The organism is Pseudoalteromonas sp. SG41-1 (assembly GCF_014164575.1).
Classification (GTDB): Bacteria; Pseudomonadota; Gammaproteobacteria; order Enterobacterales; family Alteromonadaceae; genus Pseudoalteromonas; species Pseudoalteromonas rhizosphaerae.
The window spans coordinates 1-44563 of record NZ_JACJFL010000021.1 but is presented as its reverse complement, the minus strand read 5'-3'; the positions used below and the strand labels follow the sequence as shown (position 1 = coordinate 44563).

Annotated in this window: 47 protein-coding genes; 37 read left to right on the top strand and 10 right to left on the bottom strand. The window is 41.1% G+C overall.

The window, feature by feature from the left end; all coding sequences use genetic code 11:
• The 10 genes from H5203_RS12925 to H5203_RS12880 all read left to right on the top strand — a co-directional run.
• Positions 1-231 (top strand): hypothetical protein (locus tag H5203_RS12925; protein ID WP_182819833.1); only part of this gene is annotated, 231 nt, incomplete at its 5' end.
• A 206-nt stretch (positions 232-437) separates the two neighbouring features.
• A complete protein-coding gene (locus H5203_RS12920; protein ID WP_259401949.1) occupies positions 438-839 on the top strand; it encodes a peptidoglycan-binding protein in 402 nt (133 codons plus the stop codon).
• A gap of 1 nt (position 840) precedes the next feature.
• Positions 841-1203 carry a hypothetical protein gene (locus H5203_RS12915; RefSeq protein ID WP_182758012.1) on the top strand — a complete coding sequence of 121 codons (363 nt, stop codon included), beginning with the start codon at positions 841-843 and terminating at the stop codon, positions 1201-1203.
• Between the two features lie 97 nt (positions 1204-1300).
• Positions 1301-2362, top strand: coding sequence for a hypothetical protein (locus tag H5203_RS12910; RefSeq protein ID WP_404936451.1), 1062 nt, complete (start codon positions 1301-1303; stop codon positions 2360-2362).
• A gap of 435 nt (positions 2363-2797) precedes the next feature.
• Positions 2798-4351: a 2-isopropylmalate synthase gene (leuA, locus tag H5203_RS12905; protein ID WP_149980409.1), complete on the top strand. Its 1554-nt coding sequence runs from the start codon at positions 2798-2800 to the stop codon at positions 4349-4351.
• Positions 4348-5424 carry a 3-isopropylmalate dehydrogenase gene (leuB, locus tag H5203_RS12900; protein ID WP_182735445.1) on the top strand — a complete coding sequence of 359 codons (1077 nt, stop codon included), beginning with the start codon at positions 4348-4350 and terminating at the stop codon, positions 5422-5424. The genes leuA and leuB overlap by 4 nt, the downstream gene beginning before the upstream one ends.
• A gap of 75 nt (positions 5425-5499) precedes the next feature.
• On the top strand, positions 5500-6900 hold the full coding sequence (leuC, locus tag H5203_RS12895) for a 3-isopropylmalate dehydratase large subunit (RefSeq protein WP_145242429.1): 1401 nt from the start codon (positions 5500-5502) through the stop codon (positions 6898-6900).
• Positions 6900-7499 (top strand): 3-isopropylmalate dehydratase small subunit, encoded by a 600-nt coding sequence (gene leuD, locus H5203_RS12890; protein WP_182718532.1) that lies wholly within the window; start codon positions 6900-6902, stop codon positions 7497-7499. The genes leuC and leuD overlap by 1 nt, the downstream gene beginning before the upstream one ends.
• A 118-nt stretch (positions 7500-7617) precedes the next feature.
• Positions 7618-8583 carry a hypothetical protein gene (locus H5203_RS12885; RefSeq protein ID WP_145242433.1) on the top strand — a complete coding sequence of 322 codons (966 nt, stop codon included), beginning with the start codon at positions 7618-7620 and terminating at the stop codon, positions 8581-8583.
• 125 nt (positions 8584-8708) lie between these two features.
• Positions 8709-9302: a hypothetical protein gene (locus H5203_RS12880; protein ID WP_145242435.1), complete on the top strand. Its 594-nt coding sequence runs from the start codon at positions 8709-8711 to the stop codon at positions 9300-9302.
• A 3-nt stretch (positions 9303-9305) separates the two neighbouring features.
• On the opposite strand, the gene H5203_RS12875 is transcribed toward H5203_RS12880, so the two are convergent.
• Positions 9306-9677 carry a hypothetical protein gene (locus H5203_RS12875; RefSeq protein WP_145242437.1) on the bottom strand — a complete coding sequence of 124 codons (372 nt, stop codon included), beginning with the start codon at positions 9675-9677 and terminating at the stop codon, positions 9306-9308.
• Positions 9678-9773: 96 nt separating this feature from the next.
• Between H5203_RS12875 and H5203_RS12870 the strand changes: the two genes are divergently transcribed.
• Positions 9774-10220 carry a TerB family tellurite resistance protein gene (locus H5203_RS12870; RefSeq protein WP_145242439.1) on the top strand — a complete coding sequence of 149 codons (447 nt, stop codon included), beginning with the start codon at positions 9774-9776 and terminating at the stop codon, positions 10218-10220.
• A 5-nt stretch (positions 10221-10225) separates the two neighbouring features.
• On the opposite strand, the gene H5203_RS12865 is transcribed toward H5203_RS12870, so the two are convergent.
• On the bottom strand, positions 10226-10795 hold the full coding sequence (locus H5203_RS12865) for an NADPH-dependent FMN reductase (protein ID WP_145242441.1): 570 nt from the start codon (positions 10793-10795) through the stop codon (positions 10226-10228).
• Between the two features lie 126 nt (positions 10796-10921).
• Here H5203_RS12865 and H5203_RS12860 point away from each other — a divergent pair, with 126 nt between their 5' ends.
• Positions 10922-11818, top strand: a complete 897-nt coding sequence (locus tag H5203_RS12860; protein WP_145242443.1) for a LysR family transcriptional regulator — start codon at positions 10922-10924, stop codon at positions 11816-11818.
• 83 nt (positions 11819-11901) lie between these two features.
• Here H5203_RS12860 and rsgA read toward each other — a convergent pair whose 3' ends face one another.
• Both rsgA and norR read right to left on the bottom strand, forming a co-directional pair.
• Positions 11902-12951: a ribosome small subunit-dependent GTPase A gene (rsgA, locus tag H5203_RS12855; RefSeq protein ID WP_145242444.1), complete on the bottom strand. Its 1050-nt coding sequence runs from the start codon at positions 12949-12951 to the stop codon at positions 11902-11904.
• Between the two features lie 234 nt (positions 12952-13185).
• Positions 13186-14754 carry a nitric oxide reductase transcriptional regulator NorR gene (gene norR, locus H5203_RS12850; protein WP_149980416.1) on the bottom strand — a complete coding sequence of 523 codons (1569 nt, stop codon included), beginning with the start codon at positions 14752-14754 and terminating at the stop codon, positions 13186-13188.
• Positions 14755-14920: 166 nt separating this feature from the next.
• On the opposite strand from norR, the gene H5203_RS12845 reads away from it, so the two are divergent.
• Both H5203_RS12845 and hmpA read left to right on the top strand, forming a co-directional pair.
• Complete coding sequence (locus H5203_RS12845; protein ID WP_145242448.1) at positions 14921-16153, top strand: NnrS family protein; 1233 nt, start codon at positions 14921-14923, stop codon at positions 16151-16153.
• Between the two features lie 10 nt (positions 16154-16163).
• The gene (gene hmpA / locus H5203_RS12840; RefSeq protein ID WP_145242450.1) at positions 16164-17345 is read left to right on the top strand and encodes an NO-inducible flavohemoprotein; all 1182 of its coding nucleotides are present in this window, start codon (positions 16164-16166) and stop codon (positions 17343-17345) included.
• A gap of 67 nt (positions 17346-17412) precedes the next feature.
• Here hmpA and H5203_RS12835 read toward each other — a convergent pair whose 3' ends face one another.
• Together H5203_RS12835 and H5203_RS12830 are read right to left on the bottom strand one after the other, a co-directional pair.
• On the bottom strand, positions 17413-18066 hold the full coding sequence (locus H5203_RS12835) for an endonuclease (protein WP_145242452.1): 654 nt from the start codon (positions 18064-18066) through the stop codon (positions 17413-17415).
• Between the two features lie 112 nt (positions 18067-18178).
• Positions 18179-18895 carry a hypothetical protein gene (locus H5203_RS12830; RefSeq protein ID WP_145242454.1) on the bottom strand — a complete coding sequence of 239 codons (717 nt, stop codon included), beginning with the start codon at positions 18893-18895 and terminating at the stop codon, positions 18179-18181.
• A gap of 167 nt (positions 18896-19062) precedes the next feature.
• Between H5203_RS12830 and H5203_RS12825 the strand changes: the two genes are divergently transcribed.
• The gene (locus H5203_RS12825) at positions 19063-19443 is read left to right on the top strand and encodes a hypothetical protein (RefSeq protein ID WP_145242456.1); all 381 of its coding nucleotides are present in this window, start codon (positions 19063-19065) and stop codon (positions 19441-19443) included.
• Here H5203_RS12825 and H5203_RS12820 read toward each other — a convergent pair.
• Complete coding sequence (locus tag H5203_RS12820; RefSeq protein ID WP_145242458.1) at positions 19440-19883, bottom strand: PaaI family thioesterase; 444 nt, start codon at positions 19881-19883, stop codon at positions 19440-19442. The genes H5203_RS12825 and H5203_RS12820 overlap by 4 nt on opposite strands.
• A 121-nt stretch (positions 19884-20004) precedes the next feature.
• Between H5203_RS12820 and H5203_RS12815 the strand changes: the two genes are divergently transcribed.
• The 6 genes from H5203_RS12815 to H5203_RS12790 all read left to right on the top strand — a co-directional run bounded on the left by H5203_RS12815 (position 20005) and on the right by H5203_RS12790 (position 26091).
• Entirely contained in the window at positions 20005-20799 is a 795-nt protein-coding gene (locus tag H5203_RS12815; RefSeq protein ID WP_149980421.1) for a hypothetical protein, read from the top strand.
• Positions 20800-20873: 74 nt separating this feature from the next.
• Entirely contained in the window at positions 20874-21491 is a 618-nt protein-coding gene (lexA, locus tag H5203_RS12810) for a transcriptional repressor LexA (protein ID WP_145237778.1), read from the top strand.
• Positions 21492-21912: 421 nt separating this feature from the next.
• Positions 21913-23055, top strand: coding sequence for a cytochrome c oxidase subunit II (gene coxB / locus H5203_RS12805; RefSeq protein WP_145237781.1), 1143 nt, complete (start codon positions 21913-21915; stop codon positions 23053-23055).
• The gene (ctaD, locus tag H5203_RS12800; protein ID WP_145237784.1) at positions 23055-24653 is read left to right on the top strand and encodes a cytochrome c oxidase subunit I; all 1599 of its coding nucleotides are present in this window, start codon (positions 23055-23057) and stop codon (positions 24651-24653) included. The genes coxB and ctaD overlap by 1 nt, the downstream gene beginning before the upstream one ends.
• Complete coding sequence (locus H5203_RS12795) at positions 24653-25180, top strand: cytochrome c oxidase assembly protein (protein ID WP_145237787.1); 528 nt, start codon at positions 24653-24655, stop codon at positions 25178-25180. The genes ctaD and H5203_RS12795 overlap by 1 nt, the downstream gene beginning before the upstream one ends.
• 35 nt (positions 25181-25215) lie before the next feature.
• Positions 25216-26091, top strand: coding sequence for a cytochrome c oxidase subunit 3 (locus tag H5203_RS12790; RefSeq protein WP_145237792.1), 876 nt, complete (start codon positions 25216-25218; stop codon positions 26089-26091).
• On the opposite strand, the gene H5203_RS23135 is transcribed toward H5203_RS12790, so the two are convergent.
• Positions 25991-26305, bottom strand: coding sequence for a DUF2909 family protein (locus tag H5203_RS23135; RefSeq protein WP_145237795.1), 315 nt, complete (start codon positions 26303-26305; stop codon positions 25991-25993). The genes H5203_RS12790 and H5203_RS23135 overlap by 101 nt on opposite strands.
• A 12-nt stretch (positions 26306-26317) precedes the next feature.
• On the opposite strand from H5203_RS23135, the gene H5203_RS12780 reads away from it, so the two are divergent.
• From H5203_RS12780 to H5203_RS12720, 13 genes are all read left to right on the top strand, one after another.
• Positions 26318-27058 carry an SURF1 family protein gene (locus H5203_RS12780; RefSeq protein ID WP_145237798.1) on the top strand — a complete coding sequence of 247 codons (741 nt, stop codon included), beginning with the start codon at positions 26318-26320 and terminating at the stop codon, positions 27056-27058.
• Entirely contained in the window at positions 27055-27549 is a 495-nt protein-coding gene (locus H5203_RS12775; protein ID WP_145237802.1) for a transmembrane cytochrome oxidase associated protein, read from the top strand. Before H5203_RS12780 ends, H5203_RS12775 begins: the two co-directional genes overlap by 4 nt.
• 17 nt (positions 27550-27566) lie before the next feature.
• The gene (locus H5203_RS12770) at positions 27567-28556 is read left to right on the top strand and encodes a heme A synthase (RefSeq protein ID WP_145237805.1); all 990 of its coding nucleotides are present in this window, start codon (positions 27567-27569) and stop codon (positions 28554-28556) included.
• A gap of 8 nt (positions 28557-28564) precedes the next feature.
• On the top strand, positions 28565-29473 hold the full coding sequence (gene cyoE / locus H5203_RS12765; protein WP_179959138.1) for a heme o synthase: 909 nt from the start codon (positions 28565-28567) through the stop codon (positions 29471-29473).
• The gene (locus tag H5203_RS12760) at positions 29470-30093 is read left to right on the top strand and encodes an SCO family protein (protein WP_145237811.1); all 624 of its coding nucleotides are present in this window, start codon (positions 29470-29472) and stop codon (positions 30091-30093) included. The genes cyoE and H5203_RS12760 overlap by 4 nt, the downstream gene beginning before the upstream one ends.
• 170 nt (positions 30094-30263) lie before the next feature.
• Positions 30264-30536 (top strand): lipid asymmetry maintenance protein MlaB, encoded by a 273-nt coding sequence (locus tag H5203_RS12755; protein ID WP_145238313.1) that lies wholly within the window; start codon positions 30264-30266, stop codon positions 30534-30536.
• A gap of 9 nt (positions 30537-30545) precedes the next feature.
• A complete protein-coding gene (locus tag H5203_RS12750; protein WP_145237813.1) occupies positions 30546-30908 on the top strand; it encodes a response regulator in 363 nt (120 codons plus the stop codon).
• A gap of 15 nt (positions 30909-30923) precedes the next feature.
• Positions 30924-33044 (top strand): chemotaxis protein CheA, encoded by a 2121-nt coding sequence (locus H5203_RS12745; protein ID WP_182819831.1) that lies wholly within the window; start codon positions 30924-30926, stop codon positions 33042-33044.
• Entirely contained in the window at positions 33041-33526 is a 486-nt protein-coding gene (locus H5203_RS12740) for a chemotaxis protein CheW (RefSeq protein WP_145237819.1), read from the top strand. Before H5203_RS12745 ends, H5203_RS12740 begins: the two co-directional genes overlap by 4 nt.
• Positions 33527-33573: 47 nt before the next feature.
• Positions 33574-36261 (top strand): methyl-accepting chemotaxis protein, encoded by a 2688-nt coding sequence (locus H5203_RS12735; RefSeq protein ID WP_182760132.1) that lies wholly within the window; start codon positions 33574-33576, stop codon positions 36259-36261.
• Positions 36262-36382: 121 nt separating this feature from the next.
• Positions 36383-37204: a protein-glutamate O-methyltransferase CheR gene (locus H5203_RS12730; RefSeq protein ID WP_182819830.1), complete on the top strand. Its 822-nt coding sequence runs from the start codon at positions 36383-36385 to the stop codon at positions 37202-37204.
• The gene (gene cheD, locus H5203_RS12725) at positions 37197-37814 is read left to right on the top strand and encodes a chemoreceptor glutamine deamidase CheD (protein WP_182758027.1); all 618 of its coding nucleotides are present in this window, start codon (positions 37197-37199) and stop codon (positions 37812-37814) included. The genes H5203_RS12730 and cheD overlap by 8 nt, the downstream gene beginning before the upstream one ends.
• Positions 37815-37824: 10 nt before the next feature.
• Positions 37825-38856, top strand: a complete 1032-nt coding sequence (locus H5203_RS12720; protein WP_149980432.1) for a chemotaxis response regulator protein-glutamate methylesterase — start codon at positions 37825-37827, stop codon at positions 38854-38856.
• A gap of 64 nt (positions 38857-38920) precedes the next feature.
• On the opposite strand, the gene H5203_RS12715 is transcribed toward H5203_RS12720, so the two are convergent.
• Positions 38921-39952: a polysaccharide deacetylase family protein gene (locus tag H5203_RS12715; RefSeq protein ID WP_182739921.1), complete on the bottom strand. Its 1032-nt coding sequence runs from the start codon at positions 39950-39952 to the stop codon at positions 38921-38923.
• On the opposite strand from H5203_RS12715, the gene dinF reads away from it, so the two are divergent.
• The 3 genes from dinF (at position 39929) to H5203_RS12700 (ending at position 43542) form a co-directional block, all read left to right on the top strand.
• Entirely contained in the window at positions 39929-41263 is a 1335-nt protein-coding gene (gene dinF, locus H5203_RS12710; protein ID WP_182731732.1) for an MATE family efflux transporter DinF, read from the top strand. The two genes, H5203_RS12715 and dinF, sit on opposite strands and share 24 nt — an antisense overlap.
• A 116-nt stretch (positions 41264-41379) precedes the next feature.
• Positions 41380-41994, top strand: coding sequence for a trimeric intracellular cation channel family protein (locus H5203_RS12705; RefSeq protein WP_145237840.1), 615 nt, complete (start codon positions 41380-41382; stop codon positions 41992-41994).
• Positions 41995-42027: 33 nt separating this feature from the next.
• Positions 42028-43542, top strand: a complete 1515-nt coding sequence (locus tag H5203_RS12700; protein ID WP_182731733.1) for a YifB family Mg chelatase-like AAA ATPase — start codon at positions 42028-42030, stop codon at positions 43540-43542.
• Positions 43543-43555: 13 nt separating this feature from the next.
• Here the strand turns inward: H5203_RS12700 and H5203_RS12695 are convergent, their stop codons facing one another.
• Positions 43556-44263: a response regulator transcription factor gene (locus H5203_RS12695; RefSeq protein WP_182731734.1), complete on the bottom strand. Its 708-nt coding sequence runs from the start codon at positions 44261-44263 to the stop codon at positions 43556-43558.
• Positions 44264-44563 lie beyond the last annotated feature (300 nt).

The following is a 44563-nucleotide window of genomic DNA, read 5'->3' as shown; positions in this document are numbered from 1 at the left end:
GATGCGTACGAGCCAGTATTGGCGTTTATTTGTCAATTTATGGAATATGGCCGCGAGCATGTAATGCCGCAGTGCAAGCAATGGCAAACCGATGACAAACCCTTTGCATTTTTTGATGATGAAAAGCCAAAAGATTTTGCGCAGCAATTAAATGCAGTGTTAACACATTTGTCAGAGAACGATACAGATATCCCGCTTGATAAAGACAATTTACCCATTCCCCCTGTGTGAATTAGGTAAGAACTGATGATTTTAGAGCATCTAAAGCGCTTTACAACCACCCAAGCAATGCAGAGTTTAAAGCCTTACGCCCAGACCCAAACTTAATTTACCCGGGCGATAAAATTACTATTCCGCCAAAAAAAGAAAAGTTTATACCGCTGCGCACCAACGGCATTAATAGCTTTGTTGTACAAAACGAAAAAGAATATTTTCGCTTGCAAGTATCGTATGACGATGGCGATGATATTACCGGTAAACGTGTTGTGCTTAATATTGGCAATCAAACAATCGATACCGTATTGCAAAGTGATGGGCTTATCGAAGTAGAGCTTAATAATAACGACGCACTTACTGGCAACGTCGATTTATATTTAAAAGCAGGCGAAACCACACCAACTAAAAGCTTTGCGGTACAAATAGGCAATCTAGATCCAATCGACACGCTTTCTGGCGTGCAGGGACGTTGTAATATGCTTGGGTTTGATTGTGGTACGGTTGATGGTGTTATGGGTAAAAAAACTCGCATTGGTGTAAAAGAATTTCAGTACGAGCACGACCTCGACGGCATACCAGGCCCTAAAACCAAAGCAAAATTACAGCAAGTATTTGGGAGTTAGTATGAGTGCCCCGCATAGTATGCCAATGGTAGTTAACAATATAAATCTGTTAACGATTGTTAAGCCCGCTTTTGTATTTTTTTATCAAGTTGATACTAATGCAAAAAATTACGCTAAAGAACAGCTCATGCTGGTAAATAATCAACATAACTGGCAGCAAATAAAACCCATATCACGTGTAATGCCTGAGGGGAACTGGGTTCGTATAGAATTTACCGACATACCCCAAAGCGGCAATTTTGATTTATTACAAGACCCAAACGACGGCCAGCCTACTTACTATATATTTGATAACGTGCCATTCAGCGAGCTTAACAAGCAAACACCAAACACGGTAATAATGGCAGAGATAACAGAAGGGTAAGTGCATTCATTTTGCCTTCATTATAAAAGGTTTTAAATAATGAGTTTGTTTACAGCAATCCAATAAATGGACTCATTCAGTAAAAGGATAGTTTTTGATGTTTTTTAAAAAATACAGCATGTTTTGCGTGCTCTCTCTTTGTGCCAGCTTAGTGCTAAGCGGTTGCTCAGAGCCATCTTCACAAGGCTCTGAGCAGGCAGAGGTTGATGTTGCTAAATACCCATGGGCAAAAGAGCATAAAAACCACCCAGAGTGGCCACTAGAAATACGTGAAGAGGTGTATGGCGATGCAGATACCTTCTCAACCCCGCGGTTAATGTTTTGGAATAAATACAAATACAGTGAGGTACGCACGCTGTGGTCATCTCGTTTAGATGGCTCTGACAGGCGCCGCATAATTCCTGAAGAAGTGTTTATGCAATTTAGACCCGTAGGGCTACATAAACCAAGCCGCTCCCCAGATAACCGCTATATAGCTATTTCGGGTTATATCAATGATAGAGCGACACGCCAGCTTTACGACACCAAAGAACAAAAACTAATCACCATGTCAGGCGGGGGGCATCCTTCATTTAACTGGACCTCAGATAGCGATAATGTAATTTTTTACGCAGATGGTAAACATTACAACTACAAAGTATCAACAGCAACACTTACACAGCGCGAAATAATTTACTCTGACGAGTTATTTTTACTCCCAGGCGATAAAGAGTTTTTAGCGATAAAGCACGACGGCTTTTGGATACATAAGTTTAATGGTGAAGTAGTACGCAAAGTTGATTTTGGTTTCCCAAAAGAGTGGGAGATGAAAAACCACCGTATTTCACCTGATGGAAAATATTTGGCGTTCATGACTCAAGGCAGACCAAAAGCGCATTTCCATTGGGTGAATATAGCAACCCCTGAAATAGAGCACTCAGAAAAAGGGGAGGGAAATGGCGTAATCTTTTCACTTGATGAAGATGTTACCCTTAAATTTGGCTATAACCCTAGAGGTGAAGTTGATGAAAATAACAAGCCAGTTACTTATAGTATTATTACTCAAACTAATATTTTAACCGGTGAGCAGCAGGTAATACGCACTAAAGAAATGAGAATGTGGGGGCTTAGAAGCATAGCACCTATAGCTATTACCAACCAAAAAGCACAGAGTAACTAGTTATGCATGACATTAGCAAAGGATCTGAATAGAGTGGAGACAACAGTGGGAATTAAAATAGAAAACTTATCTAAGCAGGATCGGCCATAAAGTAAAGTATATTATGGTTGCTTTAGGTTTGGTTTGAATTATATAACCGTAAAGTTGGTTTTATACGAAATTTATTTTCTTTTATTGTGGTTTTTCATTCCATTTAAAGGTGAGATTATGCTTGCATGCGCAGTTTTGAAGTGTTAAAAATAGGGCTCACTGAACACACACATTTAGTAAAGACGATGCAAAACACTCATTTAATTACATTAAAACTGAACCTCTTACTGCAAGCGCACGTGAGCGGGGATTAGTGTATTTGCATTAAGTAAACACAAAAAACCCCGCATATCGCGGGGTTTTTTTTATCTCGCATCCAGGGCAGCAGAGAATTAAGGGTAGATTATGCAAGAACAAGATAAAGTATGGATTTTCGACACCACTTTACGTGATGGTGAGCAAGCGCTTAAAGCGAGCCTGACTGAAGAAGATAAAATCCAGCTGGCACATACTATTAGCCGCCTAAATGTGGATGTGATGGAAGTAGGTTTTCCGGTTTCGAGCCCTGCCGATTTTCGTTCAGTGCAACGTATAGCGACAGAAGTGAAAGGCCCTATTATTTGTGGTTTAGCACGCGCTGTTGCTAAAGATATTGAAGCCTGTGGCGAAGCACTTCGCACAGCACAACAAAGTCGAATTCATACTTTTATTGCTACCAGCCCTTTGCATTTAGAACACAAGCTACGTATGAGCTTAGATGATGCGACAGCCATGGCGGTTAAATCAATTAAGCTTGCCCGTAATTATACTGATGATGTGGAATTTTCATGCGAAGACGCAGGCCGTACACCGCATTGGGATTTATGCAAAATTGTTGAGCAGGCGATTAATGCTGGTGCATCAACCATCAACTTACCAGATACAGTTGGTTTTGTTACGCCAGACGAATACGCGGCGATGATCCGCCATTTAATGAATAACGTGCCAAATATTGATAAAGCGCGCTTAAGTGTACATTGTCATAATGATTTAGGTTTGGCTGTTGCCAATTCTGTTGCAGCGGTGCAAGCCGGTGCACGGCAAATCGAATGTACTATTAATGGTATTGGTGAGCGTGCGGGTAACTGTTCACTTGAAGAAGTGGCGATGATCATGAAGATGCGCCAAGACCACTTAAAAGTGTATACCGATATTCGCAGTGAAGAAATCTATCGCGCTTCACGCCAAGTGGCGAAAATTTGTAATATGCCAGTACAACCAAATAAAGCCATTGTTGGCGAAAACGCCTTTGCTCACAGTTCTGGCATTCACCAAGACGGTGTATTAAAAGCGCAAAACACTTATGAGATTATGTCGCCAGAAAGCGTCGGCGTGCCAAATAACCAATTAAATATGACCTCACGTTCGGGTCGTCATGTTATTGAGCACCGCCTTGAAGAATTGGGCTATCAAAAATCTGATTATGATATGGATAGCTTGTATGAAAGCTTCTTAACCCTTGCAGATCAAAAAGGCACAGTGTACGACTATGACCTTGAAGCGATGATTTATTTTAACCAAATCAGTGATAAAGACGACAAATACCAATTAGAGTTTGTTAACTCAACGTCTAACTCGCAATCAGTAGCAAGCTCAACGATTGGGATGACGATTGGCGGAGAGTCTAAACAAGAAGCGGCTACCGGCAATGGCCCTGTAGAGGCGTCATTCTTAGCGATTGAACGTTTAACGGGTATGGCTGTTGAAATGATTGAATTTAATCTAGAGGCGACCGGTGAAGGTGCCAGCTCATTAGGTGAAGTAAATATAATAGCTAAATACGATGGCCGCCCTTATCACGGCGCGGGCATTGCAGCGGATGTGGTTGAGGCGTCAGTACGCGCCATGATCCGCGTTTATAACTTAATTTATCGCGCACAAAAAGTGTCTGATTTAAAACAACAAAGGAAAGCAGGATGAGTCAATCAAATTATAGCGTTGCAGTATTAGCTGGCGACGGTATCGGCCCAGAAGTAATGGCAGCAGCAGAGCAGGTATTGGATGCTGTGAGCAGTAAATTTGGTTTTACTTTAACTCGTCATCATCATGCCATTGGCGGCGCTGCGATTGATCAATTTGGTAAAGCGTTACCCGATCAAACCCTTGCAGCGTGTGAAAGTGCCGATGCAATTTTGTTTGGTTCAGTGGGCGGTCCAAAGTGGGAGCATCTTCCTGCCAATGAGCAACCAGAGCGCGCATCACTTTTGCCACTACGTAAACACTTTGGTTTGTTTTGTAACTTACGCCCAGCGCAACTATTACCAGCACTGAGCGCTGCATCGCCATTACGTGCCGATATAAGCGAAAAAGGCTTTGATATCTTATGCGTGCGTGAATTAACCGGCGGTATTTACTTTGGCGAAAAAGGCCGCAGTGGCGAAGGGGCTGAAGAAGTGGCGTTTGATACGCAAACTTATTCACGCAAAGAAATTGAACGCATTGCACGTTTTGCCTTTGAAGCAGCAAAATTACGTAATAACCATGTAACGTCGGTTGATAAAGCCAACGTATTAGCATCAAGTGTATTATGGCGCGAAGTAGTAACCGAAGTAAGCAAAGACTTCCCAGAAGTAAGCCTTGATTATATTTACGTTGATAACGCGGCAATGCAACTGGTTAAACAACCTAGCCAGTTTGATGTGTTACTGTGTGATAACTTATTTGGTGACATATTGTCAGATGAATGCGCGATGATCACCGGATCTATGGGCTTATTGCCATCGGCAAGTTTAAATCAGTCAGGCTTTGGTATGTATGAACCTGCTGGTGGTTCGGCACCTGATATTGCTGGCAAAGGGGTTGCAAACCCAATCGCACAAATTTTAAGTGCCGCGTTAATGCTACGTTATTCACTAGGGCAAGATGAAGCGGCGCGCAGCATTGAAAAAGCAGTAGCCGAAGCGGTCGAAGCAGGCGTAGGTACACCGGATATTTACCCAAATGCAGGTTATACAACGCAAGACGTTGCCGCAGCAATTGTCGCTCGTATATAAAACAGCACGTATTTAAACAATTATTCACTCGCTGCACCGTCACGCGGCGAGTCAAACAAATTAGGGGATCAGCAAGTGGCCCAAACGTTATACGATAAAATCTGGCAAGCACATGTAGTTGCTAGTATTAATGAGCAAACCGATTTACTTTATATTGACCGTCATCTAGTACATGAAGTGACATCGCCGCAAGCTTTTGCTGGCCTGCGAGAGAAAAACCGTAAAGTGCGTTGTCCTGAAAAAACCATCGCAACGATGGATCATAATGTATCGACCAAAAGCCGCTCATTAGATGCCGCCAGTGAAGTATCAAAAAACCAATTGATGGCGCTTGATGCCAACTGCAAAGAGTTTGGTATTGTACTTTACGATTTAAACTCAATTAACCAAGGCATAGTGCATGTAATGGGGCCTGAGCAAGGTATTACTTTACCTGGCACTACCATTGTTTGTGGTGATAGCCATACCTCTACTCACGGTGCATTTGGTGCACTGGCCCATGGTATTGGTACGTCTGAGGTTGAGCACGTACTCGCGACGCAAACACTACAACAGAAAAAAGCCAAGTCATTAAAAATTCAAATTAATGGTGTACTACGTCCAACGGTTACAGCCAAAGATTTGATCATGGCGGTGATTGGTAAGCTAGGTACCGCTGGTGGTACAGGTTATGTGGCAGAGTTTTGTGGTGAAGGTATTGCAGCACTGTCAATGGAAGCGCGTATGACATTGTGTAACATGAGTATTGAAATGGGCGCTAAAGCGGGTTTAATCGCTTCAGACCAAATCACTTATGATTACTTAAAAGGCCGCCCATTTGCTCCACAAGGCGATGATTTTGAAGCTGCAGTTGCCTACTGGGAAACCTTAAAAACTGACGAAGGTGCGCAGTTTGATTTAGAAGTTGAACTAGAAGCGAGTAGCATTCAGCCGCAAATTACTTGGGGCACTAGCCCTGAGCAAGTTATTGGTGTTGATGAATGCATTCCAGATCCAGATCAAGAGCCAGATTTAATTAAAGCTGATGCGATTCGCAGTGCCCTTAAATACATGGGTTTAACAGCCGGTGATAAGTTATCGTCAGCGAGCGTAGATACGGTATTTATTGGTTCATGTACCAACAGCCGAATTGAAGATTTACGCGCCGCCGCACAGATTGTTGAAGGTAAAAAAGTGGCTGCTGGTGTTGAGGCGTTAATTGTACCTGGCTCTGGCTTGGTGAAAAAACAGGCTGAAGATGAAGGCCTAGCTGATATTTTCAAAGCTGCTGGTTTTGAGTGGCGTGAACCGGGTTGCTCAATGTGCTTAGCGATGAACGATGACCGCTTAGGTGCAGGCAAGCGCTGTGCATCCACCTCAAACCGTAACTTTGAAGGTCGCCAAGGCCGTGGTGGTCGTACACACTTAGTAAGCCCTGCAATGGCCGCTGCGGCAGCTATTCATGGTCGCTTTGTTGATATTAGAGGAGAAGCCTAATGAGCATTTTTTTTAGTGGCTTAATGGCCCCACTTGATAAAAACAACGTCGATACCGACCAAATCATTCCAAAGCAGTTTTTAACCTCAACCAGCCGTGATGGTTTTGATGCGGCGTTGTTTTATGATTGGCGCTATTTAGATAACGACGAGCCAAACCCTGAGTTTATTTTAAATCGGCCATGTTACCAAGGCGCGCAAATATTACTAACTCGCGATAACTTTGGCTGCGGCTCATCACGTGAACATGCACCATGGGCGCTTAAGCAATATGGTTTTGAAGTGATTTTAGCGGAAAGCTTTGCTGATATTTTCTTTAATAACTGTGGCAATAACCAGATGCTAGCTATTGCACTACCAGCGCAAACATTGGAAGACTTGTTTGTACTGAGCGAGCAACACGACGATATTCATATCGACATCGATCTTGAAAATCAGGTACTTATCAGTAACAAGTTTGCACCAATTTGCTTTGATATTCGCAAAGACGTAAAAGAGCGTTTATTAAGTGGCTTAGATTTTATCGGCGTCACCGAAACCCTCAACCCACAAATTGACGCCTTTGAGGCAAAGCTTAACGCTGAGCGCCCTTGGCAGTAAAGGTTTAAAAGTTATTAAACAATGAAACGCGGCTCAGGCCGCGTTTTTTATTGCTGCGGTTAGAAATAGTTGTTAACTTCGGAACATTATTGGCAATTAAACATTGAAAGAACTATTTATGCGAACGCTTTCTCCAAAATATATAGGCATTATTTTAGGTGTGCTTTACGGCATATCTATACGGGTATTTCTAGAGTTTAGTGATGCGTTTAACTTCGGCAGTTTAGTCACTATTTCTTTTATGTTTTTAGTCCCCATTGCGATTGGCTATATTCGTATTTATTTTGAATGCAAACTCAATAAATCAATGTCTTATAAGCAAATGGCAGTTAAGGCTTGGCAGCCTATTTTTGTATTTTTACTGGTCAGTGTAGTCACTCTTTTAGAGGGGAGTATCTGTGTCGCTATGGCGCTACCTGCATTTATGTTATTTGCAAGTATAGGAGGAGTCTTAGCTGGATTTGTACATCGTAAATTAGAAAAAGAAAGTAAAAAAGTCGTCATGTCAGTGGCATTAATACCTTTGATTTTATCACCGCTAGAGGTGAATTTTTTAAAGCTATCGCAAACATACGAAGTTAAAAATTCAGTTGTTATCAATGCACCAATAGATGTTGTTTGGCGGCAATTGGCGAATGTAAGTTACATTGCAGAGGGGGAGTTCCCAATGTCATTTTCGCAATTGATTGGTATTCCTCGCCCTTTGCAGGCGGATATGGATGCACAAGGTGTAGGTGCAGTGAGAACTAGTAAATGGCAAAATGGCGTTGTATTTAAAGAAGTTATAACAGATTGGCAGCCAAATAAACAAATGCTCTACCAGTTTGATATCGACCCTGATTTGATTCCAGACAACGCACTAGATAAACATGTAAAGCTAGGTGGAGAATATTTTTCTCCTCTTTATGGAGGCTATTATTTAGCAGAAACCGCTAATGGACAAACCGTTTTAACGTTAAAAACCACTGTTGAAGATAATACCAACTTTACTATTTACTCTCGATTATGGGGTGAGGTTATTTTTCAAGACTTTCATAATTCACTATTAAAGTTGATGAAAAGCCGAGCTGAAAAAGCCGTTTAAGCTATTTTATGGTTGGCTTGCAAACTTTTTTAGCTTACTCACCGCTGGACCACCATTCACCGCGATTACTTCCTTTGTATTTATTAACAGGCTAAGCTGCAACTTTATACTTTTAGGAACATGCTATGAAATTATTAACTGCGGCAACTTTATTGCTGGCATCTACGGTGGCGTTTGCTCGCCCTGCGCCTTTAGTATCTATCCCAACACATGATGACTTTTTTGATAATATTGCCGCCTATTGTGGTAAAGCTTTTGAGGGTAAAGTAACGGTTGATAATGCCACTGGTCCTAGCTCGTTTGCAGGCAAAAAACTAGTCATGCATGTTCGTAAATGTACTGATAGTGAGTTACAAATTCCGTTTCATGTAGGTGATGATGCATCACGTACGTGGATCATTACCAAAACCGGTAGTGGTTTGAGTTTAAAACATGATCATCGCCATCAAGATGGAACTGATGATGTATCGACTATGTACGGTGGTCATACTGTTGATGCTGGGTTTGCTAACGTGCAGTCGTTCCCTGCGGATCAGTATTCAAAAGAATTGTTTGTTAGCCAAAGTATTCCACAATCTATCGGTAATACATGGCAGATGTATATTTACCCTGAAAAGTTTACTTATCGTTTAATTCGCCAAGGCCGCGAGTTTCGCGTTGATTTTGATTTAACAAAACCAATTACACCACCGCCAGCGCCTTGGGGTTATAAAGACTAAAGATTAGTCTTTGCTGGGCTTTGTCTCACATTGTAGTAATACCGTTAAAGGTGGCTGATAGGCGCGGGGTTTGGTTGGGAAACGATCATACTCTTGTACACCATCAGTCACTTTTAGCATAAACGGATTACCACGGCATAAACGGTCAGCATGGCGCAATAAAAATACACTTTGATTTTTAAAGTGCTGATAGTCGTCAGATTGAATTTCTAGATGATAGTTATTTGCGTCTAATTTTGTTTGGTAATAATGGACTTTTTCATCGAAGTCATAGAGTTTTTCGGTTTCACCTTTTTCTGCTAATACCGCATTACTGCCTATTAATAGTGCCAGTGCACTGATAATTACTAGCCTATTTGCTGTTTTTCCTTTCATAAACCTTTAACTCCATTATTGTATTGAGCGCACTATTTAATTACAGTGATGCAACGAGTTATGCTGTAAGTCTAACACCCAAAAAGGGAAAATGTGATGTTCAAACAAATAAAACAACTATTTTCAGCTTTTGATGAGCAACCAGCTCAGCTGCAAGAGCATGATTTGAAAACGGCTGTAGCGGCATTATTGATTGAAGTCATGCGTGCTGATCGCGAGCAGCAAGACGATGAATTGAAAACGTTATCTCTGACTTTAAAAAAGTATTTTAATTTGAGTGATGAAGACGTTAGTGAGCTAATGCAAAGCGCAGGAAAAAGTTTGGATGACGCGATTGATTACTTTCAGTTTTCTAAACAAATTAATGATCAATGCAGCGCAGAGCAACGGATTGAAATTATAGAGCTGCTATGGCGCTTAGCGTATGCCGATGGTGAGTTAGATCCGCAAGAAGAGTATGTAATTCGCCGTGTTTCTAACTTGTTGTATGTCGCGCATGAGGATTTTATCGCTGCCAAGTTAGCAGCGACAAAGCTTTCTTAAGCGGTTTATTTATTTAATTTGCTGGCAACGCTGACGAGCTGCTGAGCAAGGCCTGCAATTCGTTCTGCTGTCACAGGGTCACTAATGCGGCCATTTTCATCAAGCAAAGTGTGAATTGCAGGTACGGCAAGTTGATCTGCCAATACCAAGCTGCCGATACCCGATAAAATATCGCGAACGTGATTTAGACCACGCAAGCCACCTAAGCCTCCCGGTGATGAGGCGTATAAAGCCGTTACCTTGTTACGAAATGCAGGAACTGCGCCTTGCTCAGTACGTGATGCCCAATCAATGGCATTTTTTAGTACCGCGGTAATTGAACCGTTATATTCAGGGCTGGCAAGTAAGATGCCATCTGCAGCGCGTAGTTTGTCTTTTAATAACTGAGCGCCTACTGGTGTGCCTTGCGCTTCAACGTCTTCGTCAAACATGGGTAAGTTTAGATCTGCCAGTTTAATTACTTCAACTTCTGCACCGCTTTCTAATGCAAAGCGGGCTGCTTCATTGATCAATTTTTGGTTAAAGCTGTCTTTACGTAAGCTGCCTGCTAAGGCAATAATTTTTGGTGCTGTCATGGTGGTCGCCTTCAATAACGTAGTTGGGTTTGCCTGTTAACTACTTTAGCAAATATTTACTTGCAGAAAAGCCAAATAAACGCAAAACTTATGTGCATATACGCACACTTAAGGTTAAGGGCAGGTATGGCGATTCAATTTGATGACTGGCAAGATGTAAAAGTAGCCTATGAAGTTGCGCGGTTAGGAACGTTAACAGCGGCGGCTGAAAAGCTCAACGTTCATCACAGTACGGTACTTAGGCGCATTAATAACCTTGAGCAAAGTTTAAATGCACGTTTATTTCATCGTCATGCCCGGGGTTATAAAGTAACTGAGATTGGCGCTAAACTCTTTACAGCAGCGCAGTCTATTAATAGTGAACTTGAACGCTTACACAATGATATTATTGCCGCAGATAGTACTTTGCGTGGTAGTTTATTGCTTACAACGGTCAGTGGTTTTATTGATGTACTGAGTGATGTGTGTGAACAATTTCAAAGTTTACATCCACAAGTGCAGCTGGAAGTGATACTTGATCAAAACCGGTTACGTCTTGATCACGGCCAAGCACATATAGCGGTACGCGCAGGTCCTCGTCCTGATGAAGGTGATTATATCGCCCAGCATTTGGCGCATTTGTCGTCAGGATTTTATGCATCAAAGCGTTATATTGATAAGCATGGCGTGCCAAAAAGTATTAAGCAATTGCCGTTGCATAATTTTGTTTCGGGGGTGGCCGGCTATAATGGCAAAGTGCCTTATTTTGTTTGGGTTGATGAAAATATACCAACTTCACAAGTGAAATTACGCGTGTCTGAAACCTCAGAGGCAACCCGTGCGATTGTTAAAGGCTTGGGAATTGGCGGGATGCAGCATGACGTGGCGGCGCAGTATGCTGATTTAGTACCAATACTAGCGGATGAACTGAGTTGGCCAACGGATTTATGGCTAGTAACCCATCACTTAGTGCACCGAACAGCTAAGGTACAGGCGTTCAGTCAGCTTTTAAAAGCGTATTTTAAGGAGCATAAGCTCGCGTAATTTAGCTGGTTAATCTTTCTATCAGCAAAAACGTGGCTAAACAGTATTTAGCCACGTTTTGTTTAACGACTGAGAAAAATTAATTAACGTCCTTTTAAATTACGCATGTCTGCTTGTACGTTACGATAAAACCGACCTAAGCTTCTATCTTGGCTACGTAATTGCGCAAGGCTCTGAGTATTGCGTTGCTGCTCTTTTAACAGTTTTTGATAATTAGTGATACGCCGCTGCGTTAATAAGCCTTTTTGTAACGCAGCTAGCACCTGACAACCGGGTTCTAGCTGATGACTACAATCGGCAAATCGACACTGCTGCGCCAGTTCACTTATATCGTTAAAAGTAAGCTCTACACCTTGTTGACAGTCACTTAGTTGCAGCTCTCGTATGCCGGGAGTATCGAGTAACAGCGCTCCTACGTTAAGAACATGCAATGCTCGATGAGTCGTGGTGTGGCGACCTTTGCTGTCGTCCTCGCGAATTGCACCAGTGTCACTTAGCTGCTGTTCACATAAGCTATTAACTAAGCTGGATTTACCTACACCCGAAGACCCAACAAAAGCTAATGTTTGACCTTTGCCGCACCATGGCATTAATTGCTCAACACTGCCACGCTCTAATGCATTAACAGACAGCACGGTTAAGTGATTATCAAGCGCTGTTAGTTGTGCTATATGTTGCTCTGGTGCTGCACATTGATCGCGTTTGGTCAGTACAACAACGGGTAAACACTCACTTTGATATGCTAACGCTAAGTAGCGTTCAAAGCGGCTTAGATTGAAATCTTGATTATGCGAGCTGACAATAAACAAAGTATCAATATTAGCGCCAATAAGCTGTTCACTTAATTTACTTCCCGCACTTTTGCGACTGAGCAATGTTAAGCGCTCAAGCAATCGGGTAAACAGCCAGTGTTCGTTGTGTTGCGTAAGTAATATCCAGTCACCCACAGTTAAGGGGGGATGATCTGAATTTACCAATACCTTGTGGCAACCCTGCTCACTCTGTACAACAAAGTGGTCGCGATGGTAGGTAATGATCCGTGCAATCAGTGTGTGCTCTAAATCATTGAGCGTAAGTTGTTGTTGGAAAAATGCGCGCCAACCCAGTTGGCTTAAACTTAAATTAGTATTCATATAACCCCATTACTGCAAAGAGTAAAAATAACAAAGGGGTTTGCTGTTAAATTTTAGCTATCAACAGCGCCCCGGCTAATGGCCGGGCAAAACTTAATATTAAAAAATAAAATTAAGCACTTACTTGCCCAGCAAGGGGGTTTAATACAATCATCAAATATCTCCTGTTTAGATGTTTATTGTGGTTTTACACCAGTTGGCACTATAGCCAAGTTTGGGTGAATAAAATACACATTAAATAGATTTTTTTACTGTAATACCAAGACGTTTGGCTAATCGCACTAAGTTAGCGCGATCAACTTTCAATGTTCGTGCTGCACTGGCCCAGTTGTAATTATGTTGTTCTAGCTGTTGGCTGATTAAATGCTGAGTAAATGTATCCGTTGCTTGTTTGAGCGAGAAATTTTGTTTATTTATGTTATTGTTATCGGCAGTTGTTAATGCGACAGGCGCTGGGTTATTTGTACTTAGGTTAAGTTCACAATGAGCAGGTTCAATAGTAATTATTGCTTGCTGCCACTGGCTTTGTTTGGCTTTTAATGCTGCACGGCTGATCACATGCTCAAGTTCTCGCACATTTCCCGGCCAGTCATATTGAGTGAGTAGTAGTTGCGTTTCGACGCTGAGTTTGAGTTGTTTGATAGCTAGCTTACGGGCTGTTCTTTCAACAAAGTAACCTGCAAGTAAAATTACATCGTTTTCGCGTTGTTTAAGTGGCGCAACGTTGAGCGGGTAAACACTTAACCGATGATATAAATCGGCTCGAAAACGCCCTTGAGCGACTTCGTTTTTTAAATGCCTGTTTGTAGCCGCAATAACCCTTACATCGACGTATTTTACTTCATCTTCGCCAACCGTTTGGATTTCACCACTTTGTAAGACGCGCAATAGTTTACTTTGCATGGCAAGTGGCAGTTCACCAATTTCATCTAAAAATAAGGTGCCACCATCAGCCAGCTGAAACTTGCCTTGACGTGCATTATGGGCGCCAGTAAATGCGCCTTTGGCGTGGCCAAAAAATTCACTTTCGGCGAGATTCTCTGGTAATGATGCACAATTTAAGTGAATTAACGGCATTTCGCTACGCTTTGAATGAAGATGGATATTGCGTGCTACTAGCTCTTTACCTACCCCGGTATCACCTTGGATCAAGACACTAAACTCAGAAGCCGCCACTAGTTTTATATCGCTTCGAAGGGCTTGCATGGCGGTGCTTTGGCCGATGATCTCTGCACCATCGCGGGTAAGCGCTTCGCGGTTTAGCTCTTGCACTAAAGCGCTACTATGTTGCGCGTGGTTTTGATATTGCTGCAGTTTTAATACAGTTTGCAAATGCGCGGTGCAAAGCGTACCTAGTTGAGTAAATAGCTCAAGGTCAAAACTGTCGAATGCATTTGCATCGAGACTGTCGAGGGTGATCACACCGAGTAAGTTATCTTCGCTATCAAGTAGGGGGATGCCTAAGCAAGCATGAACAGGGATATCGCCAGTTTTGCTCGATAGTAAACCGTCGTACGGATCAGGAATTGGGCAATCATGGGCAAACTGTAATGGTTGCTTAGCGTTGCAAATGGCATGTAAACGTGGATGCTCGTTTATTACAAAGCGTCGTCCTAGGGTGTCAGGCGTCAGTCCATGAATAGCTTGTGGTTTTAACACATCGCCTTGTAAGGTAAGCAGTGCAATAGCGTCACTGGGTATTACTTGCTTGATACACTGAATTAACTGCTGAAAAGGCTGCTTTTGGTCGCTCACTTTAGCAAGCACAAGGGCGACATTAAGTAAGCTTTGTTTATCTGCCATGTCAAAATGACTCAAATGTGTTTTTATCTTATTTAAAGGTGAGTCATAAAGACTTTTTTGTCAATAGTAAAATAGTTAATATGTTGAATAATAAGTAGTTTAAATCTTGGCTCGGCTTGTGCAATAACGTGTTATAAATACCTAGATAGATGAGTCTAATACGCTGATGCGAGCAATCAATTTAACCGAGCCAATGCCCAAAAAAGTGCGTTTTTATCAAGTCAGTCAATGGCCGTTATGGATGTTGGCATTTCGGCCCTACTTTTTAGGAGCTGGCTTGTTGGCCGTTTTGTCGATTAGTTATTGGTTACTCATTTTAACAGGCCATGCCAGATGGCAATTGACTATGCCAGCAACACTTTGGCATGCCCATGAAATGATGTTTGGCTTTGCAGGCGCTGTAGCTGTGGGGTTTTTATTAACCGCAGCACAAACTTGGAGCGGGGTTGCGAGTATTAATGGTCGTAAATTGATGTTGCTAACCCTAGTGTGGCTAGCAGCTCGTGTTGCGTTTTTTATTACCAGTGCAGGTATTGAAAACTTTAGTTTATATGCGGTGTTATTGTTCCAATTGCTTTGGTGGTTAGGTGCAGTTATGGCGCTGGCTAATATGCTCCTTAAAGCTGGCAATAAAAATAACTACCAATTTTTACCGATGCTAAGCGCATTGTGTGTGCTCAATATTATTTATTTATGCTTAGCAATACAACAAAACATGCTACTTGCATTGGCAGTCGCCGATACCGCAGTACTAGTAATGACCTTACTTGTCGGTGTGGTGGCTGGGCGGGTATTACCTTTTTTTACTGCTCGTGGTCTTGGTTTAGCGGAGCAAGTGCGTACTCCTCGTTTAGATAAAGTGCTGCTTTACAGCTCATTGTTTGCTGTCGCGCTTTATTTTATCAGCCAATTATTTATAGCAAGCGTTAATCCTGGTTGGGCATTGGCTGTTGTTGCTGTAGTGCATTTAAGTCGCTCATTGTTGTGGTGGAATAATCAAATGCTCAAAGTACCACTGTTATGGTCGTTGCACTTCTCCTATCTAGCTCTTGGGCTTGGTTTAGTATTGCTTGCGCTGAGTTTTTACAGCTCGGTTATTTTGTTTAAAGACGCGCTGCATATGATCACTATAGGTACGATTGGCATGATGATCTTAGCGATGATGACGCGGGTATCTCATGGTCATACTGGCCGCCCTTTAACTATTCCTCACTTTATGGCTGTGGCGTTTGCTTTAGTGTTTATTGCAGCAATTATTCGTTCGTTATTACCTGTTGTTATTGGGCCACACATCTCATGGCAGCTGAGTGCTGTACTGTGGATCGTGGCATTTTTATTGTTCTTATTCCACTGTATTCCTATTTTAACGCGGCGTCGTGTTGATGGGCGTCGTGGTTAAAGGAAGTTGTATGTTATCTGATAAAACCATTGAAATAGTAAAAAGCACAGCGCCTTTATTGGCGCAGGCGGGCACCGTTGTCACGGAGCATTTTTATAACCGGCTGTTTAGTCATAACCCTGAGCTGCAGGATATTTTTAATATGGCCAATCAACGTAGTGGCCGTCAGCAATTTGCATTATTTAATGCCTTGGCTGCGTATGCTCAAAATATTGATAATTTAGCCGTATTAAAAGAGGCGCTGGCACGCATTAATCATAAGCATACCAGCATGCATATTTTACCTGAGCATTATCCAATAGTTGGCGGACACCTGATTGGCACTTTAAAAGAATTGCTCCCTGAGCAATTTACAGCTGAAGTTGAATATGCATGGCGTGAGGCTTACGCACTACTTGCTGATATTTGTATTACCGAAGAAGCGGCGCTATACGAGCACAGTAAAAATAACCACGGTGGCTGGTCGGGTACTAGAGCATTTGTTATTGCTAAAAAACAGCCTGAATCAGAGTTAGTAACCAGTTTTACTTTAGTGCCAGTCGATGGTAAAGCGGTAATGACTCATAAACCAGGGCAGTATTTAGGTATCAAAGTAAAACCAGCTTATGCACAGTATAGTGAGATACGCCAATACTCTATTTCTCAGCAAAGTAATGGTGAAAATTACCGTATTAGCGTGAAAAAAGAGTTATTGCCAGCAGCGGGGATTGTATCTAATTATTTGCACTCACTTGATGAGGGCAGCGTTGTGGAGCTTTATCCACCGGCTGGAGACTTCTTTTTACGCGCAAATAAAAAACCTGTGGTATTAATTTCTGCGGGCGTTGGTCAAACACCGATGCTGGCAATGTTACAAACATTATTATGTGATACATCGAATCAAGCGGTCACCTATTTACACGCCTGTGAAAATATCCTGCAGCATTCATTTAGTCAGTTTTTGGCGGAGCAAGCCGCGGCGCATACTCGATTAAATTACTACACTTGGTTTAATCAAGGTGGCGAGGGAGCTGAGTTTACTGGATTGATGAATGTCAGTGCTGTTGCTGAGCAGCTTCCGCTTGAAGAAGGTGACTTCTACATCTGTGGCCCTACGGGGTTTATGGCTGCAATTAAACAGCAATTACTCGTATTAGGAGTCGCTGCTGAGCGTATTCACTACGAGGTGTTTGGCCCACATCAAGATATTTAATGACGAAACTAAATGTAGGTTTTAAGTGAAAAGGCGCGAAATGCGCCTTTTTTATGGTTTTGGCTACTTAAAGTACAGCATTGCTATTTTTCGCTGCTAAAGCTTGGTTTTGCCATGCGGTAAATAATTTTTGTTGCTTGTCGGAAATTTTTAAACCATAGGTTTTTTGCATATAAAAATAAGCATCGGCAATGCGTTTTCGTGCATAAAAGGGCGGCTCTACCACACGCTGTTTAAAATCTACCTTTACTTGGCAGCGACCATATTGGCTTGCATTACCTGCAATCATGCCAAAGCTATAATTAGAGCGGTCTGCGTTTATTTCACCAATTGCCGGAGCGAGATTATTTATATCAGCTTCCATTTTCCGAAATTGCGCACTGACTTTAATGCAATTTTTTCGGCCGCCATCTTGCCAGCATTGTAGCTGGTGACCAAATTCCCATGCAGACACAATATGTTCCCACTCAATCCGAGTTGCGCGCGCATTTGGTTTGCCTGAACGAGTAACCGCATTGCGAGGCACATAACCACATGCATTTGGGTCGGGCACCAGTTTTTTACCTTGGCGTTTAATATTACAGCCACAATAGAGGCTGGTGGCGTTATCAGGAAGGGTTTTGATGAGGTGTTTTTTTGCGCTGTAAAAACTGGTGAATTGTTCTGCATAAAGGTTAAAACTCACACAACACAATACCAGCGCAATAATTAAATGCGGCATATCCAATCACTTTAGTGAACTACAGGAAGCGCTAGTTTAGAGCGATTATTCAAAAAGTAAATCGCTTAACTGTGTGATGTAGTGGGAATTTTAACTCATCTCTAAGGTAAGGTTAGCTACTTGGGCGACGGGAAGTACGTTTTCTAAAACGGATATTTTGTAGTAATAAAATAAAGCCAGTTAAACAAAACAATATGCTACTGGCTGCAAAACTAATTAATAATGGGTTATTAAAATCTTCACGTTGATCATAGTCCATTATGTGTAACATCCAGAAAAAATCGAAAATTCGCCAAATTGTGCTGCGAACAGTAATAACTTGGCCACTATCAGCGGATAAATATAGTGTGGTGTTAAACGTATCGTCAAAATTTACTTGCCAAATATTTTCTTTAAAGCCAACTTCGCGAGTACCTTTAGCTAGTTTGATCGCGTCTGTTACTTGCGCATTAATTAATAGATGAGCTTGGGCATTGGCAATAATTTGCGCTTTACTCGGTGCTACCAAAGGACTGCCAGTAACTCCGTTAAAGCTGTACTCACCGTTACTGTTGCTCACAATAATGGTAGGGATTGTTAAAAAGTGACTATAACTAATTTGTCTTGGTTGAGTAATTTGTGCAACGATATTATCAACTGAGGCTAGATAATCAGCTTGTTTGAATGGGTTATTTAATTGCCGCGCAGCTAAATGTTTACCGTGAACTTTTTCAAGCGGTATAGCACTCATAATTAAACCACCGAGTAACCATGCAAAAATTTGTAGCGCTAATAAGTAACCTAACCATTTGTGAAACTTACGCGCATGTTTAAAAATGCGTTTATCCATAGTGACTACCTGTTTGTTATTAGTGCGGTATTCTATAAATTATATTGAGTTTGCCAATGTGGCAAATTGTCGCATCAACAAAATAAAACTAGCTACTCTAGATTTGGTATATACGCAAAATTAGGTTAAAGTTTGCGTTGTTATTAACGCAGGGTAAAAATGAAACAATGTCGGAAATTCAATTTTTAAATGTAGATCTAGAGCTTGAATCAAAGCAAGATATTAGTTTGTTAGTTGCAGACTTAAAAAAAAGTGCTGTGGTTTTGCATTACGATAAAGATGAGTACCGTCAACTAGCACGTATTGAGTCTAATGAAGACGTTATCTCACCAGATAAAGCGATTAACCACTTATGTGAGTTAATTGAATCTTGCTCACGCAATGCATTAAAGCAGTGGTTATCATGCTCAAAGCGCACCTTTGATATTGGCTTTGAATCAGGCACTTCGCCAAAATGCTTTAATCAAGCGCTCAGTGCCGATACTTTATTGCGTATTTCTGCTATTGGTGCAGGTATTGAAATTACAATTTATCCACTTTCAAGTTAGCCTTTTCGCTCTACAATTGCTGCGGTCATTCTTGATACGCAGCACAGTTCTCCACGACTATTGGTGATTTTTATTTCCCATACGGATGTACGCTTGCCTAAGTGTAGTGGTGTTGCTATCGCGGTTAATAAACCATTACGTGATGCTTTTAGATGATTGGCATTGATCTCCTGGCCAACACAATAAAACTTTGTAAAATCAACAGCAAAGTTTGCAGCATAACTCGCCACCGTTTCTGCAAGTACAACATTTGCGCCGCCATGCACCATACCCATAGGGTTATGATGAGCTGGGATCGCGGGCATCGTTGCTACTAAATAATCATCGCCTATTTCACTTATTTCAATGCCCATGGTTTTCATCAATGTGCCTTGACCACTTATGCCGTCATCAAGTTGCTTACATTGTGCTAGGGTGATCGGTTGATACCAAATACTCATCTGTCTACCTCACTAAGTTATTTACTAAATCAGTCTACACTTTTAAACATTTTCCTACAGTTAAGATCATAAAAATAGATAAAATGTACCTATATTATCTAACTGTTAATGGATCTTAAGGATGAAAGTAAAGGTATTTGGATGTGGTGCAATATTATTGATGAGCCTTGTTGCTCAGCCGCAGGCTGTTGCTAGTACCCAACATCAACTCGATATTGGTTTTACCGATTTAGCTGGTTTAGATGAATCTTTTTTAGGCGCACGATACCGATATTTTGCGCAAGATCTTGAATCTTTGACTGGTCCATACGAGCTAAAAGCGTATTTAAATCAAGTCAATAATTATGCTATTGGTGGGTTTGCTAATGATGATTTTAGCTATTTAAATGCCGATGCTGCCATCTATGGTCCCGCAGGATTAGTTATTAGTGCCAGCGCGCAGCGCCTCTGTGAGGATAATAGCTATTGGCAAAATACTGATTATTTAGTGAGTGCCGCTGTTGGTAAGCAAATGAATGAACAGTTACAACTAGGGTTCAATGTATATTACAGTCGCTTAGAGCGCCATGATATGTGGTTTGGCAAAGATAATGAAAGAGTCGCGGTTGAATGGACTTATGCACCTTATGTTCGTTGGACAAATATAGTTAGCAATCAAGGTTGGGATTTAGAGCTAAAGCAATTGGCAGGGCGTTATCGTTATGTGCAGGGGCAGGCGGTTTATTATGTAAATCAAGCATGGTCAGTGGGAGTCGTTGCCAATATTCGGAATCAGAAAAATCTAAAAGACAACTATGAACTGCAAACGCAATATTGGTTTAATCAACATGTAGCATTAAAGTTTGGTCTTGGATCTGCGCTTGATTCTGGAAGTGGTTTAAATAGTATGAGCTTGTTATTAACGGCGCGATTTTAAGCCAATTTATATTTGCGATTTTCAGATAACTGTATATACTCACAGTTAAATGTACTGTATGGAAAACCAGTTGTATGCGCCCATTAACGAATCGCCAAGCTCAAATTCTCGAACTTATTAAAGTTTTTATTAAAGATACCGGTATGCCGCCAACCCGTGCTGAGATTGCGCAAACGTTAGGTTTTAAAAGTGCTAATGCAGCGGAAGAACATTTAAAGGCATTAGCGAAAAAGGGCGTTATTAAAATGAAGCCCGGTGCTAGTCGAGGTATTCAGTTAGTTGAAGAGGATGAGCCGGAACAACTTGGTTTACCTCTAATAGGCAGAGTTGCCGCTGGTGAGCCTATTTTGGCAGAGCAGCATGTTGAAAGTCATTGCAAAATAGATCCACTCTTGTTTAAACCGGCTGCTGATTTTTTACTGCGTGTGCAAGGCATGAGTATGAAAGACATTGGTATTATGGATGGCGATTTATTGGCAGTACACAGCACTCAAGTTGCTGAAAATGGCCAAGTGGTGGTTGCCCGTGTTGATGACGATGTAACAGTAAAACGCCTTGAAAAAGCAGGTAAAAAAGTTTTTTTACATGCTGAAAACGATGAATTTTCACCGATTGAAGTGGATCTTGAACATGAATCTTTCAATATTGAAGGGTTAGCTGTTGGGGTGATCCGCAACGCTGATTGGATGTAAATTTTTTGATCTGTATTTTGCACCAAATTGGTGAAGTTTGGTGCATTTAATTTTTTACCGCTTTAATGGCTAGATTTTATACTTAGCTATAGCGTCCTAAGCCCTATCAAATCTACTTGTCAGCTACTTTTAGCCCTCTAATATTATCCCTAATTACAAAATAACGCGCTGATTTTTAGCTGTTATTTATGCACCAAAAAAGAATTTAATTGCTCTTAAAACTTGCTAATTGTTCATTTTTTAACTAATTGGTTAATACACTGTGTTAACAGCTACTTTAAAAGTCTAACAATTTTGCTCAATAGCATAATTTAGGGTTGCGTTAATATTCAGTAACAATAAAAAATAACGAATTGGCGCGAATAAAGCTGTGCCGCCTTTTCGCTTTGCGTTTTGCAATAGCATTTAAAGGAGCCGTCACATGGGTAAATTGAGCTCTACCTTGTGGCTTATATTGTTTGTTCTACCGCAGCAAGTATTGGCTAATAGCCAGTTTAATATGCGTAAGGGCGTAACAGATATAAGTAATGATGTTTATCAGCTGCACATGACAATATTTATTATATGTTGTGTGATTGGGGTCATCGTGTTCGCCGTGATGTTTTGGGCACTGATCCACCACCGTAAATCTAAAGGGGCAAAACCAGCCCAATTTCATGAAAGTACTAAAGTTGAAATCCTTTGGACGGCAATCCCGTTTGTGATTTTAATTGGTATGGCAATTCCTGCGACAAAAACTTTGATTGCAATGGAAGATGCTAGTAAAGCTGATCTCACGATTAAAATTACTGGTTCTCAATGGAAATGGCATTATGAGTACATGGGTGAAGATGTTGAGTTTTATTCAATGCTTGCTACACCTCAAGATGAAATAACTAATCTTGCAAATAAAAACCCTAATTACCTGCTTGAAGTTGATAAACCTTTGGTGTTGCCAATTAATCAAAAAGTACGATTTTTAATGACCTCAGACGACGTTATTCATTCTTGGTGGGTGCCTGATTTTGCAGTGAAAAAAGATGCTAACCCTGGGTTTATCAATGAAACTTGGACCAGAATTAATGAAGAGGGCATTTATCGAGGGCAATGTGCAGAACTATGCGGAAAGGATCATGGCTTTATGCCTGTGGTGGTTGAAGCTAAATCTGAGCAAGCATTTGCAAACTGGCTGAGCGAAGCTAAGCAGGCAAAAGCAAACGCTGCAATTGCTGATGCTGCATTATTAGATCAAACATTACCAAAAGAAGAATTAATGACACTCGGCGAGCAAGTCTATATGGCCAGTTGCGCTGCGTGTCACCAACCAACAGGTATGGGCTTACCGGGGGTTTTCCCGGCGCTCAAAGGCAGTCCGGTAGTATTAGGAGATATTAAAGATCATATTGATGTAGTGCTTCATGGTCGCCCAGGTACCGCTATGCAAGCATTTGACAAGCAGTTATCAATCAAGCAGCTAGCAGCTGTGATCACCTATAAGCGTAATGCATGGGGCAATGACACTGGGGATGTAATTCAACCGAGTCAGATACAAGCCGCGATTGATGCAACTTCGGAGGCTAAATAATGAGTAGCGTAACAGAGCAACAACATGATCAAGCTGCACACCATGATGGACATCATCATCCTGCGAAAGGTTTTAAACGCTGGCTTTATACTACTAACCATAAAGATATCGGTAGCTTATATTTAATTTTTTCGTTGACGATGTTTTTAATTGGTGGCGCCATGGCGATGGTGATCCGCGCAGAGTTATTTCAACCTGGCTTACAGTTAGTAGAGCCTCACTTTTTCAATCAAATGACCACAGTACATGGCTTGATCATGGTATTTGGTGCCGTTATGCCGGCCTTTACAGGATTGGCTAACTGGATGGTACCACTCATGATTGGCGCACCAGATATGGCATTACCACGGATGAATAATTGGAGCTTTTGGATTTTACCTTTTGCTTTTATTATTTTACTGGCATCCCTGTTTATGCCAGGTGGTGGCCCGGCATTTGGCTGGACTTTTTATGCACCACTGTCAACAACTTACAGTAACGATAATACCGCATTATTTGTTTTTGCTATTCACATCATGGGTATTAGCTCAATTATGGGCGCAATCAATGTGATTGTAACTATCGTTAATTTACGTGCGCCAGGTATGACTTGGATGAAGCTGCCGCTGTTTGTGTGGACATGGCTTATCACCGCTTTTTTATTGATTGCTGTGATGCCGGTATTGGCCGGTGCTGTGACTATGGTATTGACTGATAAGTATTTTGCAACCAGCTTTTTTGATGCTGCTGGGGGCGGTGATCCGGTGATGTTCCAGCACATATTTTGGTTTTTTGGTCACCCTGAAGTGTACATTATGATTCTGCCAGCCTTTGGCATTATCTCGACTATAGTGCCGACCTTTTCACGTAAAAAATTATTTGGTTATGCCTCTATGGTATATGCCACATCTTCGATTGCTTTACTTAGCTTTATAGTTTGGGCGCATCATATGTTTACCACAGGTATGCCTGTCGCTGGCGAATTATTTTTTATGTATGCAACTATGCTGATATCGGTGCCAACTGGGGTCAAAGTATTTAACTGGGTAGCCACCATGTGGCGTGGTTCGATTAGTTTTGAAGTGCCTATGTTATTTAGTATTGCGTTTATTGTGTTATTCACTTTAGGTGGTTTCTCTGGGTTGATGCTGGCGATTACTCCTGCTGATTTTCAATACCATGATACTTATTTTGTGGTGGCGCATTTTCATTATGTGTTAGTGACTGGGGCGATATTTTCAATTATGGCCGGGGCGTATTATTGGCTGCCAAAATGGACGGGAAATATGTTCAATATCACCTTGGCTAAATGGCATTTTTGGTTGTCTTTAGTGAGCGTGAATGTATTGTTTTTCCCTATGCACTTTGTTGGTTTGGCCGGTATGCCGCGCCGGATTCCTGACTACGCACTGCAATTTGCAGACTTTAACGCGATTATTAGTATTGGTGGCTTTGCTTTTGGTTTATCACAATTGTTATTTGTGGTTGTAGTATTTAAGTGTGCACGAGGCGGCGATAAAGTGCCCGCCAAAGTGTGGGATGGTGCTGAGGGTTTGGAATGGGAGGTGGCATCGCCTGCGCCTTATCATACTTTTGAAACGCCACCGGAGATTAAGTAATGAGTCATGCACCACTGCTTAAGCGCTTAGTTTTAATATGTCTTGGCATGTTCGCTTTTGCGTTTGCTTTGGTGCCGTTGTACGACGTTTTTTGTGATGTAACAGGCCTTAATGGTAAGCCTTCGTTAGAGAAAGCAAAGCAAAGTACGAGTGTTAATGAGGCACGAGAAATCGACGTAAGCTTCACAACTCATGCGCAAAGTGGAGCGCCATTTGAGGTGCAATCACATGAGTATAGTGTGCTAGTAAAGCCCGGAGCTATGCGCGAAGTGCTGTTTAGAGCAAAAAATACCAGTAATGAAGATAAAGTTATGCAAGCGGTACCGTCGGTGTCTCCAGGCAAAGCAGCTAAGTATTTGCATAAAATGGCTTGCTTTTGTTTCGATCAACAACCTTTGAAAGCAGGTGAAGAAGTGGAATTTAAACTGCTTTTTTATGTTGATACGCAATTACCTGAAGATGTTGAAGAGTTAACTTTGTCTTATACCGTGTTTGATATTAGCGGGCAGATAGTGGCTAGTAATTAGGTTGCCAAGCTAATAGCTAATTAGGAGCAAACAAAATGGATAAAAATTACGAAAAATATTATGTTCCCGCGCAAAGTCCGTGGCCAATAGTTGGCGCATTTGCGATGTTTTTTATTGCTGTTGGTGCAGGTCTTACCGTAATGCAAGCAAGCAGCGGCGGTGGTGCTGGCCATTATGTGCTTTACGCAGGAATTGGTGTGTTGCTGTTTATGCTATTTCGCTGGTTTAAAAATGTCATTGAAGAGTCTGATCAAGGCTTATATTCAGCGCAAATGGATCGCTCGTTTCGTCAAGGCATGAGCTGGTTTATTTTCTCTGAAGTAATGTTTTTTATGGCTTTTTTCGGTGCCCTTTTTTATGCCCGGATGATCTCTGTGCCTTGGCTTGGCGGCGCCGGAAATAATGCCATGACCAATGAGGTACTGTGGCCTACTTTTGAAGCAATCTGGCCATTAGTTACTACACCCGGTGGTGGTACGACACAGGCTATGGGTTGGCAGGGATTGCCGCTGATCAACACATTAATATTACTAACCTCGTCGGTTACCTTACATTTTGCTCATGTAGGCATGGAGAACAATAAGCGTGGGCCATTAAAAGTATTTATGGCACTGACAATCGTATTAGGGGTCTGTTTTTTAGGGCTGCAAGTCGTAGAGTATATGCATGCTTATCAGGATTTAGGACTGACCTTAGATGCTGGCGTATATGGCAATACTTTCTTTTTACTAACCGGCTTTCATGGCATGCATGTGACCTTAGGAACTATTTTATTATTAGTCATGCTGATCCGCATTTTAAAGGGCCACTTTAGCCCAGATAAACATTTTGCGTTTCAAGCCGCAGCTTGGTATTGGCATTTTGTTGATGTGGTGTGGTTGTGTTTATTTGTGTTTGTATATGTGCTGTAACTTTATCAATTGGTGATGAGTTACTGTGGATGAAACCTAGTTTAAGGGCTGCAATAACAACCACTAAGACGATAACAGAAAACAGCACACGACGGCCTAAATAGTGAGACATAGGCCGTCCATCTGTTTTACCCGATACCATAATAAATAAGGCACGGAACAAGTTAAAAAGTATAAATAGTAGCAACAGTACGATAATAATTTTAATAATCACTGGGTCACCTTTATGCAGTTAATTTTATGGCGTAAACAAAAGCTTAGCTCAATTATTACCATTTGCGTGGTAACCATTGTGGTATTGGTGTGTTTACGCCTAGGGTATTGGCAATTACAGCGAGCTGAAAGTAAAACTGAGCAATTAACACAAATAGCAGCCCTGCAAAGTCAGGGAGTAATGAGCTGGCAGCAAATGCAGCAACTGCCTAGTGATTGGAATAAAACGGGCTTGCAGATAAGTATCTCTGGAGTGCTAGATACGCAGCAATATTGGTTGTTAGATAATCAAGTTTACCAAGGTCAGGTTGGCTACGATGTACTTACCTTGCTGCGTTTACAGCAAAGTAAGCAAACTCTGTTGGTGAATTTGGGTTGGGTTAAAGCACCACTTACTCGCCAGCAACTCCCTAGTATAAACCTACCATCGACTCCTTTGGCAATGACCGTGCAATTAAAGCAAGGAAAGCTCAGTGGCTTTACTTTGCAAGATGCACAACACAAGACGGATACAGCATGGCCCAAGCGCGTACAAATTATCGATTTAGCATTGTTTTCACAGCAAACAGGTCGCGACATGATTGACTTTATTGGTTATCGGCAAGGTATCGCGGATGAGATTGCTGCGCCGCATTACCAAGCTGTGGTGATGAGCCCCGAAAAACATCAAGCCTACGCAGTGCAATGGTTATTGATTGCGATTGCCTGCCTTGTTATTGCTGTATTTGCTTTTAAAAAGAAGGAATTACAATGAAAAACAATCCGTTATTAATATTTATTGGCTGTTGTTTAGTGCCTTTAATACTGGCGTATTTGGCGTTAAAGCTTGAGTGGATACCTAGTGCATCGAGTAATAAAGGGGAATTTTTAACACAGGAAATAAAACTACAAGATTGGAAAAAAACGGAGCATAAACAATGGACTATTGCTTTAAATCACCCAGCACAATGCCAACAAGCTTGTGCACAGCAGTTACAAGCACTAGAGAACCTCTACATCGCTCTTGGTAAAAATCAAGGTAAAGTCGATGTAGCCATCCTTGGCCAGACACAGCAAAAAGAGCTGCCATGGCGTCAGTTACCTGAGGTTGATGTACTGCAACCAGCTAGTTTATATCTAATTGATCATATGGGCTTAGTGGTCTTGCAGTATCCCTACCATAGTGAGCCACAGCAAAACCGTTTGACTCAAAAAGGACTGTTAAAAGATTTAAAAAAATTACTTAACTATTCGCGTTCTAGCTAAATTAAGGAGTGCCAATTATGTATAAAAACTATAAACATTTGGTATTAGCCACTTTTATGTTATCGATCTTAGTTGTTGGCTTAGGGGCTTATACGCGCTTGAGTGATGCCGGATTGGGTTGTCCGGATTGGCCCGGTTGCTATGGCTTTTTAACGGTACCCAAGCATGAGGCTGATTTAGCCCATGTAGAGCAAACCTACCCTGATATGATGTTCGAAACCGCTAAAGCGTGGAAAGAAATGATCCATCGCTATTTTGCCGGCACGTTAGGTTTACTTATTTTAGCGTTATTTATATTGGCTTTATTAAAACGTCAATATCCAACCACGCCAATTAAATTACCCTTACTATTACTAATACTGGTGGTGTTCCAAGCGGCTTTAGGGATGTGGACCGTCACCATGAATTTACAGCCGCTGATTGTATTGGGGCACTTATTAGGTGGATTTAGTATTTTATCATTGGTTACATTATTGTATTTACGGCTAACGGCAAAACCAATTTTTGGCGGCGACGCCCCAGCTCGGCGTTACTTTAAACTTAGTCTAGTCGCATTAGTGGTATTGGTATTGCAAATAGCGCTAGGCGGTTGGCTTGCTGCTAATTATGCGGCGCCGCACTGCAATGGCTTGCCATTGTGTAGTTACGGACAGCCGTTTTCATTGAGTAGCGTATTTCAGTTGCCATTAGAGCAAAGTACTTATGAATATGGTGTACTTTCACAGCAGGCTAGGATGTCGATCCATTTATTACATCGAATGTGGGCGTTAGTTACCTGTGTAGTATTAGCGCTGATCATGTGGCGCATTTATAGCCGTGCTGTGTCGAGAAAAATAAAGCATTGTACAGTCTCCGTATTGGTCGCGTTGCTGTGTCAAATTTGTTTGGGCTTGGCGGTTGTGCACTGGCATTTCCCGCTCGGCGTTGCGCTGGCACATAATTTAATGGCTGCCATACTATTGTTAACAGTCGTTCGTTTATGTTTTTACTTAAAAGCACGTACATAGGGACAGTTATGACACCATTAATAGCAATAACAAAGTTAGCACCTAGCCAAATTAGCGGCTTAATAAATGATTATTTAGCGATCAGTAAATTTAAAGTAGTCGCGATGTTGGTATTAACAGCATGGGTTGGTTTAGCGCTGGCACCCGATGTTGGTCGTGGTATTGGCGTACAGTTTATTAGTTTACTGGGGATTGGCTTGTTATCCGCTGCAGCTGCGGTGATCAATCATGTAGTTGATAGCGAAATAGATAGTAAAATGGCACGTACACGCCATCGGCCAGTTGCTAAGGGGCGGTTATCTAAACTGCATGCTTTAAGTTTTGCCGCTGTTATTGGGGTGAGTGGTTTCATTATGTTGATGATCTGGGCTAATACTTTAACCGCTGTATTAACCTTATTTGCGTTAGTTGGTTATGCGTTTATTTATACCTCCTTTTTAAAGCGTGCAACGCCACAAAATATTGTTATAGGAGGACTCGCAGGGGCCATGCCGCCGTTGTTAGGGTGGGTATCAGAAACCGGGCACATGGCAGCTGCTCCTTGGTTATTGGTGATGATCATATTTACTTGGACTCCGCCGCATTTTTGGGCGTTGGCAATTGCTCGCAAAAGTGATTACGAACGCGCTAAGATCCCCATGTTGCCAGTCACTCATGGCATTGATTTTTGTAAAACCTGTGTAGTTGCATACTCTATTTTATTGGCTTTGGTATGTGTATTGCCTTATTTAATTGGTATGTCGGGGCTCATTTATTTAATTGCTGCGACATTACTTAATGGGATTTTCATCTATAAAGCGGTAAAACTAAAAATAGCGGGGAATGACGATACAGCAATGGATTTATTCCGTTTTTCAATTATTCATTTAATGATACTCTTTGTCGCCTTATTTATAGATAAATGGTTCGTTATATGAATAGCTTAGCAGTTAAGCGTGGGGCGAGAGTGTGGTTGGCGTTAAGTTTATTGCTGTTAACAGCTTGTAGTGACAGCGCTATGCCTGACGTTGAAGCTTTGGTATATGAACAAGCCAAACCTTTGAGTGATTTTACTTTACAAGATCAAAATGCTCAGCCAGTAACTAAGCAAACATTGCAAGGTCAATGGAATTTAGTGTTTTTAGGTTATACCAGTTGCCCAGATATTTGCCCTCTGACATTAGCTAAACTCAATGGCGTTTATAAAGCGTTGAAAGATGAATACCCATTGCAAATTTGGTTTTTAGCGGTCGATCCAAAACGCGATACAGTCGCTAAACGCAAAGCCTACATTGATTATTTTAATCCTGATTTTTTAGCGGTCTCAGGGGAACATAAAGATCTATTTCCACTAGTTAGAGAGTTAGGTTTGATTTACGCAATTAGTAATAGTGATGAGCAAGAATATGCCGTTGACCATAGTGCTTCAATTGCGATGGTTGATCCTCAAGGGGCGGTAAGGGCCATATTTAAACCTGAATTTAAACAGGGCAGTGTGCCATTAATTAATGCTAAATTATTAATAACTGAGTTTAAACAGATTGCGGATCATTATTAATAGAATAAGTATATTTTAATTATTTTCGAGGAGCGTTTAGCTCCTTTTTTGTTTTTCTTTTATCCCCCCTGTAAATAATTTCACTCTTTTTTCAACGCATTTATGGCATTTTTACTAACTCAGTCTAAGCTTTTGTTATGAATTGGTTAAACATGGAAAGTGCGAACAATATGATGAAGCTTCCCGCTGAACTAGCAATCACCCAAGTTGAAAACTTACACCAAGATTTATTACAAGAATTACACCGCAATGATGATGTTTGTTTAGACATAAGTGAAGTTGTACGCGTAGATACTGCCTCGATTCAACTATTGTGTGCTCTGCAAAAGCACTTGCTGTGCGTACATCACAAAATTATTTGGGTTGGGCAAAGTGAGCCTTTAAAAAATGCCATTAATCGCTTAGGCCTGAGTGAATATCTAATACTAGAAAATGCAGATTAAGGAGTTCATATGAAAAGAATTTTAGCCGTGGATGATTCGGCATCGATGCGTCAAATGGTGAGTTTTACACTGAAAAAGGCGGGTTTTGATGTCACTGAGGCAAAGGACGGAAGTGAAGCACTTAGCATCGCAAAACAACAAGGTTTTGATGCTGTGATTTCCGATGTCAACATGCCAGTGATGGATGGTATTACTTTGATCAGGGAGTTACGCACCTTACCAAACTATAAATTTACGCCATTGCTAATGCTAACAACAGAATCAGGAATGGACAAAAAAGTAGAAGGGAAAGCTGCTGGTGCAACAGGCTGGATAGTTAAACCTTTTAATCCTGAACAGTTATTAGCGGTTTTAAAAAAAGTAATTCGCTAATCTAGGGGATGGGGTATGAGTATAGATTTAAGTCAATTTTTTGAAGTCTTCTTTGAGGAAAGTTTTGAAGGCTTAGATGCGATGGAAGCTGAGTTATTAAACTTGGTACCTGGCGAAGAAGATTTAGAAACAATCAATACCATTTTTCGTGCTGCGCATTCTATCAAAGGCGGCAGTGGTACATTTGGTTTTAACTCTGTGTCTGACTTTACTCATGTGCTAGAAACCCTATTAGATCAAATTCGTGAGGGGAAACGAGAGCTTACCGCAGAGCATGTTAACCTATTACTTAAATCTGTTGATTGCTTGCGGGAGTTACTTCGTGGCTTACAAGCAGAGCAAGAACCTAATTTAGACGAAGCTATTGCACTGAGAATTAAGTTTGAACAGATTTTAGGGGTAGATCAAGGCGAAAAAAATAAACTGGAAGTCACTGCTAGCCCCGCTCAACTTGCGCTAAACACCTATCAGATTGATTTTAAACCATATCATCATTTATTTAAAACAGGCAATGAGCCACTGTATATGATCAGTGAGTTGGCTGAATTGGGCGATTTAGAGACTCAAGCTTTCAATAATGAGATCCCTGACATTGCTGATTTAAGTCCCGATGATTGTTTTTTATCTTGGCGATTCTTTTTAAACACAGCAAAAGATGAGAGTGCGATTCGAGAAATATTTGAGTGGGTTGAAGATGATGCTGATATTACCATCGCGTTGTGCGGAGGGTTATTTGCTGATGTTTTTGCTGCTGATGCTGATGTTGATGATGATGATGATCCGCAAATTACAACACCTGATGTAATTGAGGAAAACCCTAATTCAACTTCAGCCCCTGCAGTTGTCAATGTTGCTGCGGTTAAACCAATAAAAAAAGGCACTGCGGTCAAAGCAAGCACTCCAGCTGCAGAATCTACTTCAATCAGAGTAGGCATAGATAAAGTTGATTCATTGATCAATATGGTTGGAGAGCTGGTTATCACTCAAGCCATGTTGAGCCAAATTGGTCAACAAGAGATCACCGAAGCGACTATCGCCTCTTTGCAGGAAGGTTTAGCGCAATTGGCTCATAATACTCGTGATTTACAAGAAAATGTAATGCGTATCCGAATGCTGCCAATCAGCTTTGTATTTAGTCGTTTTCCGCGTTTAGTACGAGATATTTCGCAAAAGCTAAATAAGCAAGTTGAGCTAAAACTGTTAGGTGAACAGACCGAGCTTGATAAAACTGTAATGGAAAAAATATCAGATCCTATGGTGCATTTAGTGCGAAATTCGCTGGATCATGGTCTAGAAACTGTTGAACAGCGTCTTGCTGCAGGTAAAGACCCAGTCGGTACAGTCACACTTAATGCATTTCACCAAGGTGGCAATATTGTTATAGAGATCATGGATGACGGACAAGGCCTTAATACTGTAAAGATTAAACAAAAAGCGGTTGCTAATGGGCTAGTAAGTGAAGCTGATGAGTTGGATGATGATGAAATTAATGAACTCATTTTTATGCCCGGTTTTTCAACCGCGGATGAGGTAAGCGACATATCCGGACGTGGGGTAGGTATGGATGTGGTCAGGCGTAATATCCAATCACTCAATGGCTCGGTTGAAGTTTCATCTGCTGCAGGTGTTGGGTCTACCTTCACTATTCGCTTGCCACTTACGCTGGCTATTTTAGATGGTCAGTTAGTGAGGGTTGCAAAGCACACCTATATTATTCCATTAATTTCTATTGTTGAATCATTACAAATAGATATCAGCAAAGTCAGCCGAGTGGGTAAAGACCTAGATGTACTTAGACTGCGTGATGAATACATTCCTATCTTGCGTTTATACAGTATTTTTAATCATCAAGGTGCGATAGAAACGCTTGATAAAACCTTGTTAGTGGTGGTTGAAAGCGATAACCAAAAAATTGGTTTGTTAGTTGACGATTTATTGTCACAGCAACAAGTAGTGATTAAAAGTTTAGAAGCTAATTACCAAAAAGTAGATGGCGTGTCAGGTGCCACTATATTAGGGGATGGTCGGGTTTCGTTGATTGTCGATATCAGCGGCTTAATTAAATTATCAGGATTAAGAAAACCCGGTAGCCAAGAATTGATTATTGAATCGCAAGCCAACTTGGAGGCTTCATGATCTCTGCGCACAGCGAATTAGATAACAAAATAATGCTTGAACAGGCCCAAGGAGTTAAGCAGTTTTTAACCTTTATTATGGCTGATGAAGAATACGGTGTTGATATTTTAACTGTTCAAGAAATTCGCAGTTGGGAGGAGATCACCGAGATCCCGAATGCCCCAGATTATGTAAAAGGGGTGATTAATCTACGTGGCACCATAGTACCTATTTTAGATCTTAGATTACGGTTTGGCTTAGCGACGATTGACTATGGACCGTTAACAGTGGTGATCGTAGTGAAAGTAATTTTTGAGCAAAATAGCAAGATTATGGGAATGGTAGTCGATGCCGTATCTGATGTTTACAGTATTGTAGAGCAAGATGCGAAGACGGTGCCTAACTTTAGCGGCTCAGAGAATGCTGAATTTATCGCAGGGTTAGTGAATGTCGGTGAGAAGATGGTCGCGTTATTGGACCTGCAAAAAACAATGGATATTTAGCCAAATACTAAATATAGCAAATGGTGATCAACAAGAAGGTGATGGGCATGGGGTGGTTTAGTAATTCTAAAAAATCAAATAATGATTTAATCGTTACGGCATTAAATAAGTCACTTGCGGTGATTGAGTTTGAACCTAGCGGCATAATTATTACGGCGAATAATAACTTTTTAGATGTAATGGGTTACCCCTTAGAAGAAATTCAGGGCCAGCATCATTCAATGTTTGTATCTAAAAAAGAAGCTCAGAGCAGTGAATATAAAAGCTTTTGGCAAAGCTTGAAAGGCGGAGAGTTTATTGCTGATGAGTTTCAGCGGATCAGTAAAAGCGGCAAAGATGTGTGGATCCAAGCAACTTATAACCCCGTTAAGGATGAGCATGGAAATGTTATAAAAGTTGTGAAATTTGCCAGTGATATTACGGCGCAAAAGATGGTTGCTGTTGAAGCTGCGGGTCAAATTGCTGCTATTAGTAAATCTCAAGCGGTGATTGAGTTTGGTTTAGATGGCAGCGTGTTGACCGCGAATGACAACTTTTTGCAGACATTTGGTTATCAGTTAGAAGAAATAGTCGGGCGGCATCACCGTATATTTATTGAACCTGAGGTTGCTAAAAGTGAGCAATACCAACTGTTTTGGCAAAAATTAGGTCGTGGTGAATTTGACTCAGGTGAGTACTTACGTATCGCTAAAGATGGCAGTGAAGTATGGATCCAAGCATCTTATAACCCAATTTTTGATCTCAGTGGCAAACCTTATAAGGTGGTTAAATATGCGACAGACATCACAGCTCAAAAAGAATTAGAAAAAGAATCAAAAAGGGATGCTGATCTATCGAGCGCATTAACGATCTGCCAGGCGAGTGTGATGATGGCAGACAATGATTTACAGATAGTGTTTGCTAACAATCAATTAAAACAAATGTTCCAAGCCAGACAAGGTGAGCTGCAGAGTGTACTAGGTGATTTTTCCGTCAATAGTATAGTGGGCTCAAGTATTACGGCATTTTTTGAAAATACAGCACAACAGGTTCAGTTGTATACAAACTTGACCGACTCTATTGAGTCAAAACTAGAAATTGCATCGTTAATTTTTAATATTATTGCGACCCCTTGGTTTAATAAAGAAGGTAAGCGCTTAGGAACAATAATTGAGTGGCAAGATTTAACCGAAAGTATTAAAAAATCGACTGCTGAAAAACGTGCTGCTGAAGAGAATTTACGTGTACGAAGAGCGCTGGATCGGGTTGCCACAAACACCATGATTGCAAATACTAAAAACGATATTATATATATGAATGAAGCGGTGCAAAATATGATGCGCGCCGCAGAGCAAGATTTACGACGCGACTTACCTAATTTTGATTGTAGTCAGTTAATAGGGCAAAACATTGATGTATTTCATAAAAACCCAGCTCATCAACGCAATCTGTTAAGCAAGCTAACCGATACTTACAGTGCAGAGATACTTGTAGGTGGGCGCACCTTTGGCTTAGTTGCGAACCCTATTTTTTCCCCAGAAAATGAACGTATTGGCACTGTGGTGGAGTGGGAAGATCGAACAGCCGAAGTCGCAATAGAAAAAGAAATTGCTGACTTAGTCAGCTCTGCACGCAAAGGTAATCTAGACGCTCGTGTTACAGAGCAAGGTAAGGGCGGTTTCTTTTTACGCTTAGCTAAAGGTCTAAATGGTTTAATTGGTATTGTTGATGATGCTGTCACCGGTACTGCTAATATGCTTGATGCGATGGCCAATGGTGATTTATCAAAACGGATAGAGCAAGAGTATCAGGGGTCGTTTGAAAAACTCAAGCGTGATGCCAATACCACGGCTGATAAATTAACGGAAGTCATTAATCGTATTAATACCTCGGCAACCTTAGTGGCAAGTGGAGCAGAGGAAATATCTCAAGGCAACGCTGATCTAAGCCAGCGTACAGAAGAGCAGGCCTCATCGCTTGAAGAAACAGCATCTAGCATGGAGGAAATGACCAGTACAGTACGTCAAAATGCTGATAATGCAAAAGTGGTTAATGAATTAGCAGAAGAAACGCGCGACAAAGCGCAGCAAGGGGGCGAAGTTGTTAATCGCGCGGTGATCAGCATGTCGGCAATTAATGAGTCGAGTAAAAAAATTGCCGATATTATTAGCGTGATTGACGAAATAGCATTTCAAACTAATTTATTAGCTCTTAATGCCGCTGTTGAAGCTGCTAGAGCTGGTGAACAAGGGCGTGGCTTTGCTGTCGTTGCCGGCGAAGTGCGTAATCTAGCGCAGCGTTCCGCGGGGGCTGCAAAAGAAATTAAAGAGTTGATCAGAGATAGCGTTGGTAAAGTTGAAGATGGCACTTTATTAGTTAATGAATCAGGAGCCACTTTAAAAGAAATTGTTATTGCAGTACAAAAAGTAACTGAAATGATATCTGATATTGCAGCAGCATCCGAAGAGCAAAGTTCAGGTATTGAGCAAGTCAACAAAGCTATTTCGCAAATGGATGAAATGACCCAGCAAAATGCGGCCTTAGTTGAGCAAGCATCCGCGGCCAGCGAGTCAATGTCAGAGCAAGCGAATGATATGACCCGGTTACTGAACTTTTTTACTATAAGTCAGCAAGACGCTGTAATTAATACTGCATCAGTAACTCCTACTACCGCGCCACCACGTAGTAATAATATCCGTAGTAAAGCGCGAGGTAATAACTTTGCTAATTCAGCTGATGAATGGGAGGAATTTTAACGTTTTTTGCAATCGCATTACTAGTTAAGCCTCTGTACTTTGAAAAATCCAGAGTCTTAACTTTTAGCAATTTTGTTAATATTCAATCGCAGCTCAGTCACGCCTATTGCGAGTAATTGTAATGAAAGAGTTTTTACTAACCGACCATGATTTCAAGCAAATAGCTGCAATAGTTTATGACGCGTGTGGCATTGTATTAGGTGATCATAAACGAGAAATGGTCTATTCACGTCTTGCTCGTCGGCTCAGAGCATTGCAGCTGACAAATTTTAAACAGTATTTAGCTTATTTAGAGGCACATAAAGAGCAAGAATTTAGTGATTTTATCAATGCAATAACAACTAATCTGACTTCTTTTTTTCGTGAATCACATCATTTTGATTATTTGCAATCCCATGTAATACCCAAGTTATTAGTGACAAATAAAAGCACTCGGCGAGTTCGGATATGGTCTGCAGGTTGTTCAACTGGGGAAGAACCCTATTCTTTAGCTATGACCTTACATGGGTTATTTCCAGCCGATTGGGATGTGAAAATTTTAGCCACTGATTTGGATTCAAATGTATTAGCTAAAGCACAATCAGGTACCTACACTGCGGCTAATGTGAATGGACTTGAACAACATCAATTACAGCGCTGGTTTTTAAAAACTAAAGATGGTGAGTTATTCAAAGTTAAACCTGAATTACAGCAAAAAATTCATTTTAAGCGGTTGAATTTATTACAAGACTGGCCAATGAAAGGGCCTTTTGACGTGATCTTTTGTCGTAATGTGGTGATTTATTTTGATAAAGAAACAAAAGATCAGTTATTCCACCGTTATTGTCATATTTTAGCTGAACATGGGTACCTATTATTAGGTCATTCTGAAACCATGGGAAAGGAGCATAGTGAGTTTAAAAACTTAGGTAAAACTATGTATCAGAAGGTGATTTATGGATAGTCATTTTAAGCCAGTATTACATGGGTTTGAGCATATTAAGCGGTTTTGGGACTCAGGTCAGCGGCAAGTTATTGTTAAAGTATTGCCCGGTGAGTTTTACGTGTCAAAAAACGATGAGGTGATTTCCACTGTGCTAGGTTCATGTATTGCTGCTTGCATTTATGATGACAAGCTTGGTGTGGGTGGCATGAATCACTTTATGTTACCGATTGAAAAAGGCGCAGAGCCAACTAGTGCGCATAACTTAAATTGTCGTTATGGTAACTGGGCGATGGAGTTTTTAATTAATGAAGTACTTAAAAATGGCGCCTCTAGGCAAAATCTAAAAATAAAACTGTTTGGCGGCGGTAAAATTATTCGCTCGATGACAGATATTGGTCTTGGTAATATTCGCTTTGCTTACTCTTATGTGCAAGAAGAAGGGCTAGAATTAGTGTCTCATGATGTGGGGGGGCCTTGGCCGCGTAAGGTCAATTTTAACCCTCAAACAGGCAAAGCACAGGTTAAAAAATTGCGCGACATGCACACTGATGTGATTGAAAAACGCGAAGTCCGTTATTTACACGATATTGAAGAACAAGATTCTAAAACCGATATTGAGTTATTTTAAGGGGTAAAAAATGGTCAAGGTGTTAGTGATTGATGACTCGCCATTGATTCGACGAGTATTGACGGAGGTACTACACCAGGCTGATGATATTCAGGTCGTAGGGTGTGCAGAAGACCCTTATCAAGCACGAGAAATGATTAAGCAACTTAATCCCGATGTGCTGACTTTAGATATTGAAATGCCGAAAATGGATGGCATTAGTTTTTTGAAAAACCTAATGCGTCTACGGCCTATGCCTGTGGTAATGATATCAACGCTCACCCAAAAAGGTTCACCGATAACTTTGGAGGCGCTGGAATTAGGGGCAGTTGATTTTATAGCTAAGCCGACAGTCAATGTATCTGAGCAATTAAGCCAGTATGCTAAATTAGTGCAACAAAAGGTCCGTACGGCAGCAGCGGCACGAGTACGGCCTTTTAAATTAAGCCAAGTACAACCTATCGAAACGTTAAGTAATGCACAGTTTAGTATCAATAAGGTTTTGGCGATTGGAGCTTCAACAGGAGGAACAGAGGCGATTAAAGAGGTGCTAATAAGAATGCCAGAAAATTGCCCTCCGATCGTTATCACGCAGCATATTCCACCTGTGTTTAGCAGTTCATTTGCTTTGCGCATGGATAGGACATGTACTATTAATGTCAAAGAGGCGCAGCAAGGCGATAAGTTAAAAGCTGGCTGGGCGTTTATCGCCCCGGGTGGTCAACACTTAAGCGTTATACAGCAAGGAGGCAGCTTATATTGTCAGCTTGATGAGAGCGAGCCGGTTAACCGTCATCGTCCTGCGGTTGATGTATTGTTTAACTCGCTGGTTAAAGTTTGCCCTAAAAATACCATCGCAGCTTTATTAACGGGTATGGGGAGCGATGGTGCGCAAGGTTTACTGGCGCTAAAACAGCATGGTGCTTATACCGTAGCGCAAGATGAACTATCGTCAGTGGTATGGGGCATGCCTAAAGCCGCTGTAGAGATCGGAGCAGCTTTAGCGGTGGTCTCGCTTGATAAAGTGACGCAGCATCTACTAAACCAAGCAATGAAAAAGTAGTCATCTTATAAACTTGAGCTGATTATCCCGGGCTCAGGTTGATAATTATCAAGGGATTATATTTTTACTGCACAATTACCCACGGTTGTGAAAACCAATAATAGCTATTTTTATGAGCAATTGATGGTGCTGTGCAGTTAAATCGTGATCGCCCTTGAGCTAAATTTTTCGGTGAATTTATGGTCACAGTATCAGCTGCTGACCAGTCTAGTTTTGCCTGACCGATGCCCGATACATAACAAGCTAGCTGACTTTTATGAAAGTCTCCCATATTAAATTTAATGCTGATCTGAGGTGGATTTTGGCTGGTCACGCTATCAATATAAGTAAGCTCTTGGATTGAAAATGCGCGAGAGTTTAGTTTGGTCACTAGCGTATCAAGCTTGCTATAAAACCCAGAAGCCGGAAAGCGTGGTAAACGGCTAAAATCAGAATCTTTGTTGATGGCACCAGAGTGTTGGCCAATACCAATAAAGCCCAACTCTTTCACTAAACTTTGTAATTGGTTATTAAACTCGCCATATGGATATGCTAAGTATTTATAGTCATGGCCAATTTCTTCTTTGATCCGTTGTTGTGATGACAAAATATCTTGCTTAATACGCGCCTGCCATTGTTGGGGTGTTTCATCGGCTAATTTACGATGTAGGTAATCATGTTGTGCGCTGTGATTGCTGATCAGAGCACCTTTTTTGGCAAGTTCTCTGAGTTTATTCCAGCCCATTACATAGCCTTTACCTTCATCAATCAATTTTGGATTAACGAAAATCGTATAGGGGTAAGCAAACTTTTCTAATATCGGCGCTGCTTGTTCATAATTATTGTTGTAACCATCATCAAAGGTAATAGCGACGGTTTTATCTGGTAAACTTTGGCCTTGTTGTAAAGCAGATAGTAATTCATTCAGTGGCACTACGTTAAAGTCATGCTGTTTTAGATAGTTTAAATGCTCAGTGAAGGTTTCTGCACTGACACTGGTGACTGCTGGCAGGGTCTCACTGACATGGTGATACTGTAAAATAACTGCGCTGTGAGCAGGTAAAGATAGACAAAAGAGGATCGATAGCAGACTGTGAAAAAATTTCTTAATCGTCATAAAGCACACCATAAAAGCTTGCTGTTGTTAGCTGGTCCAATGATATTATCAAATATAACCGTGCCACTGTTAGGAATAGTTGATACTGCAGTAATAGGGCATCTTGGTAGTGCTCATTTTCTTGCCGGAATTGCCTTGGGCGCCACGGTAATTTCATTGCTATTTTGGTTGGCGGGCTTTTTACGCATGAGTACCACAGGGCTGGTTGCGCAAGCTTATGGCAAGAAAGATTATCCTCAATTAGCCGGATTATTAAAGCGCAGTTTAGTATTAGCGCTTATCGTGGCATTTTCTTTAATTGCTTTATCGCCACTTATTAAAAATGCCATAGCTTACCTTTCTGGTTCCAGTGCGCAGGTGCTCGCACAAGCTTATAGTTATTTTGAAATTCGTATTTTTAGTGCACCAGCGGCATTATGTAACTTGGTATTATTAGCTTGGATGTTAGGGATTCATTACGGTAAAGGGCCTTTTTATTTATTACTAGTTACTAATATCACCAACATTGTTTTAGATATTTATTTTGTTGTGTACTTAGATTGGCAAGTCGCCGGAGCTGCTTGGGCATCGTTGATTGCCGATTATACCGCGCTATTATTTGCATTATTCTTGGTTTTTAGGTTGGCGAAAAAAATGACTGTGCCGCTATTTTTAGGTGGGTGGTTTAGCCGAGATAAAATGTGGGCGTTATTAAGTCTTAACCGTGATATTTTTATTCGCTCCTTAATTTTACAACTGTGTTTTAGCTTTATGACCTTCTATGGTGCACGCATTGGCGAGGTAACGCTTGCGGTAAATGCTGTATTACTGAACTTTTTAATGCTAGTGAGCTTTGCTCTTGATGGTATTGCCTATGCAAGTGAAGCAAAAGTTGGCCAAGCAAAAGGTCAACATAGCGTACGGCGTATAAACTTATGGGTAAAAATAAGCGTATTTTGGGGAATGCTATTTGCTTTTTGTTATAGCGTGTTTTTTGCATTGTTTGGTTCGCAAATTATTACCTTATTAACAGATATTCCTGAAGTGATCAAAGCCGCCAATGAATACTTACCATGGTTGATTTTTATGCCATTAGCGGCAATGAGTTGCTTTTTGTTTGATGGTATTTTTGTTGGCCTAACCAGAGCTCAAGATATGCGAAATACCATGCTAATTTCAGCATTAGTTGGATTCTTTGGCGTGTTTTGGGTGTTTAATGCTTGGCAAAATCATGCGCTTTGGTTAGCAATGACCTGCTTTATGCTACTGCGTGGCATTACATTGGTCGTACGTTATAAGCAGTTGCAAACAGCGCAGCAGTTACTGAATTAATAGAAATAGCAATAAATCTAAAGTTCACTTATAACTTTGGATTTATTGTGCTAAAACGGCGTCGTTAAGCACTGTTTATTTTAACTTCGATTCGCATCTTGGGATGGCTTGGATATATGACTGAACTTTATCATTGGTTTGATTTAATTGGCATCGCCGTATTTGCCATGTCAGGCACTTTAATTGCCTATGATAAAAAAATGGATGGCTTTGGAGTCGTGGTACTGGCGACGGTCACCGCGATAGGTGGTGGCACAATTCGAGATTTGATTTTAGATGTTCCGGTATTTTGGTTACACGACCAAAGTTATTTTATCGCGATATTTGCATCTGTCTTTGTTACCACGCGATTGATCAATAAGCAAAAATCAATTCCTTTATATCATTTACAAGTTGCAGATGCGTTTGGTTTAGCGTTCTTTGCTGTAATGGGGGCGCAAAAAGCATTGCTCGCGGGGATGCCAGCTACAACCGCAATTATTATGGGGGTGATCACCGGTTGCTTTGGCGGAGTAACGCGAGATGTGTTGGCAGGCAATATTCCTATGCTATTAAAAGGTGAGCTATATGCAATTACTTGTATTGCTGGTGGTATTGTTTATACCCAAGCAATTGTATTGAACATTGAAACAGAGATAGCGATGGTGTTAGCGATGTTAACCACCTTGCTGTTACGCCTTGCAGCAATGAAATGGCAACTAACACTACATATTTTTAAATATCCTGACTAGACTGTAAAGAACAGAACGTTACAGGGACAAAGGATGTCATTAGCTCGAATTTATTCTCGTGCCCAAGTGGGCATTCAAGCACCTGAAGTGATCGTTGAGGTGCATCTAGGTAATGGTTTACCAGCATTTCATATTGTAGGTTTGCCCGAAGCCTCAGTAAAAGAAGCCAAAGATCGTGTACGCAGCGCATTAGAAAACTCTAAATTTGGTTTTCCAGACCAACGCATTACAGTCAATTTAGCACCTGCTGATTTACCCAAAGAGGGGGGGCGTTTTGATTTAGCGATTGCGGTTGGTATTCTCATCGCTTCAGAGCAAATTGTTTGCACTGATATTGAACGCTATGAATTTTATGGTGAGCTGGCACTGAATGGCGAAGTGCGTGGCGTGAATGCAATACTCCCATCAGTTTTAGCAGCTAAAGCACAAGGGCGTTGTTGTTTTTTACCTTTAGTAAATGACAGTTTAGCGAGTTTAGTAAATGGCGTTGAGCGCAAAGCGGTCTCTTCTATCCAAGAAGTATGGAGTGATTTACTCAATCAGCAGCCTTTACCTCTTAATATTAGCTACCCAGAACAGCAACATAGCGGTGTTGAATTCTTAATTGATTTAAGTGATGTAAAAGGCCAGCCCGGCGCGAAAAGAGTGTTAGAAATCGCTGCGGCGGGTGGCCATAATTTACTTTTTTTGGGGCCACCTGGTACGGGTAAGTCAATGCTCGCGCAACGTATGCCGACTATTATGCCGGGCATGTCCGATGATGAGGCACTTTCCACTGCAGCGTTGTATTCAATTATTGGTCAAAGTGTCGATCTAACTAACTGGCGCAAGCGACCATTTCGTAATCCTCATCACACATGCTCCGCTGTGGCGCTAGTCGGAGGCTCTTCAAACCCAAAACCAGGGGAGATTTCACTGGCACATAATGGCGTATTATTTCTTGACGAACTACCTGAGTTTGAACGTAAGGTGCTTGACTCATTACGCGAGCCAATGGAGACAGGCACTGTAACGATTTCAAGAGCGGCAAGGCAAATGGAGTTTCCTGCACAGTTTCAATTAATTGCGGCTCTTAATCCAAGTCCTACGGGTTGTCATAATGATAAGCGCGCAACTCCGGATCAAGTTATGCGTTATTTATCGCGGGTATCAGGACCATTTATTGACCGTATTGATTTACAAATAGAGCTACCACGTTTAAGCAGTGCGCAATTGCAAAGCACTCAAGAAGAACAAAGTAGTGCGACTGTGCGCACGCGGGTCGAGGCGGCATATAATCTGCAATTGCGTCGCCAAGGTAAAGTCAATGCGCGACTTAATAATAAAGAAATGAGTGTGCATTGTGCGCTTGCAGCGCCGGAGTTACAGTTTTTAGCTAAAGCCAGTGAAAAGCTATCATTATCGCCACGCTCTTATCATCGAGTGATCAAAGTAGCGCGAACAATTAGTGATCTAAAAGGGCAAGATAATATTAGTTTAGATGAACTAAAAGAGGCACTCAATTATCGTGCATTTGAACGTTTGTTATCACAATTAACCCAGTATTAGTGGTTAGATTGCATTAAATTGACAGCATGTAGCCTTTACCGCGTACCGTAACGATGCGTTTTTGGTCTTTTTCATCGCTCAGTTTTTTACGTAAGCGGCCAATTAAAACATCAACAGTTCTGTCATTTGGACTCCAATCTGGCTGGCCAATTTCTTCTGATATTTTTTCACGAGACGTTGCTTTTCCTGCGTTTGAGATCAAACAAATTAACACTTTATGTTCCGCTTCAGTGAGCCTAGATTCAATGCCATTAGCAGTGATTAAAGTACGGTTGTCTGGATGCAGTTTGAAGTCAGCATATTCAATGAATTCTTCGCTTTCATCGCTACTGTTATTATTGCTTTTCAAGCGCTTATAAAGTGCTCTTATACGTAGTTCAAGCTCTAATAAATCAACTGGTTTACAAATATAGTCATCAGCGCCTTGGGCAAGTCCGGCAATACGATCGGCTTGAGAATCTCTGCTTGAAAGCATGATCACACCAATGTCTGTGAGGGTGTTGAGTTCTTTTGCTAAATGTAAGCCATCACGTTTAGGTAATACTATGTCAATAATTGCTAATGATATGGCATCATGATTATTAGCGCGAGATTGCACTATTGCTAAGGCATCAGCGCCAGTTGCATCATTCTCAATGCAAAATTCAGTCTCTGCAAAATGATTGAATATACGTTTTACTAATAGTTCGTCATCTTCAACCAATAAAACATGAATAGTCATAGTATCTTAATTACCTTTAATGATGCCTCTATGTTATCACTCATTCGTAAAAGGTGAGAAGGGCGATTTTTAGTATTTATGCACTATTTAGGTGATTATTTAATTATTATCAACAGGTAAACATACTAGGTTTACCTGTTGAACAGAATAAAAGCTACTTTTCAGGGTATAAGTACAGGGCAAGATCACGAACTTTACCTTGACTTAAAAGTATGATCTTATACTCCTTTTTAAGGAGCTCCCATGCCTGATATTCAACTATTTAAATATTTCGAATCAATTGCCGACCCTCGCCAGCAG

What these genes read in the sequence shown, in the direction of transcription:
- H5203_RS12730 (WP_182819830.1), top strand. Translation starts at nt 36,383, where the DNA reads ATGAAAGAGTTTTTACTAACCGACCATGATTTCAAGCAAATAGCTGCA.
- H5203_RS12700 (WP_182731733.1), top strand. Translation starts at nt 42,028, where the DNA reads ATGTCATTAGCTCGAATTTATTCTCGTGCCCAAGTGGGCATTCAAGCA.
- hmpA (WP_145242450.1), top strand. Translation starts at nt 16,164, where the DNA reads ATGTTATCTGATAAAACCATTGAAATAGTAAAAAGCACAGCGCCTTTA.
- lexA (WP_145237778.1), top strand. Translation starts at nt 20,874, where the DNA reads ATGCGCCCATTAACGAATCGCCAAGCTCAAATTCTCGAACTTATTAAA.
- H5203_RS12825 (WP_145242456.1), top strand. Translation starts at nt 19,063, where the DNA reads ATGTCGGAAATTCAATTTTTAAATGTAGATCTAGAGCTTGAATCAAAG.
- H5203_RS12845 (WP_145242448.1), top strand. Translation starts at nt 14,921, where the DNA reads ATGCGAGCAATCAATTTAACCGAGCCAATGCCCAAAAAAGTGCGTTTT.
- H5203_RS12915 (WP_182758012.1), top strand. Translation starts at nt 841, where the DNA reads ATGAGTGCCCCGCATAGTATGCCAATGGTAGTTAACAATATAAATCTG.
- H5203_RS12830 (WP_145242454.1), bottom strand. Translation starts at nt 18,895, where the DNA reads ATGGATAAACGCATTTTTAAACATGCGCGTAAGTTTCACAAATGGTTA.
- H5203_RS12760 (WP_145237811.1), top strand. Translation starts at nt 29,470, where the DNA reads ATGAATAGCTTAGCAGTTAAGCGTGGGGCGAGAGTGTGGTTGGCGTTA.
- H5203_RS12795 (WP_145237787.1), top strand. Translation starts at nt 24,653, where the DNA reads ATGAGTCATGCACCACTGCTTAAGCGCTTAGTTTTAATATGTCTTGGC.
- H5203_RS12745 (WP_182819831.1), top strand. Translation starts at nt 30,924, where the DNA reads ATGAGTATAGATTTAAGTCAATTTTTTGAAGTCTTCTTTGAGGAAAGT.
- leuB (WP_182735445.1), top strand. Translation starts at nt 4,348, where the DNA reads ATGAGTCAATCAAATTATAGCGTTGCAGTATTAGCTGGCGACGGTATC.
- H5203_RS12755 (WP_145238313.1), top strand. Translation starts at nt 30,264, where the DNA reads ATGATGAAGCTTCCCGCTGAACTAGCAATCACCCAAGTTGAAAACTTA.
- norR (WP_149980416.1), bottom strand. Translation starts at nt 14,754, where the DNA reads ATGGCAGATAAACAAAGCTTACTTAATGTCGCCCTTGTGCTTGCTAAA.
- ctaD (WP_145237784.1), top strand. Translation starts at nt 23,055, where the DNA reads ATGAGTAGCGTAACAGAGCAACAACATGATCAAGCTGCACACCATGAT.
- H5203_RS12775 (WP_145237802.1), top strand. Translation starts at nt 27,055, where the DNA reads ATGAAAAACAATCCGTTATTAATATTTATTGGCTGTTGTTTAGTGCCT.
- cheD (WP_182758027.1), top strand. Translation starts at nt 37,197, where the DNA reads ATGGATAGTCATTTTAAGCCAGTATTACATGGGTTTGAGCATATTAAG.
- H5203_RS12780 (WP_145237798.1), top strand. Translation starts at nt 26,318, where the DNA reads ATGCAGTTAATTTTATGGCGTAAACAAAAGCTTAGCTCAATTATTACC.
- H5203_RS12910 (WP_404936451.1), top strand. Translation starts at nt 1,301, where the DNA reads ATGTTTTTTAAAAAATACAGCATGTTTTGCGTGCTCTCTCTTTGTGCC.
- rsgA (WP_145242444.1), bottom strand. Translation starts at nt 12,951, where the DNA reads ATGAATACTAATTTAAGTTTAAGCCAACTGGGTTGGCGCGCATTTTTC.
- H5203_RS12880 (WP_145242435.1), top strand. Translation starts at nt 8,709, where the DNA reads ATGAAATTATTAACTGCGGCAACTTTATTGCTGGCATCTACGGTGGCG.
- H5203_RS12720 (WP_149980432.1), top strand. Translation starts at nt 37,825, where the DNA reads ATGGTCAAGGTGTTAGTGATTGATGACTCGCCATTGATTCGACGAGTA.
- H5203_RS12735 (WP_182760132.1), top strand. Translation starts at nt 33,574, where the DNA reads ATGGGGTGGTTTAGTAATTCTAAAAAATCAAATAATGATTTAATCGTT.
- H5203_RS12820 (WP_145242458.1), bottom strand. Translation starts at nt 19,883, where the DNA reads ATGAGTATTTGGTATCAACCGATCACCCTAGCACAATGTAAGCAACTT.
- H5203_RS12740 (WP_145237819.1), top strand. Translation starts at nt 33,041, where the DNA reads ATGATCTCTGCGCACAGCGAATTAGATAACAAAATAATGCTTGAACAG.
- leuD (WP_182718532.1), top strand. Translation starts at nt 6,900, where the DNA reads ATGAGCATTTTTTTTAGTGGCTTAATGGCCCCACTTGATAAAAACAAC.
- H5203_RS12860 (WP_145242443.1), top strand. Translation starts at nt 10,922, where the DNA reads ATGGCGATTCAATTTGATGACTGGCAAGATGTAAAAGTAGCCTATGAA.
- leuA (WP_149980409.1), top strand. Translation starts at nt 2,798, where the DNA reads ATGCAAGAACAAGATAAAGTATGGATTTTCGACACCACTTTACGTGAT.
- H5203_RS12770 (WP_145237805.1), top strand. Translation starts at nt 27,567, where the DNA reads ATGTATAAAAACTATAAACATTTGGTATTAGCCACTTTTATGTTATCG.
- H5203_RS12790 (WP_145237792.1), top strand. Translation starts at nt 25,216, where the DNA reads ATGGATAAAAATTACGAAAAATATTATGTTCCCGCGCAAAGTCCGTGG.
- H5203_RS12870 (WP_145242439.1), top strand. Translation starts at nt 9,774, where the DNA reads ATGTTCAAACAAATAAAACAACTATTTTCAGCTTTTGATGAGCAACCA.
- H5203_RS12885 (WP_145242433.1), top strand. Translation starts at nt 7,618, where the DNA reads ATGCGAACGCTTTCTCCAAAATATATAGGCATTATTTTAGGTGTGCTT.
- cyoE (WP_179959138.1), top strand. Translation starts at nt 28,565, where the DNA reads ATGACACCATTAATAGCAATAACAAAGTTAGCACCTAGCCAAATTAGC.
- H5203_RS12835 (WP_145242452.1), bottom strand. Translation starts at nt 18,066, where the DNA reads ATGCCGCATTTAATTATTGCGCTGGTATTGTGTTGTGTGAGTTTTAAC.
- H5203_RS12815 (WP_149980421.1), top strand. Translation starts at nt 20,005, where the DNA reads ATGAAAGTAAAGGTATTTGGATGTGGTGCAATATTATTGATGAGCCTT.
- H5203_RS12875 (WP_145242437.1), bottom strand. Translation starts at nt 9,677, where the DNA reads ATGAAAGGAAAAACAGCAAATAGGCTAGTAATTATCAGTGCACTGGCA.
- coxB (WP_145237781.1), top strand. Translation starts at nt 21,913, where the DNA reads ATGGGTAAATTGAGCTCTACCTTGTGGCTTATATTGTTTGTTCTACCG.
- H5203_RS12865 (WP_145242441.1), bottom strand. Translation starts at nt 10,795, where the DNA reads ATGACAGCACCAAAAATTATTGCCTTAGCAGGCAGCTTACGTAAAGAC.
- H5203_RS12695 (WP_182731734.1), bottom strand. Translation starts at nt 44,263, where the DNA reads ATGACTATTCATGTTTTATTGGTTGAAGATGACGAACTATTAGTAAAA.
- H5203_RS12705 (WP_145237840.1), top strand. Translation starts at nt 41,380, where the DNA reads ATGACTGAACTTTATCATTGGTTTGATTTAATTGGCATCGCCGTATTT.
- H5203_RS12715 (WP_182739921.1), bottom strand. Translation starts at nt 39,952, where the DNA reads ATGACGATTAAGAAATTTTTTCACAGTCTGCTATCGATCCTCTTTTGT.
- H5203_RS12750 (WP_145237813.1), top strand. Translation starts at nt 30,546, where the DNA reads ATGAAAAGAATTTTAGCCGTGGATGATTCGGCATCGATGCGTCAAATG.